The sequence below is a fragment of the Massilia sp. CCM 8734 genome, assembly GCF_011682155.1.
GTDB lineage: Bacteria > Pseudomonadota > Gammaproteobacteria > Burkholderiales > Burkholderiaceae_D > Telluria_A > Telluria_A rubra.
This window is the reverse complement of the sequence record NZ_WHJI01000031.1, coordinates 54,195-98,059: the sequence shown is the minus strand read 5'-3', so window position 1 is coordinate 98,059 and position 43,865 is coordinate 54,195. Positions and strand designations below refer to the sequence as shown.

The 43,865-nt window shown below is 62.4% G+C and carries 42 protein-coding genes (1 of these 42 only partly in view); 18 read left to right on the top strand and 24 right to left on the bottom strand.

Features of this window, described 5'->3' with window-relative positions; all coding sequences use genetic code 11:
- The coding region (locus tag F2P46_RS24680; RefSeq protein WP_166895174.1) for an MCP four helix bundle domain-containing protein at positions 1-940 on the bottom strand (940 nt) is incomplete at its 3' end.
- A 242-nt stretch (positions 941-1,182) separates the two neighbouring features.
- Positions 1,183-2,787, bottom strand: a complete 1,605-nt coding sequence (locus F2P46_RS24675) for a methyl-accepting chemotaxis protein (protein ID WP_166895172.1) — start codon at positions 2,785-2,787, stop codon at positions 1,183-1,185.
- A 314-nt stretch (positions 2,788-3,101) separates the two neighbouring features.
- Between F2P46_RS24675 and F2P46_RS24670 the strand changes: the two genes are divergently transcribed.
- Positions 3,102-3,569, top strand: a complete 468-nt coding sequence (locus F2P46_RS24670; RefSeq protein ID WP_166895170.1) for an EAL domain-containing protein — start codon at positions 3,102-3,104, stop codon at positions 3,567-3,569.
- Here F2P46_RS24670 and F2P46_RS24665 read toward each other — a convergent pair.
- From F2P46_RS24665 to F2P46_RS24645, 5 genes are all read right to left on the bottom strand, one after another.
- Positions 3,559-4,368, bottom strand: a complete 810-nt coding sequence (locus tag F2P46_RS24665; RefSeq protein ID WP_166895169.1) for an ABC transporter substrate-binding protein — start codon at positions 4,366-4,368, stop codon at positions 3,559-3,561. The two genes, F2P46_RS24670 and F2P46_RS24665, sit on opposite strands and share 11 nt — an antisense overlap.
- A gap of 89 nt (positions 4,369-4,457) precedes the next feature.
- The gene (locus F2P46_RS24660) at positions 4,458-5,408 is read right to left on the bottom strand and encodes a M28 family peptidase (RefSeq protein WP_166895167.1); all 951 of its coding nucleotides are present in this window, start codon (positions 5,406-5,408) and stop codon (positions 4,458-4,460) included.
- A gap of 131 nt (positions 5,409-5,539) precedes the next feature.
- Positions 5,540-6,919: an efflux transporter outer membrane subunit gene (locus tag F2P46_RS24655; protein WP_166895165.1), complete on the bottom strand. Its 1,380-nt coding sequence runs from the start codon at positions 6,917-6,919 to the stop codon at positions 5,540-5,542.
- Between the two features lie 4 nt (positions 6,920-6,923).
- The gene (locus F2P46_RS24650; protein WP_166895163.1) at positions 6,924-10,085 is read right to left on the bottom strand and encodes an efflux RND transporter permease subunit; all 3,162 of its coding nucleotides are present in this window, start codon (positions 10,083-10,085) and stop codon (positions 6,924-6,926) included.
- 20 nt (positions 10,086-10,105) lie between these two features.
- Positions 10,106-11,389: an efflux RND transporter periplasmic adaptor subunit gene (locus tag F2P46_RS24645; protein ID WP_166895161.1), complete on the bottom strand. Its 1,284-nt coding sequence runs from the start codon at positions 11,387-11,389 to the stop codon at positions 10,106-10,108.
- A 149-nt stretch (positions 11,390-11,538) separates the two neighbouring features.
- Here F2P46_RS24645 and F2P46_RS24640 point away from each other — a divergent pair, with 149 nt between their 5' ends.
- Entirely contained in the window at positions 11,539-12,150 is a 612-nt protein-coding gene (locus F2P46_RS24640; RefSeq protein WP_166895159.1) for a TetR family transcriptional regulator, read from the top strand.
- A gap of 166 nt (positions 12,151-12,316) precedes the next feature.
- Here the strand turns inward: F2P46_RS24640 and tal are convergent, their stop codons facing one another.
- The 3 genes from tal to zwf form a co-directional block, all read right to left on the bottom strand.
- Positions 12,317-13,249, bottom strand: a complete 933-nt coding sequence (gene tal, locus F2P46_RS24635) for a transaldolase (RefSeq protein WP_166895157.1) — start codon at positions 13,247-13,249, stop codon at positions 12,317-12,319.
- A 57-nt stretch (positions 13,250-13,306) separates the two neighbouring features.
- Complete coding sequence (locus F2P46_RS24630; RefSeq protein WP_099875690.1) at positions 13,307-14,161, bottom strand: SIS domain-containing protein; 855 nt, start codon at positions 14,159-14,161, stop codon at positions 13,307-13,309.
- 219 nt (positions 14,162-14,380) lie between these two features.
- Positions 14,381-15,847 (bottom strand): glucose-6-phosphate dehydrogenase, encoded by a 1,467-nt coding sequence (gene zwf, locus F2P46_RS24625; RefSeq protein WP_166895155.1) that lies wholly within the window; start codon positions 15,845-15,847, stop codon positions 14,381-14,383.
- Positions 15,848-16,161: 314 nt separating this feature from the next.
- Here zwf and F2P46_RS24620 point away from each other — a divergent pair, with 314 nt between their 5' ends.
- Positions 16,162-16,467 carry a hypothetical protein gene (locus tag F2P46_RS24620; protein ID WP_166895153.1) on the top strand — a complete coding sequence of 102 codons (306 nt, stop codon included), beginning with the start codon at positions 16,162-16,164 and terminating at the stop codon, positions 16,465-16,467.
- Between the two features lie 30 nt (positions 16,468-16,497).
- On the opposite strand, the gene F2P46_RS24615 is transcribed toward F2P46_RS24620, so the two are convergent.
- Both F2P46_RS24615 and F2P46_RS24610 read right to left on the bottom strand, forming a co-directional pair.
- Positions 16,498-17,721, bottom strand: coding sequence for a HAMP domain-containing sensor histidine kinase (locus F2P46_RS24615; protein ID WP_166895151.1), 1,224 nt, complete (start codon positions 17,719-17,721; stop codon positions 16,498-16,500).
- On the bottom strand, positions 17,718-19,274 hold the full coding sequence (locus F2P46_RS24610; protein WP_166895149.1) for an ATPase domain-containing protein: 1,557 nt from the start codon (positions 19,272-19,274) through the stop codon (positions 17,718-17,720). Before F2P46_RS24610 ends, F2P46_RS24615 begins: the two co-directional genes overlap by 4 nt.
- 192 nt (positions 19,275-19,466) lie before the next feature.
- Here F2P46_RS24610 and F2P46_RS24605 point away from each other — a divergent pair, with 192 nt between their 5' ends.
- Complete coding sequence (locus F2P46_RS24605; protein WP_166895147.1) at positions 19,467-20,210, top strand: hypothetical protein; 744 nt, start codon at positions 19,467-19,469, stop codon at positions 20,208-20,210.
- Positions 20,211-20,375: 165 nt separating this feature from the next.
- On the opposite strand, the gene F2P46_RS24600 is transcribed toward F2P46_RS24605, so the two are convergent.
- Both F2P46_RS24600 and pgi read right to left on the bottom strand, forming a co-directional pair.
- A complete protein-coding gene (locus tag F2P46_RS24600) occupies positions 20,376-21,284 on the bottom strand; it encodes an SMP-30/gluconolactonase/LRE family protein (RefSeq protein WP_229509448.1) in 909 nt (302 codons plus the stop codon).
- Complete coding sequence (pgi, locus tag F2P46_RS24595) at positions 21,284-22,927, bottom strand: glucose-6-phosphate isomerase (protein ID WP_166895145.1); 1,644 nt, start codon at positions 22,925-22,927, stop codon at positions 21,284-21,286. Before pgi ends, F2P46_RS24600 begins: the two co-directional genes overlap by 1 nt.
- A gap of 276 nt (positions 22,928-23,203) precedes the next feature.
- On the opposite strand from pgi, the gene edd reads away from it, so the two are divergent.
- The 11 genes from edd to F2P46_RS24540 all read left to right on the top strand — a co-directional run bounded on the left by edd (position 23,204) and on the right by F2P46_RS24540 (position 34,783).
- Positions 23,204-25,120, top strand: coding sequence for a phosphogluconate dehydratase (edd, locus tag F2P46_RS24590; protein WP_166895143.1), 1,917 nt, complete (start codon positions 23,204-23,206; stop codon positions 25,118-25,120).
- Positions 25,117-25,740 carry a bifunctional 4-hydroxy-2-oxoglutarate aldolase/2-dehydro-3-deoxy-phosphogluconate aldolase gene (gene eda / locus F2P46_RS24585; protein WP_166895141.1) on the top strand — a complete coding sequence of 208 codons (624 nt, stop codon included), beginning with the start codon at positions 25,117-25,119 and terminating at the stop codon, positions 25,738-25,740. The genes edd and eda overlap by 4 nt, the downstream gene beginning before the upstream one ends.
- A gap of 48 nt (positions 25,741-25,788) precedes the next feature.
- A complete protein-coding gene (locus F2P46_RS24580; RefSeq protein WP_166895139.1) occupies positions 25,789-25,965 on the top strand; it encodes a hypothetical protein in 177 nt (58 codons plus the stop codon).
- Between the two features lie 367 nt (positions 25,966-26,332).
- A complete protein-coding gene (locus F2P46_RS24575; protein WP_166895137.1) occupies positions 26,333-26,857 on the top strand; it encodes a hypothetical protein in 525 nt (174 codons plus the stop codon).
- Entirely contained in the window at positions 26,854-27,615 is a 762-nt protein-coding gene (locus F2P46_RS24570) for a DUF1828 domain-containing protein (RefSeq protein ID WP_166895135.1), read from the top strand. Before F2P46_RS24575 ends, F2P46_RS24570 begins: the two co-directional genes overlap by 4 nt.
- A gap of 52 nt (positions 27,616-27,667) precedes the next feature.
- On the top strand, positions 27,668-28,174 hold the full coding sequence (locus F2P46_RS24565; protein ID WP_229509447.1) for a Rhs element Vgr protein: 507 nt from the start codon (positions 27,668-27,670) through the stop codon (positions 28,172-28,174).
- A 247-nt stretch (positions 28,175-28,421) separates the two neighbouring features.
- Positions 28,422-28,922, top strand: a complete 501-nt coding sequence (locus F2P46_RS24560; RefSeq protein ID WP_166895133.1) for a hypothetical protein — start codon at positions 28,422-28,424, stop codon at positions 28,920-28,922.
- A gap of 216 nt (positions 28,923-29,138) precedes the next feature.
- Positions 29,139-31,439 carry a type VI secretion system tip protein TssI/VgrG gene (locus F2P46_RS24555; RefSeq protein WP_166895131.1) on the top strand — a complete coding sequence of 767 codons (2,301 nt, stop codon included), beginning with the start codon at positions 29,139-29,141 and terminating at the stop codon, positions 31,437-31,439.
- The gene (locus F2P46_RS24550) at positions 31,436-32,650 is read left to right on the top strand and encodes a DUF2169 domain-containing protein (RefSeq protein WP_166895129.1); all 1,215 of its coding nucleotides are present in this window, start codon (positions 31,436-31,438) and stop codon (positions 32,648-32,650) included. Before F2P46_RS24555 ends, F2P46_RS24550 begins: the two co-directional genes overlap by 4 nt.
- Complete coding sequence (locus F2P46_RS24545) at positions 32,616-34,406, top strand: hypothetical protein (RefSeq protein WP_166895127.1); 1,791 nt, start codon at positions 32,616-32,618, stop codon at positions 34,404-34,406. Before F2P46_RS24550 ends, F2P46_RS24545 begins: the two co-directional genes overlap by 35 nt.
- Positions 34,403-34,783, top strand: a complete 381-nt coding sequence (locus F2P46_RS24540) for a hypothetical protein (RefSeq protein ID WP_166895125.1) — start codon at positions 34,403-34,405, stop codon at positions 34,781-34,783. Before F2P46_RS24545 ends, F2P46_RS24540 begins: the two co-directional genes overlap by 4 nt.
- 253 nt (positions 34,784-35,036) lie before the next feature.
- Here F2P46_RS24540 and F2P46_RS24535 read toward each other — a convergent pair whose 3' ends face one another.
- Genes F2P46_RS24535 through F2P46_RS24515 form a run of 5 tightly spaced genes read right to left on the bottom strand, consistent with a single transcriptional unit; the run spans position 35,037 to position 39,316 of the window.
- Positions 35,037-35,780, bottom strand: coding sequence for a hypothetical protein (locus tag F2P46_RS24535; protein WP_166895123.1), 744 nt, complete (start codon positions 35,778-35,780; stop codon positions 35,037-35,039).
- 6 nt (positions 35,781-35,786) lie between these two features.
- Positions 35,787-37,010 carry an ABC transporter permease gene (locus F2P46_RS24530; RefSeq protein WP_229477124.1) on the bottom strand — a complete coding sequence of 408 codons (1,224 nt, stop codon included), beginning with the start codon at positions 37,008-37,010 and terminating at the stop codon, positions 35,787-35,789.
- Positions 37,007-37,777, bottom strand: coding sequence for an ABC transporter ATP-binding protein (locus tag F2P46_RS24525; RefSeq protein ID WP_229509446.1), 771 nt, complete (start codon positions 37,775-37,777; stop codon positions 37,007-37,009). The genes F2P46_RS24530 and F2P46_RS24525 overlap by 4 nt, the downstream gene beginning before the upstream one ends.
- The gene (locus F2P46_RS24520) at positions 37,777-38,985 is read right to left on the bottom strand and encodes an efflux RND transporter periplasmic adaptor subunit (RefSeq protein WP_166895122.1); all 1,209 of its coding nucleotides are present in this window, start codon (positions 38,983-38,985) and stop codon (positions 37,777-37,779) included. The genes F2P46_RS24525 and F2P46_RS24520 overlap by 1 nt, the downstream gene beginning before the upstream one ends.
- A gap of 58 nt (positions 38,986-39,043) precedes the next feature.
- A complete protein-coding gene (locus tag F2P46_RS24515; protein ID WP_166895120.1) occupies positions 39,044-39,316 on the bottom strand; it encodes a hypothetical protein in 273 nt (90 codons plus the stop codon).
- Positions 39,317-39,444: 128 nt separating this feature from the next.
- Here F2P46_RS24515 and F2P46_RS24510 point away from each other — a divergent pair, with 128 nt between their 5' ends.
- On the top strand, positions 39,445-39,912 hold the full coding sequence (locus tag F2P46_RS24510) for an Lrp/AsnC family transcriptional regulator (protein WP_166895118.1): 468 nt from the start codon (positions 39,445-39,447) through the stop codon (positions 39,910-39,912).
- A gap of 189 nt (positions 39,913-40,101) precedes the next feature.
- Here F2P46_RS24510 and F2P46_RS24505 read toward each other — a convergent pair whose 3' ends face one another.
- From F2P46_RS24505 to F2P46_RS24495, 3 genes are read right to left on the bottom strand one after another with little or no spacing between them, the layout of a single operon-like run.
- Positions 40,102-41,067, bottom strand: a complete 966-nt coding sequence (locus F2P46_RS24505; protein ID WP_229509445.1) for a sensor domain-containing diguanylate cyclase — start codon at positions 41,065-41,067, stop codon at positions 40,102-40,104.
- 1 nt (position 41,068) lies between these two features.
- Positions 41,069-41,689 carry a chemotaxis protein CheC gene (locus F2P46_RS24500; RefSeq protein ID WP_166882251.1) on the bottom strand — a complete coding sequence of 207 codons (621 nt, stop codon included), beginning with the start codon at positions 41,687-41,689 and terminating at the stop codon, positions 41,069-41,071.
- 2 nt (positions 41,690-41,691) lie between these two features.
- Positions 41,692-42,057 (bottom strand): response regulator, encoded by a 366-nt coding sequence (locus tag F2P46_RS24495; protein WP_166895116.1) that lies wholly within the window; start codon positions 42,055-42,057, stop codon positions 41,692-41,694.
- A gap of 198 nt (positions 42,058-42,255) precedes the next feature.
- Between F2P46_RS24495 and rpiA the strand changes: the two genes are divergently transcribed.
- Positions 42,256-42,933: a ribose-5-phosphate isomerase RpiA gene (gene rpiA, locus F2P46_RS24490; protein WP_166895114.1), complete on the top strand. Its 678-nt coding sequence runs from the start codon at positions 42,256-42,258 to the stop codon at positions 42,931-42,933.
- Between the two features lie 39 nt (positions 42,934-42,972).
- On the top strand, positions 42,973-43,347 hold the full coding sequence (locus F2P46_RS24485; protein ID WP_229509444.1) for a hypothetical protein: 375 nt from the start codon (positions 42,973-42,975) through the stop codon (positions 43,345-43,347).
- 105 nt (positions 43,348-43,452) lie between these two features.
- Here F2P46_RS24485 and F2P46_RS24480 read toward each other — a convergent pair whose 3' ends face one another.
- On the bottom strand, positions 43,453-43,725 hold the full coding sequence (locus F2P46_RS24480; protein WP_126074017.1) for an oxidative damage protection protein: 273 nt from the start codon (positions 43,723-43,725) through the stop codon (positions 43,453-43,455).
- Positions 43,726-43,760: 35 nt separating this feature from the next.
- Positions 43,761-43,865: the 3' portion of an amino-acid N-acetyltransferase gene (gene argA, locus F2P46_RS24475; RefSeq protein ID WP_166895112.1), read on the bottom strand. 1,206 nt of this gene lie beyond the right edge of the window; only the last 105 of its 1,311 coding nucleotides appear in the window; its start codon lies beyond the right edge, outside the window — the gene reads right to left on this strand; its stop codon occupies positions 43,761-43,763.

Below are 43,865 nucleotides of genomic sequence, written 5' to 3'. Positions count from 1 at the left end.
TCTGGCGCACGGTGGACGTCAGTTCTTCCATCGAGGCGGCGGTTTCTTCGAGCGAACTGGCTTGCTGTTCGGTGCGCGCCGACAGGTCCAGGTTGCCGGCGGCGATTTCGGTCGAGCCGATGGCGATCGCATTGGTCCCGCTCTGCACTTCCGACACCACCCGCGTGAGCGAGTCGTTCATCGCGTGCAGGGCGCGCATCAGGTCACCGATTTCGTCGCGCGAGGCTGCGCCAAATTGCGTGGTCAGGTCGCCGCTGGCGACCGTGCCCGCCACCGCCACGGCCGCTCTCAAAGGCACGGTGATCGAGCGCGTGATCAGGAAGGCGCATACGGCGCCGGTCAGTACCGCCAGGGCGCCGAGCACGAACAGCAACCGGATGGTGCGGCTGTTGGCTTGTTCGATCAGCAGGGCGGTATTGTCGATCTCCTTGCGCTGCATGGCGAGCATGGCCTGGATGCTGTTCTGGTACGCGCTGGCGGCCGGCAGGAAGGTGGCGTTGAAAACCTGTTCGGTGGTGGCGCTGTCGCCGGCCTTTTTGGCGGCCATGACGCTTTCCTTGGCCTTTTGATAGACGGCGCGATTGGCCTGGATCGCCTTCATGGTCGCCTTTTCGTCGTCCGTGTCCAGCAGCGGCTCCATCTGCTTCATGATTTCCGTGTTGCGCTTGACGCTGTCGGCGATCGCCACGGCGAACGTGGTCGACAAGGTTTCGTCGCTGCTGCGCGCGATCAGCGAGGTTCGCACGATGGCCGAGTAAGTCATCACGTACCAGTCCGACATCATGCGTTCCTTGGCAAGGGGCTGCGCCATCATGCGTTCCGTGGCGCCGGCATTGGTGCGCGCGGCGAGCATGGCGTAGCCGGTGGAAACGATGGACAGGACCAGAACGATGGCGAAACCGATCGCGAGACGGGACCCGATGCGTACGTTGGGGAACATGGTGTTTTCCTGACAGTTGAGAAGTTAATAATTCCGAGCGGCAATTATCCTCTTCTGTAAGAAAGACTTCCAGCTAACGTTTTTAAATAGTTAATTCGATTCCATGATGTTGTTTTGCGGCAACGAAAAATGCACGAACGTGCGATTCGAGAAGGGGTTTTTGCTGATTTTCAGTCAATATACTTGTTGATATATTATTGCTTGTATCGTTTTTGATATGCATTCGCACAATGGCTTGCCTCTCAGGCCGCCAGTTTCAATGGCCGTATCGCTGCCGCTTGGCGCGGGTGCGGCGCCGCTGTCGAGGCCCCCAGCTTGAAGCCGGCAGCCACGTCGGCCAGGCGCGCCGCCTGTTCTTCCAGGCTGCCGGCCGCCGCCGCCGCTTGTTCCACCAGCGCGGCGTTCTGCTGCGTCACCTGGTCCATCTGTGCAATCGCCTCGTTGACCTGGTCGATGCCGATGCGCTGCTCGTTACTGGCCGCCGTGATCTCGGACATGATGTCGGTCACGCGCGCCACGCTGTCGACCACTTCGCCGATGGTGGTGCCGGCTTCCTGCACCAGGCGCGTGCCGTTGCTGACCTGCGCCACCGAGTCGCCGATCAATCCCTTGATTTCCTTGGCCGCGCCGGCCGAGCGCTGCGCCAGGGTGCGCACTTCGGACGCCACCACCGCAAAGCCGCGCCCCTGTTCGCCGGCGCGCGCCGCTTCCACCGCCGCATTCAAGGCCAGGATATTGGTCTGGAAGGCGATGCTGTCGATCACGCCGATGATGTCGACGATCTTGCGCGAGGACGCTTCGATCGAACCCATGGTGTCGACCACCTGGCTGACGATCGCGCCGCCCTTGCGCGCCACTTGCGAGGCGGCCAGCGCGAGCTGGTTGGCCTGCTGCGCGTTGTCGGCGTTCTGGCGCACGGTGGACGTCAGTTCTTCCATCGAGGCGGCGGTTTCTTCGAGCGAACTGGCTTGTTGTTCGGTGCGCGCCGACAGGTCCAGGTTGCCGGCGGCGATTTCGGTCGAGCCGATGGCGATCGCGTTGGTCCCGCTCTGCACTTCCGACACCACCCGCGTGAGCGAATCGTTCATGGCGTGCAGGGCGCGCATCAGGTCACCGATTTCGTCGCGCGAGGCGGGGCCGAATTCGGTCGTCAGGTCGCCGCTGGCGACCGTGCCGGCCACCGCCACGGCAGCCTTCAGCGGCACGGTGATCGAGCGCGTGATCAGGAAGGCGCACGCGGCCCCGGTCAGCACGGCCAGGGTGCCGAGCACCAGCAGCAAGGTCACGGTGCGGGTGTTGGCGCGATCGATGAGGATGGCGATATCGTCGATCGCCTTGCGCTGCATGACGAGCATGGCTTGCAGGCTGTTTTGGTACGCATTCGCCGCCGGCATGAAGCTATCGTTGAAAAGCGCCACCGCCGCGTCGGCATCGCCCGCTTTTTTGGCGTTCATGACCTTGTCCTTGGCCGCCTGGTAGGCGCTGCGCTGCGCCTGGATCGACTTCATGGTCGCCAATTCATCGGCGCTCACGAGCAGCGGTTCGAGCGTCTTGATCAACTCCGTGCTGCGCTTGACGCTGTCGGCGATGGTCGTCGCGAAGGTGCTCGAGAGGGTATTGTCGCTGCTGCGCGCGATCAGCGCGGTACGCGTGATGGCCGCGTAGGTGTTGCCATACCAATCGGAAATCAGGCGTTCCTTGGCCAGCGGCTCGGCCATCATGCGCTCGGTGGCAAGCGCGTTATCGCGCGCGGCCATGATGGCGTACCCGGTCGATACGATGGACAGCATCAGGACGACGGCAAAGCTGATGGCAAGGCGTGAACCGATGCGGATATCAGAGAACATGATGTTTTCCTTCCAATGGACGGGGGGATGGCAAGCCCCGATTATCCGCCCGTAACGCTGTCCCGGTTCGTTGGCATCTGGAAAATATTCATTATGCATGGGTTCGATTGTTGTTGAGCCGTAACAACGCCAGCATGCCTGCCAGCCGGGGGCCTGGTGCCCCGAAATGATCAGTCGATTTTCCAGAAAGACAAGCTCAGTTTTGCCATGTTCATTGTATTCAACGCCGCTCTTGTTGTGATTTCTGGCAAGTCATTCATTTTCCCAACCCGGCGGCACCTGACGCTTGCACGCTGGCATCCCATCCGACTGGAATGAATGACTCGGCGGTGCAGCTTAGCCGGGGACGCCTGCTCGACTCGGTCAGGCGCGCGCTCGACGAAGCCGGCATCGCGCCCGAACAGCTGGAACTCGAAATCACCGAAAGCTTCGTCATGCTCGAACGCGAACTGTCGTTCCAGTCGCTGGCCGACCTGCGCGCGCTCGGGGTGCGCCTGTCGATCGACGATTTCGGTACCGCCTATTCGTCGCTCGCCTATCTGCAGCAACTGAAGGTCCACAAGCTCAAGATCGACATGTCCTTCGTGCGGGCCGTGATCGCGCTCGGACACAGCCTGGGACTGGAAGTGATCGCCGAAGGCGTCGAACAGGCCGCGCAGGCACGCCACTTGCGCGAACTGGGCTGCGAGGTGATGCAGGGCTACCTGTTCAGCCGGCCGCTGACCGGCGACGACGCCACCGCCTTCCTTGCCGACGCCGGCAAACGCACGCTCACTTTTTAGACGCGCGCACCGGTTGAATGCTCAGCCTGGCCTTGAGTTTCTGCACATCGCCCGATTTGATCAGCAGGTCGACGATGGCGTTCATTTGCTCCACCGAGATGGGGCCGTCTTTCCTGACCAGGTTCGACAGCGCGACTTGCGAATCGTAGCGCTCGGCGACGATCAGTTGCTGGCGCACCTTGGGGTCGTTCATGTACTTCGCCATGATCACTTCGGGCACGATGCCGACATCGGCCCGGCCAGCCTGCACGAAGCGGATCACCCCTTCGTTGGAGCTGAACAGATAGGCGTTGAAGTGTTTCCAGATATAGGATTCGTCGGTGTTATTGTTAAATAGCTGGTAATGGTAGCCGCGCACGCCGGCCACGGTTTTCGTCGCCAGGTCGTCGAACACCTTGTGGCCGCCGAAGCGGTTGGCGCGGCGCGCGAAATAGATATCGCCGCTGGTGAAGATGGTTTTGGTGGGCAGCAGGCCGAGTTCCGGCCGGGTCCACAAGGTGGTACGCAAAGGATACACGTCGGCCTCCTTGTCGATGAAGACGCGGTCGACGCGCAGGCGCGGGTAGATGACCAGGTCGAACTGGAAGGTATCCTGCACCTCGTTCATGCGGTTGATGAAATCGGCCAGATCGCCCGAGGGCACGTTGCGGCTGTCCAGGTACATCAGCTGGGCCCACGAATCGGTGGCGACGACGACCTTGATGCGCGCCTGTGCATTGGCCGTGCACAGCGCCATGCACAAGGCCAGCAGGGAAGACGTCAGCAGCGTTCGAAAGTGGCTCACCGTGTACCCGCTCAAGGAGGATCCTGACGCATAGCATACCGCGAAACCGGCGTTCATCCAAGGTGGTGCGTACGGCGTGCGGCGTGCAGGCCGCACCCGGGGCGTCAGCGGCCTTGCAGCATCGCCCCGATCACGCTCGACATGCCCTCGACCACCTTGGACATGCTGGCGTAATCGAGTTTATCGGGCGTATCGGCGCTGGTGTGGTAGTGCGGGTAGCGCATGGTGGCCGTGTCGGTGATCATGATCGCGCTGTAGCCCTCGAGGTTGTAGGAGGTGTGATCGGACCAGGTAACGCCGCGCACGAACGACGGCGCCGCCAGCGCCTGGGCGGGAAAGGGCGAGGCATCGCGGAAGGCCGACACGGTCCTGCGCACCAGTCCCATTGAGCCGAGGGTGCTGACGAAGCCGATGAAATTGCCCTGGTCCGGATAAAAGGCGCCGATGCCGGGCGGGTAGCGCTGGCTGTTGCTGGCGTTGGAATAGTAACCGATGGTTTCGAGGATGAGTGCCGCTTCCACGTTCGCCCCGCGCGCCTTGAGTGCGCGCGCATGGCGGCGGCTGCCCATGCCCGGGCCGTTGTAGTAGGGCGGTTCTTCGTTCACGAACAGGACGAATTTGAGTTCCTTGCCGGGAGCCGGCACCAGGCCCTTGAGCAAGCGTGCCAGTTCCAGCACGGCGGCGGTGCCGCTGCCGTTATCGTTGGCGCCCGGCGTGCCGGGTGCGGAATCGTAGTGGGCGCCGACGATATAGATGCGCTCCGGCTGCTTGCCGGGCGCGGTGTTCGATATCGACACCTCCAGGTTGCGCACCTTGTGGCCATCGAAAACATACTCGTCGCGGCGCACCGTGTAGCCCTGGGCGGCGAGGGTCGCTTCGATGTACAGGGCGGCTTTTTCGAGTTCGGCGGGCGTGCCGGTGTTGTGCTCGGTGGAAGCAATCGCGCGTACGTGCCCGGCCAGGCGTGCCGGCAAGTCGGCTTGCTGCGCGGCGCCCGCGCTGGCGGAAAGCATGCACGCGGCGGCGATGACGGTTGTATTAAATAGCGTGCTCATATGGTTTCCGTGAATACCCCACCCCGGTGTCAGGTCTGACATTCGGACACGGCTTCAGCTGTGCAGCGGCTGGGCTCGTGTACGAATGTCAGACCTGACACCGGCGGGGGGGGCGACACCGGCGGAGGAGTTTATTGCGGCGCGGTCCAGCCGCCGCCGAGCACGCGGTAGAGGGTGACCTGGTTTTGCAAGCGCTGTAAATTCGCCTGCACCGCCGCCTGTTCGGCGGAAAACAGCGAGCGCTGGGCATCGAGCAAGTCGAGGTAGCTCGACGCGCCGTTGCGATAGCGCAGGTCCGACAGCTTGAAGCGCTCGGCCTCGGCTTCGGCCACCGCGCGCTGCGCACGCAACTGCTCGCCGAAGGTCGCCTGGCCCGCCAGCGCATCCGATACTTCGCGGAAGGCCGTCTGCACCGACTTCTCGTACTGCGCCACGGCGATGTCGCGCCCGGCCTTCGCGCTACCCAGGTTGGCGCTGTTGCGGCCGTAGTCGAAGATCGGCAGCACCATCTGCGGCGCAAAGGTCCAGCCGTACGAGCCGCCTTTGAACAAGCCGCTCAACTCGCTGCTGGCGCTGCCGGCATTGCCGGTCAGCGTAATGCGCGGGAAAAAGGCCGCGCGCGCGGCGCCAATGTTGGCGTTGGCGGCGATCAGTTGCTGCTCGGCGGCGAGGATGTCCGGACGCACCGTCAGCAGGTCCGATGGCAGCCCGGCCGGCAGTTCGCTCAGCGACATCGCCGCCAGGGTGGTGCTGGTGTCCGGCCCGGCCGGCAAGCTCTGGCCGACCAGCAGGGTAAGCAGATTGAGATCCTGCGCGCGTTGGCGCTGTTGCTGCGCCAGCACCACGCGCGCGCTGTCGAGCAGCGACAATCCTTGTTGCAGGTCGAGCTTGGAGACCACGCCATTGTCGTACTTGAGCTGGATCAGCTTGAGCGATTCCTCCCGCGCGGACAAGGTTTTTTGCGTCAGGCCCAGCAGTTCTTCATCGGCCAGCAGGCTCAAATACGCATTCGCCACCGACGCCACCAGGCTAATATGGGTGCTCTTGCGCGCTTCTTCGCTGGCCAGGTATTGCGCCAGGCCGGCGTCGCTCAGGCTGCGCACGCGGCCGAACAGGTCCAGTTCGAACGAGCTGACGCCAATCCCGGCCGTGTACAAGCTGGTGATGCTGTCGTCCGGCCCCGGCGAGCGGTTGCCGGCCACGCTCAGGTTGAGCGACGGCAGGCGGTCGGCGCGGCGGATCTGGTACTGCGCGCGCGCCTGTTCGATGTTCAGGATCGCCACGCGCAGGTCGCGATTGTTGTTCAGCGCCAGTTCGATCAATTGCTTCAGGCGCGCATCGGCAAAGAAGCGCTGCCAGGCGATGCTCGATGCGGCTTCGGTACTGGCGCCGCTGACGGCTTGCACCGGAAAAGCGGGAGCCACCGGCGCGGCCGGACGCTCATACTTCGGCGCCATCGACGCGCAGCCGGCCAGGGCCAGCGCCAGCGCCAGGGGAGTCAGTCTTGTCATCAAATCAGTCATGTTTTACCTCTGCGATCGGCGCGGCGCCATCTTCGTGCGCGTACTTCTTGCGCTGGCGCTCGCTGCCCTTGAATAGTTTGCGCACCACCACGAAGAACACGGGGATGAAGAACACCCCGAGTGCGGTCGCAGTGATCATGCCGCCGGCTACGCCGGTGCCGATGGCGCGCTGGCTGGCCGAACCGGCGCCGCTGGCGATCACCAGCGGCATCACGCCGAGGATGAACGCGAACGACGTCATCAGAATCGGGCGGAAGCGCAGGTGGCACGCTTCGATCGCCGCTTCGACCACGCCCTTGCCCTGCGCTTGCAGGTCTTTGGCAAATTCGATAATCAGCACCGCATTCTTCGCGCCCAGGCCAATGATGGTGATCAGCCCGACCTTGAAGTAGACGTCGTTCGGGAAGCCTCGGCTGCCCGCGGCCAGCAGCGCGCCCAGCACGCCGAGCGGCACCACCAGCAGCACCGACACCGGAATCGACCAGCTTTCGTACAGCGCGGCCAGCGCCAGGAACACCGCCAGGAGGGCGAAACCGAGCAGGATGAACACGGTCGAACCGGACAGTTGTTCTTCGCGCGACTGGCCGGTCCATTCGAAGCCGAAGCCCGGCGGCAGTTCGGAAGCGATGCGCTCCATTTCGGCCAGCGCTTCACCGGTGCTGCGGCCCGGCGCGGCGTCGCCGGCGATGCGCATGGTCGGGTAGCCGTTGTAGCGCACCGTCTGCATCGGACCGGTGATCCAGCGCGTCGTGGCGAACGACGACAGCGGCACTTGCTGGCCCTTGTTGTTGACCGCGTTCAGCTTCAAAAGGTCTTCCGGCTGCATGCGGTCCTTGGCGTCGGCTTGCACCACCACGCGCTGCAGGCGCCCGGCGTTCGGGAAGTCGTTCACATAGGACGAACCGAGCGAGGTCGAAATCGCGGTGTTGATGGCGTCAAACGTCACGCCCTGCGCATTGGCTTTGTCGCGGTCGATTTCGAGCTGCACCTGTGGCGCGTCTTCCAGGCCTTCCGGACGCACGCCGGCAAGAATCGGGCTCTTGCTGGCCGCGCCGAGCACCTGGCCGCGCGCCGCCAGCAACGCCTCGCGTCCCTGTCCGCCACGGTCCTGCAGGCGGAACGAGAAGCCGGTGCTGCTGCCCAGTTCAGGAATCGGCGGCGGGCTGATGGCGAAGATGAAGGCGTCGCGTACCTTGCTCATGCGACCCGAGATGCGGCCGGCCACGTCGCTGGCGCTGTGGCCCGCGCCGGTGCGCTCTTTCCAGTTCTTGAGCGTGATGAAGCCGAGCGCCATGTTCTGGCCCGAACCCGAGAAGCTGAAGCCCTGCACGCCGACCATACTGGCCACTTCCGGCTGCGCGAGGATGAAGTCTTCGGCTTCGCGCAGCGCCTTGCCGGTGCGTTCCAGCGTGGCGCCAGGAGGCAGCTGGAAGTTGGCGATGATGTAGCCCTGGTCTTCGTTCGGCAGGAAGGAGTTCGGCAGGCGCACGAACAGCAGGCCCACCACGGCGACCAGCGCGACGAACACGATCATCGAGCGGCCGGTATGGCGCAAGGTGGTGGCGACCCAGCCTTCGTACTTCTTGGCGGTGCGCGTGAAACCACGGTTGAACCAGCCGAAGAAACCGGTCTTGGCGTGATGGTGGCCGGCTTCCACGGGTTTCAGGAAGTGGGCGCACATGGCCGGCGTGAGCGAGAGCGCCATGAAGGCCGAGAAGATGATCGAGGTGACCATCACCGCCGAGAACTGGCGGTAGATGTTACCGACCGCGCCGGCAAAGAAGGCCAGCGGCACGAACACCGACACCAGCACCACGGTCACGCCGATGATGGCGCCCGAAATCTGGCCCATCGCCTTGCGCGTCGCTTCGAGCGGCGGCAAGCCTTCTTCGCTCATGATGCGCTCGACGTTTTCGACCACCACGATGGCGTCATCGACCACGATACCGATCACCAGCACCATGCCGAACATGGTGAGCACGTTGATCGAAAAGCCCATCGCGAGCAGGCAGGCCAGCGACCCGAGCAGGGCCACCGGCACCACGATGGTGGGAATGAGGGTGTAGCGGAAGTTTTGCAGGAACAGGTACATCACCAGGAACACCAGCACCACCGCTTCGACCAGCGTTTCGAGCACTTGTTTGATGGAGATCTCGACGAAGGCCGAGCTGTCGAACGGCACCGCGTATTTCATCCCGGGCGGGAAATACTTGGACAGTTCGGTCATGCGCGCGCGTACCAGCTTGGCCGTTTCCAGCGCATTGCCGCTCGGGGCGAGCTGGATGCCGATACCGGTCGACGGCTTGCCGTTCAGGCGCGCCGATGTCGAGTAGCTCTGGCCGCCGATTTCGATGCGCGCCACTTCCTTCAGGCGCACGGTGGAGCCGTCCGGATTGGCGCGCAGGATGATATTGCCGAATTGTTCGACGTTGGCCAGTTGGCCGGTGACGACCACGGTGGCGGTAATGGCTTGGCCGCCGATGTTGGGCAGGTCGCCGATGGTGCCCGAGGCCACTTGCGCGTTCTGGGTGCGGATGGCGTTGTTCACATCGGCCGGCGACAGGTTAAAGCCGACCAGCTTGGCCGGATCGATCCAGATGCGCATGGCTTTTTCGGTACCGAACAACTGGGCCTGGCCGACGCCGCGGATACGCTGGATTTCGGGCAGCACGGTGCGCGAGGCGTAGTCGCCCAGCGCGATCGGGTCCCATTTCGGATCGTCCGACGAGAGGATGGTAAACAGCAGGAAGTTCGAGCGCGCCTTATCGACGCGCACGCCCTGCTGCACCACCGCCTGCGGCAGGCGCGGGGTGGCGCGGCCCAGGCGGTTCTGCACGTCGACCTGGGCCAGGTCGGCATTGGTGCCGGTCTCGAAGCTGAGCGTGATGGTGCCGGTGCCGTTGGCCTGGCTGTTCGATTCCATGTAGATCAGGCCGGGCGAACCGTTCATCTCGCGTTCGATCACGCTGATGACGCTGTCCTCCAGGGTCTGGGCCGAGGCGCCAGGGTAGCTGGTGGTGACCACGATCGCCGGCGGAGCGACGGTCGGGTACTGGGCGATCGGCAGCTGGGTGATCGCCACCGCGCCGACAACCATGATGAATAATGCGATCACCCACGCAAAAATGGGGCGGTCAATAAAGAAACGAGCCATGAAGTAGTCCTGTTATATGTTTAACGTCCGGCGGCCGGCGCGGCGCTGGCCGCGGGCGCGGCGGCGGCACTGGCGGCTGGAGCGGCGGCGGGAGACGAGGCGGCGGCGGGCGCGCCACCTGCTGCCGGCGCGGCGTTGCGCGTCCACGGCACCGGCTTGACCGTCATGCCGGGCGCCTGCATTTTCTGGAAGCCGTCGACGACGACCTGTTCGCCCGGCTTGATGCCTTCCAGGACGATCCAGTTGCCGTTCTGCTGCGAGGCCACCTTGATCGGACGCGGGCCGGGCTTGCCGTCCGGCCCGACGATGATGACCGTGTCGCCCTGGCTGCCGCGCGTGACGGCTTGCTGGGGAATGAGCATCCCGGCCGGCAGTTCGGCCTGCGACAGGCGCACGCGCACGTACTGGCCCGGCAGCAGCATGCCATCCTGGTTCCCCACTTCGGCGCGCAGGGTGACCTGGCCCGAGGTCGGGTCGACGCTCACGTCGGAAAACAGCAGCTTGCCCTTGTTCGCCAGTTCGGAGCCGTCTTCCATCACGATCGTCACCGGCAGCGATTCGGCGTTGCGCACTTTCAGGTTGGCCGACTTGCGCAGGCGTTGCAGGTCGGTGGCCGACTGGGTGAAGTTGACGTAGACGTTATTGGTTTGCTGGATCAGGGCCAGCTGGGTCGCTTCGGTGGCGCTCACCAGCGCGCCTTCCGTGACCAGTGCGCGGCCGATGCGACCGGCGATCGGCGCGGTGACCTTGGTGTAGCCGTTGTTGATCTGGGCGATCTGCACCGCCGCCCTGGCGGCTGCGACGTCGGCCTCGGCCTGCTTCTGGGTGGCGACGACGTTGATGTATTCCTGCTTGCTGACCGCGTTCGCTTCCACCAGCGGCTTGTAGCGCGCGGCCTGGGCGGCGGCCTGGGTCAGGTTGGCCTGGGCCTTGCCGAGGGTGGCCTGGGCGGAGAGGAGCGAGGCGGCGTACGCGGCTGGATCGATCTGGAACAGTTCCTGGCCGGCCTTGACTTCGCTACCCTCTGTAAACAAGCGCTTGAGCACCACGCCGTTCACGCGCGCACGCACCTGGGCCACGCGGATCGGCTCGACCCGGCCCGGCAGCTCGGTTTGCAGGGCGACCGGCTCGAACCTGGCCGTGATAACCCCCACTTCCGGCGGCGGGCGCTGGGAGCCGGCGCCTGGCGCTGCGTCTTTCTTGTCGCCGCAGGCCGATAACAAAGCCAGCGCAGCGAGGGTGCAGGCGGCGATCCGGCGCAGCGACGGGGACGCGGACGGGGAAGGGAGGAGGGTGTGGCGCATTACGTGTGCATCCTTTAAGTAGGCGACGAGCTGTCCTTACACACGCAGGAGGGTGTAATTACAAAGTTCATCGCGGGCTTCTTGATTTTGGAATATACTAACATGACTGTATGTTTAACGTTTGACAGCCCCTGAAAGGGAGTAGTTGCATGGTCCGCAGGACAAAGGAAGATGCGCTGGCAACGCGCGACAGCATCATGGATGCGGCCGAGCAGTTGTTCATCGAGCGGGGAGTGTCGGGAACGAGCTTGCAGCATATTGCGAGTGCGGCCGGGGTGACGCGCGGTGCGATTTACTGGCATTTCGAAGACAAGGGCGCGCTGTTCAACGCCATGATGGAGCGCGTCACCATGCCGCTCGAGTCGGCGATGCAGACCCTGGCCGGTGCGGCGGGCGAGGACCCGCTCGGGCATTTGCGCAGCTATGCGCTGTGCGTGTTCGACTTGACGATCAACGATCCGAAGGCGCGCCGGGTGTTCGAGATCGCCACGCTCAAGCTGGAGTACGTGGGCGAACTGTCGGCGATTCGCGAGCGCCGGATGCAGCATCGCGAGCATTTCCTGGCCAGTGTCGAACGGATCGTGAAGGAAGGGATTGCGCATGGCCGGTTAAAAGACACGGTCAAGCCGCAAGCGGCGGCGCTGGGGTTGTTTATCTTGATCGAGGGACTGGTGCGCGGCTGGCTGATCATGCCGGATTTTAATCTGGAGCAGCTCGGTGCGGAAATCGTCGATACGCATCTTGATTCTCTCCGCGCTTGATTAGGTCGTCGTTCCGCGCTGATAATGGACAAGCCGCTATCCGTAAGTCCGTCGTTCCCGCGCAGGCGGGAACCCAAGTTCACTCCGTGGCCACAGGCGAATCGTTAAACTTAGGTTCCCGCCTGCGCGGGAACGACGTAGCGGTGGGATGTCAGCGCTTCAGGATCTAGCGCATACCCGTAATAATCTGCTTGAGTTTGCCCGAATCCGCACAGAACGCGCGAATTCCTTCGGCCAGCTTCTCGGTCGCCATCGCATCTTCGTTCATCATGAAGCGGAAGGTCTTCTCGTCGATCGCCACCTTCTCGATCGCCACCGCCGACGCATTGGCAACGAGCTTGCGCTCGACCGGCTCATTGCTGTCGGCCAGTTTTTGCAGCAGTTCCGGGCTGATGGTCAGCAAATCGCAGCCGGCCAGCTCCAGGATCTGCGACGTGTTGCGAAAGCTCGCGCCCATCACTTCGGTGGTGTAGCCGAACTTGCGGTAGTAGTTATAGATGCGCTTGACCGACTGCACGCCTGGATCTTCCGCGCCGGTATACTCAAGGTCGTTGGCTTTCTTGAACCAGTCGTAGATGCGGCCGACGAACGGCGAAATGAGCTGCGCGCCCGCTTCGGCGCAGGCGATGGCCTGGGCCAGCGAAAACAGCAGGGTCATATTGCAGCGGATGCCTTCTTTCTGCAAGATTTCGGCGGCGCGGATGCCTTCCCAGGTCGAGGCGATCTTGATCAGGACGCGCTCGCGGCCGGCGCCGGCTTCTTCGTACAGGGCGATCAGCTCGCGGCCCTTGGCGACGGTCGCTTCGGTATCGAACGACAGGCGCGCATCGATCTCGGTGGAGACGCGCCCCGGAATGATCTTGAGGATTTCCATGCCGAAGTCGACCAGCACGCGGTCGATCACGTCGCCGGTGGACAGGTCGGGGAAGTCGCGCACGGCTTTTTCGAGCAGGGGTTTGTATTCGGGCTTTTGCACCGCTTTTAAGATCAGCGACGGATTGGTGGTAGCGTCGCGCGGCGTGTACTGTTTGATCGACTGAAAATCGCCGGTGTCGGCAACGACCTTGGTAAATTGCTTGAGTTGTTCGAGTTGGTTCATGGTTGCGCTAACTGGTGAGAGATCAGAGCCTTATTGTACAACCATGTACCGGCTTGTCTATCCGATAAAGGAATCGAATTGCATGTCGAATTCCTGCAACGCCTTCTGCGCGTTCTGCATCTTCTTCCTGAACTCCGGCCCGCGCTGCAGGGCCAGCCCCACCGCCAGCACGTCGATCACCACCAGGTAGGCCAGGCGCGCCGAAATCGGCGTGTACGGGTCGATGTTGAACACCAAGTCGATCGGGATCAGCACCGTGGCCATGTCGGCCAGCGGGGTGCCCGAGGGCGCCAGCACGATCACATCGGCCCCGCCACGGCGCGCCAGCTTGGCCGAGCGCACCAGCGCCGAGTTGTTTCCGCGTTGGGAAATGGCCACCACCGCGTCACCGGCGTGCAGCAGCGAGGCGGCAATGCTGTGGATGGCCGGGTCGGCGTAGGCCACCGTCGGCACGCCCGAGCGGAAGAATTTGTGCTGGGCGTCGGTGGCGACGATGCCGGACGTGCCCTGGCCGTAGAACTCGATCTTTTTCGCGCGCGACAAAATATCGAGCGCGCGCTGGATCGCTTCGGGATTGAGGTTATTGCGCAGGTCGAGCAGGGTGTTGATCGAGCGGCTGCAGATCTTGTTGACCAGGTCCGCCGCCAGGTCGTCCTGGGTAGGCTGCTCGTTGGCGCCGGGCAGGGCAAGGGCCAGGCCCTGCGCCAGTTTGAGCTTGAACTCGTGCCAGCCGTCGTAACCCAAGGTGCGGCAAAAGCGCACCACGGTCGGCTCGGACACCTGCGCGCTCTTGGCCAGCGCGGTGATGTTCTGGCTGACCGTGGCAGACGGCTGTTCGAGCACGGCCAGCGCGACTTTTTTCTCCGATTTGGAGAGCGAGTCGAGCTGGGTGCGGATGGAGTCTAAAAGCACGGGTTTTGTCTTCCGTTAGTCTTCTGGCAATGGTGAAGCAGGGGTTTCGCGGTGCACCGCACCGCGCCTGCGTAACGGTCTGGCCTTGCAAGGCCAGACTCCTTGCGCTCCCACTATTCAGTCTTCAGGGAGCGGTGAAGCAGGGGTTTCGCGGTGCACCGCACCGCGCCTGCGTAACGGTCTGGCCTTGCAAGGCCAGACTCCTTGCGCTCCCACTATTTAGTCTTCAGGGAGCGCTTCTTCGCGCCATTGCAAGCCGTCGCGTCCTATCAACGCGCTGGCGGCGGCGGGTCCCCAGGTGCCGGCGCTGTACGGAATCGGCACGCTGTCTTCCTGGTCCCAATGATCGAGGATCGGTTCGACCCATTCCCACGCCGCTTCCAGTTCGTCGCCGCGCATGAACAGGGTCAGTTGACCGCGCAGCACGTCCAGCAGCAGGCGCTCGTAGGCGTCCATGCGCGGGGTCTTGAACTGCTCGCGGAAATCGAGTTCGAGTTCGGCTTGTTTCAGGCGCATGCTGTCGCCCGGCGTCTTGGCCATCAGGTTCAGCGACAGGCCTTCGTCCGGTTGCAGGCGGATCACCAGGCTGTTTGGCTGGAAACTGCTGGTCGGCTGGTTGAAGATCGAGTGCGGAATCTGCTTGAAGCGCACCACGATTTCGGCCAGGCCGCCGGCCATGCGCTTGCCGGTGCGCAGGTAGAACGGCACGCCGGCCCAGCGCCAGGTATCGATTTCGGCTTTCATGGCCACGAACGTCTCGGTGCGCGACTGCTGCGGCGCATCCGGTTCGTCGCGGTAGCTCGGCACGGCCTTGCCATCGACATGGCCGGCGCGGTACTGGCCGCGCACGATGTTCTGCGCCAGGGTGGTCGGGGTGAAGCGCTTGAGCGAGCGCAGCACCTGCAGCTTGGCGTCGCGCACGGCGTCGGGAGCGATCGAGGTGGGTGGTTCCATGGCGACGATGCAAAGCAGTTGCAGCAGGTGGTTTTGCAGCATGTCGCGCAGGGCGCCGGAGGTATCGTAATAACCCATGCGGTTGCCCACGCCGATTTTTTCGGCGATGGTGATCTGCACGTCCGAGATCCATTCGCGGCGCCACAGCGGCTCGAACAGGATGTTCCCGAAGCGCAGGGCCAGCAGGTTCTGGACCGTCTCTTTGCCGAGGTAGTGGTCGATCCGGTAGATCTGCGATTCGGCGAAGACCTTGCCGACTTCAAAGTTGATCTGCTTGGCCGATTCCAGGTCGCGCCCGAGTGGCTTTTCGAGCACCACGCGCGAGTTGGCGGTGGCAAGACCGGCGGCGGCCAGGTTGTCGCAGATTTGCGCAAACAGGTGCGGCGGCGTGGCCAGGTAGTAGACGCGGGTGATCTTGTCGTCGTTGCGCAGGGCTTCGACCAGGGCGGGGTAGGTGGCCGCGTCGGTGGCGTTGAGCGACACGTAGACGATGCGCTTGACGAACTTGGCCCAGCCTTCCTCGACCAGCTTTTTCACGTGCGGTTTGGCGGTGCTGTCGACCGTTTGCAGGAATTCTTCTTGCGAGATGTCGTTGCGGCCGACGCAGATGATGCGCGCGGTCTGCGGCAGGTCGTTGGCGACATCGCGCGCGTACATCGCGGGGAGCAGCTTGCGCATCGACAGATCGCCGCTGCCGCCAAAAAGAACGAGGTCAAAATCGGTAAGAGCCATAGTATGTGATCGCAGAAAGTAGGGGGCCGGATGATGATGCCGCTAGTTGCCGCCGGCTGGCGCACGCAAGGGAGCACAAGCAGAAAGGGTAGCGAAGCTGTTTGTGTAAATTTACTACATATATATGTGGTTCGCAAGAAATTTTACTACGTATTTCCAGATCGAGCCGATGCGATCCGCCTGCCTGAAAACATCAGGATGGCGCAAGGTCGGCGCTGACTGCGCTGATAACCTTGGCTGGAACGGACGAGTTGCGGGCGGCCGCACGACCTGCCTGCTTCGTGCCCGGAGCACAGCCTTTCTTCCGGCAGGGGGTGAGCCCGAAACAGTGCCTGCCGGCGAGTGCCATCGCGCGAGGCTTGCCGGTCGCCCCCGATGTCAAGTGGATGCCGCAATTCCACACGCTGCATGCCTGGATCTACGAGTTGAATCGCTGCGGCACCTTTGCCGACGCGCATCCGGATCTTGCGCCGGGGTCGCCGCCGCTGGAAAGCAGCCTGCCGGCGCCGAACGTCGATCCACAGGCTCCGCATCCCGACTATCCGTTTGCCAGGGGTACCATGTGCGCCTGGCTGGGTGAACTCGGCCAGGTGCCGGCGTTCTGTGCGCAGCAGAAGTAAGGACATTGGCCGCTTGGGGGTATTGCCCACTCACTTTACCGGCAAGCGGATCGTAAACGTGGTCCCCTTGTCCCTGCCCGCGCTGGCCACCGACAGCGAGCCGCCGTGCAGTTCCACCAGGTGGCGCGCAATGTACAAGCCCAGTCCCAGTCCGGCCGCATTGGCGTGGCGCTGCAGGTTGAAGGCCCCGAACACGTGCGGCAGATCGTGCGCCGCGATGCCCTGGCCCGAATCGGCCACGGCGATTTCCACCTGTTCGGCGCCCTCGCTGATCGCCACGCGGATGGCCCCCCCGCGCGGCGTGAACTTGATTGCGTTGAACAGCAGATTCCACAGCACCTGCTGCAAGCGCCGCCCGTCCGCTTCCAAGCGCACCCGGTCGCCGTAATCGACCGGCGTGACCGCCAGCATGATCTCCTTTTCGCTGGCGCTGCCTTCCACCGTCGACAAGGCGTCGCGCATCACCTGTCCCAGCGTCACGGCGGTGCGCGTGATCGACATTTGCCCGGTCAGGGTGCGCGCGGCGTCGATCAGGTCGTCGATCATGGCCGCTTCCTGGCCGATGTGCACGCGCATCGCCATCAAGCCGCTTTCCACCTTCGGCGGCAGGTCGCTCACGGTTTTGAGCAGCACCTCGATGCGCATCGATAGCGCCGACAGCGGCGTGCGCATCTCGTGCGACACGGTCGCCAGAAACAGGTCGCGCGCGCGGTTGAGGCGATTGAGTTCTTCGATGGTTTCGCGCTGGCGGTCGATCGACCCGGCCAGCGTTTGCAGCAGCGCGCCGTAGGTGGCCAGGCGCGCTTCGGACACCGGCGACTCGAGCCGTACTTCGCTCCACAGCGTATTGCCCGACACGCCCACTTGCACGCCGATGCTCTCGCACGCCATCGGCGAACTGAAGTCGTTGAAGCGCCAGCCGTACACCAGCACCCCGTACACCTGGCCGAACTGGGTCAGCGCCAGGCTGCACACGCGCATGCCATGAAAACTGCTTTCTTCGGCGCTCTGGCCGGCGAACACGCGCGCGGCGATACGCTTCTCCAGGGCCGTGCCGGGGCCGTCCTCGCGCCACAAGGTGGATGTGGCGAGCACGCGCGCGGTGGAGGAAGCCACCAGCGGCCCCACCTGGCGCCAGCCGCGCACGTCGTACAGCGACACCGTCAGGCCGCTGGCCTGCGAAAACTGGGTCAGCGGCGTGATCCATTCATCCCAGTCGATGCCGGCATCGCTGGCGACGGCCAGGTTGATCATGTCGGATTATCGGTCGGCAGTTCGACCGAGTCGGGCAGGGGCGTGCCGCGCGCCACGGCGTCTTCGATGAGAGGACTCTGGCGCGACGGCGAGCGCGAAAGCAGGCCGTAATACGAGGAAAACGGCAACTGAGGCACCACGCCGGCCGGATCGGCGTAAGCGCCTTCTTCGTCGAGCAGCTGCAAGCCGCCTTCGGCAATCACGTATTCGCGCGTGATCTGGCGATTGCGGCTGCCGCGCACCTTGGGCACGGCGATCGCGCGCCGCAGCACGGTGGAGATTTCGACATAATTGAGCAGGATGATGTTGTCGACCAGGTGCGAGCCCTTGAGCTCTTCGCTGATCTGCGAAATGCCCAGCAGCTCGGGGCTCTCGTAATTGAAGAGGATGGTCGCCAGCCGGTTCTTGAAGAAGGTGGCCAGCGCGTACAGGTAGTCGGCCACCTCGGTCGGGCTGGTCATCTCGTACACCGCGCACGAGTCGAAGACCACGCAGTCGATGCCCTTTTCCTCGACCAGCTTGATGATGCGGTCGAAGTGGATATCGAGTTCGAGTTCGAGCGGGGACTCGTAGTGGATGAACAGTTCTCCCTTGTCCATCAGGCCGGCCAGGTCGAAACCGAGGGTGGCGGCGTTGCGGATCAACTGGCGCGGGTGTTCGTCCAGGCTCACCAGCAGCGTCTTGTGGCCGGTGCTGATGGCCGCAGTGAGGAACTGCACGCTGAACACCGTCTTGCCGGTGCCCGAGATGCCGCTGACCATGGTGACCGAGCCGGCATACAGGCCGCCGTCCATCATCTCGTCGATGGCCCTCGAGCCGGTCGAGATGCGCTGGTCGGAGGTTTGCTGGTCGATCAGGCTGATCGGGCGCGACTGCGCGCGGCGGTAGACGTGGACCCCGCGCCCGCCTTCGATGCGCATGGTGTGGCTGCCGGCGATGAAATCCTGGCCGCGCGACTTGAGTACCGTCAGGCGCCGGTGCACGCGGCGGCGGTGCTCTTCGCGCGCCAGCGAGATGATGGTGTCGAACACGAAGCGCTCGTGCGACGGCACCGAACCGAGGCTCTCGTCGCGTTCGGCCGTGACCATGGTGGTCACGCCGATCCGCGCCAGGCCTTCGATGAGCAGGTGCACATCTTCGCGGAACGGCTTGTCGTGCACTTCGGCGTACAGGCGCATCGGGGTCAGGCCGTCGATCAGCAGGCGCTTGGCGCCGATCGACTTGAGGGCGTCGGCAAAGGCGCCGTCGGCATTGCGGAACTCGCCGAGCAGCACGGCCGGACTGGTCTGGATCACCTTGATCTTGCCGGCGTCGATCAAGCCTTGCAGGTCCCAGTTGAAGCCCGCCGCGTCGCGCAGCAGCTTGGCCGTATCGAGTTCGAACGAGACGATGGCGCCGGGTTCGTCGTACAGGGCCGCGCCGGCGTAGATGAATCCCAGGCCGAGCGTGGTCTTGCCGGTGCCGGGCGCGCCTTCCACGATCAGGTTGTTGCCACGTGGGATGCCCCCCAGCAGAACTTCGTCCAGTCCGGTGATGCCTGTTTTGACCAGCATGTTCAAATGACTTCCTTCAATGTGTTTTATGCATTCTTAATTGCACGCTAGTTTATCACCGGGCATCGAATCGTTTCAGTACAACTGCTATTTTGTCGTGCACCGTTGTTAGCAGGTATATTACTCAACGGAATCGATGGCAATCCCACAACCCTCGATCGCCCTGGTAGCGATTAACTCGATAGGATGGATATGAAATACTTGGTAATAGCGGTGCTGCTGGCCGCCGGTCCGGCGTGCGCGAGTGGCCTGGACGACATGAAAGCGGCGCTGGGGCTGTTGCAGGGCCAGGGCACGTTGCGGGCGGCGTACGAGGTGCGCGAGACGCACACGGAGTTCGACGCCAAGCCGCTCAAGGGACCGGAAACGGCGATGGCGGCGGCGCAGGTGGAGGACGATCCGGCCGGGTTGGCGATCCGCTGGGACCGCGGGCTGCTCAAGCGCGCGGCGGACGAGTCGAGCGTGGCGAAGGGGGCCAAGCGCAAGCAGGCTTTGTCGCAACTGGTGTCGTCGAGTTCCGCGCCGCGCCTGGCGATGGCGATGAATTACGCGCCGCGCTTGCTGCAGATGCTGGCGATCAGCCAGTTCAAGGCGGAGCGCGCCGATACGTATCAGGGCAAGCCGGCCAGGCTGGTGGAGCTGATGATGACGCCGCAGGAAGAGGTGAACCAGAACGTCAGCATCAAGGACAATACGATTGAAGCGCGTTTCTGGCTCGGACCGGACGGGGTGCCGCTGGGGGCGGTGACGACGCACACGATCAAGGCCAAGCTGATGGTGTTCATGTCGTATGAGAAGACCACGAAGGAAGAGTTCACCTTCGGGGTGGTGAATAACCGGCTGGTGGTGCTCAAGCGCGAGATGCAGGGGAAAGAGAAGGGGCCGGGGACGGAGAACGAGTTCAAGAATTTGTATACGATGACGCCGAAGTTGTAGTGCACGACTTTCGTTCGTCTACGCTGCGTCGTTAGCGTCCGTCGTCCCCGCGCAGGCGGGGATCCATAGCACCTGTGCTCAGCGGTTCTATGGATTCCCGCCTATGCTGGGAGTCGGTTCTGCCAGTGGCAGGAACGACGGAGCAGCGATTAACGATACGTCAGATCACGGCTGGTACTTGTATTCCTCCCGCCCCGCCACCTCCACCCTCAGCGACAGCACGCAGCCATTCAAGGGATAGCTCGCGCGCTCCGCCTCCGGCCGCCCGTGGCTGGCGCTGGTTACATACAAGGTGCGCAAGTCGTCGCCGCCGAACGCGATCATGGTCGGGCACTTGACCGGCAGCTTCACTTCGCGCAGCAGTTCGCCCGATGCCGCAAAGCGCAGCAGGCGCGCGCCTTCGAACATCGCGCACCAGTACGCGCCTTCGCTGTCGACCGCGGCGCCATCTGGCCGCCCGCCGTAGTCGTCCGCCTTTTTATCGGCCGAAAACAGCTGGAACGTCTCGCGCGCCTTCGCTTCTGCGCTTGCGACGTCGAAGCGATAGCGGTCGATCCGGTGCGCGGCGGTGTCGGCGTGATACATCGCTTGCCCGTCCGGCGTAAAACCGAGTCCGTTCGAATTCATCATCCCGCCCGACCATTTGAGGCTGACAACGCCTTTCTCCAGGCAGAACATCTGCGCCGCCTGCTGGTCGCGCGGCTCGTAAATGGTGCCGACCCAGAAGCGCCCGGCCGCGTCCACCCGGCCATCGTTAAAGCGCGTGGTGGCGGTGTCGTACGGCGCGGCGGCGATGTCGGCAACCGCGCCGCTGGCAGTGTCGAGGTGCACAAAGCCGGCGCGCGTGGCCACAACCAGGCCGCCGCCGGCGTGGATGGCCAGCGCCGCCGGTTCGGTCGCCATGCGCCACTGGCGGTGCACGCCGCTGGCCGGGTGCAGCGCGTGCACCATAAAGCCGCCGATGTCGACCCAGTACAAGGTCTGTTCGGCGGCGTGCCAGAGCGGGCATTCGCCCACCAGCATCGGGGTGTCGTAGGCGAGCACGATGGCCGCTGCGATGGCGTCGGTACCCATTACACCGCCGCCTTGGCCATGGCGATCAGGCCATTGGTGGAGCTGTCGTGCAGATCGGGCTGCGGCTCGCCGGTCAGTTCAGCCTCGATTTTCTTGGCCAGCACCTTGCCCAGTTCAACGCCCCACTGATCGAAACTGTTCACATCCCAGATCACGCCCTGCACGAAGGTCTTGTGCTCGTACAGCGCGACCAGGGCGCCGAGCGTGTAGGGCTTGAGGTACTCCATCAGGATCGTGTTGCTCGGACGGTTGCCGGGGAAGGTCTTGTGCGGCGCCAGCGCTTCGATTTCGGCCAGCGACAAGCCTTGCGCCTGCAAATCGATCCGCACTTCGTCGATGGTTTTGCCGCGCATGAAGGCTTCCGACTGGGCGAAGCAGTTTGCCAGCAGCGCGGCGTGGTGGTTTTCCAGTTCGTGGCCGGGGCGCAGCGCGGCGATGAAGTCGATCGGCGTGATGTCGCTACCCTGGTGCAGCAGCTGGAAGTAGGCGTGCTGGCCGTTGGTGCCGCAATCGCCCCAGATCACCGGGCAGGTCGGGGTGTCGACCGGCTGGCCGCCCTTGGTCACGCGCTTGCCGTTGCTTTCCATGTCGAGCTGCTGCAGGTAGGCCGGGAAGCGGTTCAGGTCCTGGTGGTAGGGAGCGATCGAGACCGAGCCGCAACCGAGGAACTGGCGGTTCCAGAAGCCCACCAGCGCAAGCAGCACCGGCATGTTCGCTTCGAGCGGCGCTTCCCGGAAGTGCTGGTCCATCGCGTGCGCGCCGGCCAGCAGGTCGCTGAAGTGGCCGAAACCGACGCACAGCGCGACCGACAGGCCGATTGCCGACCACACCGAATAGCGTCCGCCGACCCAGTCCCAGAACGGGAACATATTGGCCGGGTCGATGCCGAAGGCCTTGATCGCTTCGGTGTTGGTGGAGACGGCGACGAAATGACGCGCCAGCGCGTCTTCCGGCGCGTGTTGCAGGAACCAGGCGCGCGCGGTCTGCGCGTTCATCATCGTTTCGGTGGTGGTGAAGGTTTTCGAGGCGATGATGAACAGCGTGGTGTCGGGATTGACCTTGCCGAGCGTGGCGTCCATGTCGTGGCCGTCGACGTTGGAGACGAAGTGCATGGTCAGGCGCGGGTGCGCGTATTGACGCAGCGCCAGGCAGATCATCTTCGGTCCCAGGTCGGAGCCGCCGATGCCGATGTTGACGATGTCGGTGATCGGTTTGCCGCTGTGGCCAAGCCAGGTGCCGGCGCGCACGGCGTCGGTGAAGATGCGCACCCGGTCGAGCACTTCGTGGACGTCGGCGTTGACGTCCTGGCCGTCGACCACCAGCGGCGTGCCACGCGGCGCGCGCAGGGCGGTGTGCAGCACGGCGCGCCGTTCGGTGAGGTTGATGCGCTCGCCGGCGAACATGGCGTCGCGCTGGGTTTCGACGCCGCGCTCCTGCGCCAGCTCGACCAGCAGTTCAAGCGTGCGCCCGTCAAGCCGGTTTTTTGAATAGTCTAGGAACAAACCCGCCGCATCGACGGTCAGTTTCGGGAAGCGTTGCGGGTCGGCGGCAAACAGGCCGCGCAATTCCCAGTCTTCGGCCTCGATCGCGTACGTTTCGAGGGCCTGGAAGCTGGCGGTGGAGGTAAGGGCAGGCTGGCGCATTGGTACTCGCTGTTCGGTTGGTTAAAATCGGGTGCCGGCCGCGCGGCCAGCGCATCGCAGAAGATTATCGAATGATACAGAAATTCACGTAAATTCACTACAAAAAACTGGCGGCCACAAGTAGTCGAACGCCTGCCTTTATAGATGTTGCCAGTCATCTTCATCGACTGTTGCTTGGCAACGGATGACTAAAGTGAGCAAGCCTGGCGACCAGGATGTACGGTAGTGGCGAATTTTGTAGTAAAATTTCACGAAATAAATTCATAAGGAACGACCATGGCGTTGCATCCCGTAGTTGAATCGGTCACCAAACGCATCATCGAACGCAGCCGCCCATCGCGCGGCGCGTACCTGGCGCACCTCGACGCGGCACGCGTCGACGGCCCGCAACGCGGCGCCCTGTCGTGCACCAACCTGGCGCACGGCTTTGCCGCCTTCCCGGCCAACGACAAGCTGATGCTCAAGCAGGTGAAGAAGCCATCGGTGGCGATCGTCTCGGCCTACAACGACATGCTGTCGGCGCATCAGCCGTTCGAGCACTTCCCGGCCATTATCAAGGATGCGGTGCGCGAGGTGGGCGCAGTGGCGCAGTTCGCCGGCGGCGTGCCCGCCATGTGCGATGGCGTCACGCAGGGCCAGCCGGGCATGGAATTGTCGCTGTTTTCGCGCGACGCGATTGCCATGGCCACCGCCATCGCGCTGTCGCACAATATGTTCGATTCGGCGGTGTACCTGGGCGTGTGCGACAAGATCGTGCCGGGCCTGTTGATCGGCGCGCTGCACTTCGGCCACCTGCCGGCGGTGTTCGTGCCGGCCGGGCCGATGACGACCGGGATGTCGAACAAGGAAAAGGCGCGCATCCGCCAGCTGTACGCGCAGGGCAAGGCCACGCGCGAAGAGCTGCTCGAATGCGAGTCGCAGTCGTATCACGGGGCCGGCACCTGCACCTTCTACGGCACCGCCAACAGCAACCAGATGCTGATGGAAATCATGGGCCTGCACATGCCGGGCGCCGCTTTCATCACCCCGGGCACGGCGCTGCGCGACGGCCTCACGCGCGCCGCGGCGCAGCGCGCGGTCGCCATTTCGCAGCAGGGCGGCAGCTACACGCCGGTCGGCCAGATCGTCGATGAAAAGTGCATCGTCAACGCGGTGATCGGCCTGCTCGCTACCGGCGGCTCGACCAACCACACCTTGCACCTGGTGGCGATCGCCAAGGCGGCCGGCATCGTGATCGACTGGAACGACTTCAACGAGCTGTCGGCGATCATACCGATGCTCACCCGGATCTATCCGAACGGCGACGCCGACGTGAACCACTTCCAGGCCGCCGGCGGCCCCGGTTTCGTGATCCGCGAACTGCTCGACGCGGGCCTGCTGCACGACGACGTGACCACTATCCTCGGCAAGGGCTTGCGCGCGCACTGCCTTGAGCCCTTCCTCGATGGCGAAAAGGCGATCTGGAAGGAACTGCCGGAATTGAGCGGCGACGACAGCGTGCTGCGCCCGGCGGCGGCGCCGTTCGCGCGCGACGGCGGCATGATCCTGGTGGCCGGTAACCTGGGCCGCGCGGTGATGAAAATCTCGGCGGTCAAGGAAGAGCACCGTATCGTCGAAGCGCCGGCGCTGACTTTCAATTCGCAGGAGGACTTCATGCACGCCTACACGGCGGGCAAGCTCGATCGCGACTTCGTGGCGGTGCTGCGCTTCCAGGGGCCGCGCGCCAACGGCATGCCGGAACTGCACGCGCTCACGCCGGCGCTGGCCAATCTGCAGGATGCCGGCCGCCACGTGGCGCTGGTGACCGACGGGCGCATGTCCGGCGCGTCGGGCAAGGTGCCGGCCGCGATCCACGTCTCGCCCGAGATCCTGGCGGGCGGCCCGCTGGGACTGGTGCGCGACGGCGACATCATCCGTCTCGACGCCACCACCGGTACCCTGGAGGCGCTGGTGCCGGCCGCCGTGTGGGCCGCGCGCTCGCAGGCCACGGCCGACCTGTCGTCCAGCCATATCGGCATGGGCCGTGAACTGTTTACGATGTTCCGCAATGCGATCAGCGAAGCGGAGAAGGGCGCCACCACCTTCCCGCTGCCGTCGCCGATTCCTACCACCGTGTCGCTGCACGACACCGCCGACATTGGCGATACCGTGCCCGGCTCCGACGAAGACTTTTTGATCAAGAACCCAAAATGACCATGACCCTACTCGACATCATGCGCTCGGCGAGCGTGATTCCCGTGATCGCCATCGACGATCCAGACCATGCGGTGCCGCTGGCAAAGGCGCTCGTTGCGGGCGGCATCCGCGTGCTTGAAGTGACCTTGCGCACCGCGCACGGCCTGGGCGCGATCCGCGCGATGGCGCAGGTGGAAGGCGCCATCGTCGGCGTCGGCACGCTGACGCAGGCCGATGAATTTGCGGCGGCGCGCGACGCGGGCGCGGTGTTCGGCGTTTCGCCGGGCCTGACCGCCTCCTTGATCGAGGCGGCGCGCAAAAGCGGCTTGCCGCTGCTGCCGGGCGTGATGACGCCGTCCGAAGTGATGGCCGCGCGCGAAGCGGGTTTTCGTCAACTCAAGCTGTTCCCGGCGGTGCCGGCGGGCGGTGTGGGCATGCTCAATGCGATCGGCGGACCGCTGCCGGATGTGACGTTCTGCCCGACCGGCGGCATTTCGATCGAGACCGCGCCGCAGTTTTTGGCGTGTAAGAACGTGGCCTGCGTGGGCGGTTCGTGGCTCACGCCGAAGGACGCGATCCTGGCCGGCGACTGGGCCCGCATCACCGAGCTGGCCAGGGCGGCGTCTGCGCTGCGCTAAGGCTTGATGGCGGTGCGACCTTTCTGGCGCGGCCAACCGGGGCGTCCCATGACGCCTGGTGAAATCAAGATGGCCTCCAGGCTGTTCGGCGAGTCCATCGATTACGCGCGGGTGGAGGTGCACGCGCGGCGCTACCTGCCGTTCGGGCTGCAGCCGAAAAACTGCGCCATCGGCAACGAACACGCGCGCCACTGTTTCATGCATCAGACAGTGAGAAAACGATAGTCTGCGACGACATTTCTTTGCTTTATAGACAGGCAGCTGATGCATGCGTACACTCTCTGTCAATATTAAGGAAATTTCAATGTTGCGACTACTTATTGTTTTCAGTTTGATTCTCTCCGGCTGTGCGACGTCAACTACGGGTGCTATACCTGCTGGGCCTGACACGTTTGTAGTTTCTCGGCAGGCGGGCGCGTTTCCAAGTGGGCGCGAACCTTTACTTGCTGAGGCGTTGGTGGAAGCCGGTAGTAAATGTGCCAGTATGGGTAAGGTGATGAAGCTCGTTTCGTCTACTGAAAATCCTGGTCCATACGTCTTGGGAAATTACCCTAAGGCCACAATTATCTTTGCCTGTCAGTAGAGAGCAGCAATGGCCCGACCAACTGAACAGGACGTTGCCGCTTTCTTGTCATTAAAAAAGTCGCTCGTCCGGGTGATGGAGTGGACAGATCGTCCAAGTTTGAAGACTCCGCAATGGAGAGCTTTCGAGAGTCGCTGTTACTTGGGAAGTTCGATCTCCGACGAGGCTAACTTCAGAGCGCACTATCGGCCCAAAGGGCTGAAGGTTCGCGGTGCTTCAATTATAGAGCTGCCTGAAGCGTTTTACGTTTCAATCTGGATCCGGGAACATCGAGTTTTCGCGATTGATACTTTGAAGGGGCAAGTTCATACAAACCGTATTGTTAGCGGGATGCCATTTTCCGGAATGAAAATAGACGCAACCACGCACATGCATATCTGGACGAGTGCGGCAGACGGCTACGCTGAACCGATTGAGCCTCCTCTGGTCGAACTTGAGGAAATCATGACGGTTTTTTGCCAACGTGTTAACCTATGGCTTAACGGCGATATTAAGCATCCGATGTACGGAAAATCGATGAGTTTCCTGGAATGAACTGCGAAAAATTAGCCTCAATCACAGGATGGCAATGTTCTCCAGCGGGTGTACGCTCGGTGCGTGCTGTCGCACCTATACCAATGGGTGATGGCGGCCAGTTGATCGCGTTCTACATTTCGCAGCCTTCAGATAGCACTTTCTTTCTCACAGACGCATCCGAGACTGCGATCCATGCCGAGCAAGAAGGTGTTGTTCTAAATAAGAGCCGAATAGATGCGCTCAACCGCACCTTTGGGGTGTCCATGGCGGAATTCGGTAACGACTTCAGCATTGAAGCATCCGGCAGTTTGGACTCGCTGCAAGGTTCACTGTGGGACGCTGTTAAGCTTGCCCTTGCTCTTTCATATAAAACGGCTTCATGGCGTCCAAAATTCGCTCAGGCTAAATTTCATGCAGTAGTGCTTCGTGAATTGCAGGCGCAGCTTGGCATGGAAAGAGTGGTCGCAGGCCTACGTGTACAAGGCGCAAGTGGGCACATGATTGAGTTTCCGGTCAGTGTCATACAAAAAAACGGCCAGATAATTTACGTTCAACCCATCGCGTTGGAAAACGGCAAAATCAGTTGGCCAACCATCTATGAAGCTCACGGGAAATTGTTCGACGTGAAAGTGGCGTCCGACATTGAGAACCGGATTGCTGTGTTGGAGGCTGGTGCTCTGCCAGTCGATTTTGGTCGTGCTGCGAGCTTCCTCGCGCATGCGGCTCCTGTCTACACCTTGGACAAGCTTGATGCTTGGGCGCATGCCCTTATTTAGTTTGTCGCGAATGCTGGATTCCGTGATTTTGCACGGCACACCGGGGCGTCCCATGACGCCTGGTGAAATCAAGATGGCCTCCAGGCTGTTCGGCGAGTCCATCGATTACGCGCGGGTGGAGGTGCACGCGCGGCGCTACCTGCCGTTCGGGCTGCAGCCGAAAAACTGCGCCATGACGCCCAACGGCACCATCTACTTTCATCACTCCCGCTGCCTGCCCGATTTTTCGGCCGGCAGCGAACACGCGCGCCACTGGTTCATGCATGAGATGGTGCATGTGTGGCAGCACCAGCTGGGCTATCCGGTGTGGTGGCGCGGCGGGGTGCGCATCGGCTTGAGCTATGTGTACGAGCTGGCCGCGCACAAGACGCTGGCCGACTTCAATATGGAGGCGCAGGGCGACCTGCTGGCCGACTATTTCGTGCTCAAATTCCTGCGCTCCTCCACGGCGATGGAGCAGCAGCGCTACGCGCGCAGCCTGGGGCTGTTCGAGACGGTGCTCGCTGGCTTCCGGCACGATCCGGCGGGCCGCAATCATCTGCCCGGCGCGCGCCGCTAGCGTGCGCCTTTGCATGGCGACAGGCCGTCCCCACTTCTGCTTTGCGTTGCGATCGCATTCCTCCCCTGAATCAGCTTTATTGTCTTCAATGCATCCATCGTGGCGCGCTGCGCGGCGGGTCGGACAAGTTTCCTGATTCTGCGTCAAGTCCGGCATAACGTTTGCGCATGTGCGCAGTCAACACTGCTCAGAAGAACCCCTTTACTCTTGGTATTTACTTACTGAATCTTTTCTGGGGGAATCTTTTATGCGACCCAATCGGCTCATCTTGTGTGCTGTCGTTGCCGCCACGTGGTGCGTGAACGCTTGTGCGGCGCCGCCTGTTGGCGAGCTCGATGTGCGGATGGGCAGCGGCGGCACGCCATGCTTTACGGTCTTTCAGAAAGATGAGCTCCGCTTCGGGGCGCCGGAATTTCGTTCGATCAGTGTGAGTGAGGTAACGCCAGCGGGGAAGGCGCTGATGTGGGCCATGTCGATCCCCCCGCAACGGCCATTCCTGGTCACGTTTCGCCTGTGTATTCCGTATGCGGGGCGCTTACCCGTCTTGCCGAAAACGACAGCGTTGCCACTTCAGCCGGGCAAGGTCTATGAGACGCTGATCGAGATCACGCCGCCGATGCTGTCCAGCGCGCCACGGACTTATCGCGCCAGGTTTTGCCTGAGCGCAAAGGCGGGTGGGACGGTGCAACTTCACACGCTCAGCGGTGGGGCACTCGACGGCAAGGCGCGCGCCGGCTGCAGCGGCTAGGCATTTAACGCATGCATTGCGCAGCAAACGTCTTGTCGGTGTAGCGATTTTGACGTAACTGAAGGAAATTTAGCTTTCTCCGCAACACCTTTTCTGCATTGTTGTCACGCGTCGTGATGTTTCTGCGTTCGCGCAACCCGGCATCGCTTTCGTTCCTCTACTGTCAGTTAAAGATTCCAATCGGAAACACCTTAAACCGACAAAAGTGGGCTGGACATGGCGACTATTTCCTCTTCTGAATGTTTGCAGGACCTGATCGGCGAGCGCCAGCATGATCGCCTCTTGCGCTTGTCATTTCCGCACGATGACGGCCCCTTTGCTCAGTTGCTCGTCAACCAGTTGCACGCCTCGGAAGAATTATCGAAGCCGTTCGAATTCGTGCTCGAACTGTTGTCGGGCGATCCAGGCATTCCACTGAAAGAAGTTCAGGGAAAGCTCATGTGCATCGAGCTGGTGCGCAAGGATGGCAGCCTGCGTCATTTTTCCGGCCACGTATTTAGTTTTTCTTTGAAACGCGTCGATGGTGGCTTGTCGTTCTACGAAGCCCGGCTGGCGCCCTGGTTCAAATATTTGAGCCTGCGCAAGGACAACTACCTGTTTCACTACACCTCCCTGTACGAGCAGGCCAGGAGCATCTTCGGGGACTACGCCAATCTGGCCGATTGGGATTGGCGGGTACAAGGGGCAAGCGGCGTAATGACCGATTGCTGCCAGTTCGACGAGACTGACAGCAATTTTCTGGAACGGCGCTGGGCTGCCGCCGGCATTTTCTATTGGTTCGAACACAGCGCTACTGGTCACAAACTGGTGTTGTCGGACGATTCGAGCGCCGCCCCTGCAATCGACGGAGGCGATCCGGAGATACCGTTCCAGCGCCATGGCGGCGCAGTCGAGGAAGATGGCATTGCCGAATGGTCGCCGGGACGCCAGATCACGGAAGGCAGCATTGCTCTGGTTTCCTACGACTTCAAGGCGCCACAGCCGGCTCTCACCTCCCTGCCGACTGTTCATCAGCAAGGCCAGGTATTGCATGTGGAGTCCTATGAATACACGGGCGCTTTCGGGTTCAAGGATGGCGGCGATGCGCGTTCGCTGGCCCAGACCCGCATGGAGGGGCTGGAAGCGAGCGGCAAGCACTTCAAAGGCGCGGGTAACAATCGCTATGTCATGCCGGGGCGCTGGTTCCGGCTTACCGGTCACTTCGACCGAGGGGCGACGGAGCACGACGAGCAGGCCAGGGAGTTCCTCATCGTCGAGGTGATTCACAGTGCGAGCAATAACTACCATGTGAGTTCGACGGCGCCCTCCCACTACAGCAATACGCTGGTCTGCGTGCGAAAAATTGTGGCGTGGCGTGCACCGCGCAGTCATCACAGCAGCGAGACAAAGATCCACGGCATCCAGACAGCCACTGTCGTCGGTCCCGCCGGTGAAGAAATTCATACGGACATGTATGGCCGTGTACGCGTGCAGTTTCATTGGGACCGCGCTGGGGCCAACGACGAAAAGAGTTCGGCATGGATCCGGGTGGCAACGCCGTGGGCGGGTGAAAATTTCGGCATGGTATCAATTCCGCGCATCGGGACGGAGGTGCTGGTGCAGTTCATGGATGGCAATCCGGACCGGCCGATCATCACCGGCATGGTGCCCAATGCAAATACCCTGCCGCCGTGGGCGCTTCCGGCCAACAAAACCCAGAGCGGGATCCTGTCGCGTTCGACGCCCGGCGGTCAGTACGACAACGCGAACGCACTGCGCTTCGAAGACAAGAAGGGACAGGAACAGTTGTGGCTGCATGCAGAGAAGGATCAGTTGACCGAAGTCGAGCACGACGAAGACAAATGGGTCGGCAACGACCGGCGCAAGTCGGTGGACCGTGACGAAACCAGCCATATCAAGCGCGACCGGACCGAAACGGTGGACCGGGATGAAACGATCACGGTGCATCACGATCGTACCGAACGGGTCGACCATGATGAACGTATCAGTATCGGCGACAACCGCAGCGAAGATGTGGGCGTCAATGAAACGATTTCCATCGGCGGCAACCGCACCGAGACCGTGGGCAAGAACGAAACGATCAGCGTTGGCGTGAACCGCAGTAAAACGGTTGCTAAAAACGAGAAAGACAAGATCGGTAAAAACTGGTCGATCAATGTCGCCCGCATGAAGACCGAGACGATCGGCATGGCATCCATGCAGAACGTCGGCATGGGCCGGATCGACACCGTGGGCATGGCCTACAACCTGAACGTGGGCATGATCATGGCGACGGTGGTGGGACGCAGCCAGACGACCAAGGTCGGCAAGGTCGTGTCGGTATCGGCCGGCGAGACGATCGAACTGGTGTGCGGCGGATCGAAGTTCGTGATGACGCCGGACGCGATTTACCTGGAAAGCAAAGACATCCATATCAAGGCGAGCGGCAAGGTCCATGTCGACGGGCCGGCCGATGTGCTTCTCAATTCCGGAAGTGCGGAAAGTGCTCCGGGAAGCGATGGGGAGAAGGCCAAATGACGGCCCCGGTTCCTGGGGACCACGGGCGCGCCGCGAGCGACGCCACCATTGTCAACCACACCGGTGTACCGCATTTCTGGTTTCAACAGACAGGCCCGGAAGGTGAGCGCCTCGATGTGCTTGTGGTACGCGCCACGTTCGATTTTGCGGCGCATGGCGAGACCATTACGCTCTCGCAAGAACAACATCCTGTCGTTGCTGGCGATACATATGCCGGGCCGGCATCGAGCGATCCGCTGCGCTCCGTGATACAGGAAGATGGCGATCTGGTGCCGTATAAACCCGGCACCGACATTCTTGTCGGCGGCCACGCGCTGGCCCCGGGTGGACTGGCATGCGCCCAGTGGGTCGCCGGGATACGCGTTGGCACGCTCAAGAAGCTGGTGCGCCTGCACGGTCCACGCCAGTTCCGCAAGCAGGCGTTTGGCTGGCGCCTGGGGACGGCTTCACCTGTCGAATCCGTATGCCTGGACTACCGGTTGGCGTACGGTGGCTGCGTTGACGTTGCGGCTGCATTCACCCGCGATGGCGAGGCGGACACGATCAGGCACAGCGGCAATCCGGCGGGCATTGGCTGGTTACCTGCGCCGGGCGATTACAAGCATCTGGGCCGGGCTGGGCGCACATTCGTCGCGCGCTGGGTGGCTGAACAAAAGGTGCTCGCCGCTCCCCAGATTGAGGCGCCGCTCGATCCCGTCACCCATCCTTTCTCGCGCTTGCCGCCGCAGGGATTGAGCTCGATCGCACGCTGGTGTACGCCGCGCGTGGATTACCAGGGCGACTTTGACGCGCTCTGGCGCACCAAGCGGTATCCCCTGCTGCCAGAAAATTTCGATTCGCGCTATTTCCAAAATGCTCCCGCCGACATGGTCATTACCCCGCATTTGCGCGGTGACGAAACCGTGACGATGACAGGCCTGCTTCCTGATAAAACGGACATGGTTTTGCCCGGATGGATGCTCATTGTTGTTGTCCGGCTTGCCAGCGGAGGCAATGTGATCAGCATCCCGCTGCTCGACACCCTGCGTTTCGATCTGGACCGGCGCCAGGTGTCAATGGTCTGGCGCACGCATTTCTACGACGACGATCCGGTGGTGGACATTGCAATTGCAGTTGCTGCGTCCGAAAGCGCGAGTGCGTCGGATCAGCCGGAAGTGCAACCATTTAGCGGGGTGGATGATGGGGCAGACCCGACATATCGCGCACGCTGAGGGTTGGCTGGCTGTCGCAACGGAGTCCGACCTGTGCAAGGTGGGCAAGTGCATAGTCGCGTTTAACAGCTTCGCGCGGCTCGATCACAAGTATGCGGCATCGCCGGATGTGAAGGCGCGGGGGACGCCGGTGTATCGCGTCGGCGATCTTTTCAAGAATACGCAAGCGAATACGGGTGCGCACATTGTTTCCGGCACATCGCTGAGTACCGGCTATCTCCAGATACTCGAAGGCCATTCAAACGTCAAGATTAACGCTATACCTGTAGCGCGGCATGACAGCGCCTGCCGTATCAATTGCGACAGCACCGGCATGGGCGGTGCGCGAGGGCGGATCGTGACGATGACCAAAACCGTCGCGCCGGCTGCGCCAAAACCAGTCGCCGCAGCGCCAGGCGCCGTGGCGCGTGTCAGCAAGAAACTGCTCGCATTGAAAGCGCTTCGGGATGGGTTGATTGGACGGCGCCTGAATCTGGATGCGCTTGATGACATATTCAATTTCGATAGCGCGAATGCGACGTTGAAGGGCTGGATTGGCGATGTTGAGGGCACGCCCGGGACGGTCGGCGACTGGCTGGCGCAGGGCGGCCGCGCAGGACTCGGATTTGCCAGCGAATTCGCTATGGGCACAGGCGAACTTGTCTATGAGGCGATCAAGGGCGTGCCCAAGTTGGCCCGCAGGACGACACGAGAGGGCAGGCTGCTTGCCAGTCTGGATGAGCAGATACTTGCCGAAGAAATCAGCCTTGGAAATATCGACGCTCCGAGTATTGCGAGAGATGCAGTCGGTCTGGCCACGGCAATGGCCCGGCCGGTGACCGATCCATGGATGAAGGGGCAGTACGTTGAATCGACCACGCGCGGCGGGATTGAGTTATTCACTTTCTGGAGTGGCGCATCGAAGGCTATACGGGCTGCGAAGGCGAAAAAGTTGTTGGATTTGGCAGGCGCCAAGGGTGCGGCGGCGGCCGCTACAGCTGGTACTGCGACAACCGCTGCGGTTTATCCAGTCGCCAGTATTGCCCCTACAGCTACGCCTGCCGTAGGAGCTGTCGCTGGCACCATTCCGACGGGCGGCGCCACTGTCGCGGGTGCAGTCGGGACTAGCGCTACAGCCAGCTCAGCTACAGTTGCGACAGCACCGGTTGTTACAGGAAGCGTGGTCCGCAGACCGGTAGTAACTTCGGGTGCGCGTGGTGGGGTGTATGTTTCTCTTGCGCCAAAACGACCGCGTCCCGCAGCGAATGGATTTAGTGGTCCGGACGGGTACATGACTCATGGGATCCGCGATAGCCCGCTTCATTCAGATGAAGGACGCAAGTTAGTTGCTGCTTACAGGTCACAAGGCGTGGCACCTGATAAGGCACTGAAGATATCCAGGGAGTTGATGGCTAGCGGCTCGACCTTGCCTAAGGCAGTCGATCTTGCAGCGGGAGAGTCGCTATTCAAGATTGTTCCTGAGGGTAATATGCCCGGTCCCTATTCAGCATTTTTTGCAACACAGGACGAACTAACTACAATGAAGGGGATGAGTTACGACCAGATCTCGGATCGTATCGGAATCCCTTTGGAAAGCCAGCAGACTCTGCGATTTGATGTAGTCGAGGTTAAAGCTACTAAAGCCGTTACCGTGTTTGAGTCTAAAATTGCCTCGACAACACAAAACGGCTACATTCAGCCTGGTGGGGGAATACAAACTCTCATCACTAATCGCAGTGCATTTACAAACCCTACCGTGATTGGAAAGTTGCCATGAGGTCCACTAAAAGAATACTTGTTAGGGTGGATGAGCAGACAGGAGACTACGCCGAAGTCGATAAAGTTCGATTGACGCGCGAAACGCGTGAATTAATGAAATTTATTCAAACAAATATTGATCAGAATAAAGACCAGTATGGTGTATGGACGTCGCTTGTTCCTTTGTGTCGGGCCGTGCTTGCTGAAACGATTTCGTTGCCTGTCCCTTTCTTCGAACTGCCTCTCAGGTATGAAAGCCGGGAAGGCCTCTTGGACGCGGACTTCGACGAACTATTCTGCGGGTTCACTTTGACGATATCAGGCACAGCGCGTGAGATTCTTGATGAAGTTGTTATCGATGGTGTCAGGTATATGTACGCAGATTTTGAAGAATAGACGTGATTTGATAAGCCATGCCACTGGGAGCTCGTGGCGGTGTGTATATCTCGCTTGCGCCCTAGAGCGCGCGTCCTTCAACCAACGGATTTCATCGTCCTAGCGAAGTTTATGAGGAGATCGTTATTGACGGTGCCAGGCATGCGTATGTCGATTTCGAAGAATGAACGCAGCATGGATGGGATGGTTATGCATGGCGCGGGCGCGAGGCCGGCAGTTCAAGCGCTCCGCGCCCGGCCCGCCGCGCCAGAAATCACTTCTGCTCGCTGAACTCAAACTCCACCAGCGTCTCATCCGGCCAGCTCGCATCATGCAGCGGCACCATATACGTCGTCCGGTCCTCCCTCACCGCGTCGGCCGGCGCGGTTTCGCTGCGTTCCCCCGCCACCATCCGATACCCGGCCAGCGCGCGCGGCGCCAGTTGCAAGACATGCACGCGCGCCGTCCGGCACGGCCCGCCGAACGCGCTGATGATGGTGCGCTTGGTGAATCCCATGTCCTTGCGGTCCACCGCCCAGCGCACCTCGCATTCGAGGCGCAGATCGCCCAGCCGGCGCGCGTTGGCCGGCACCTCGGGCGTGTGCACGGAAGGGCGCCAGCGGAAGCTGCCTTTCTTGCGGTTGAGGATGACTTCGGCTTCCTCGTCCAGCGCCGCCTGCTTGCGCGGCATGGCAAACGTGCCATCGGCCGCCAGCGGCACCGCCATATTGGTTTCGTTGCCGGCGATGCGGATGGTCACGCCCTCGATGCTGGCGTTCGGCGTGCTCGGGCGCAGCAGGAAGCGCAGGTCCGCTGCCGGCGCCAGCGTGTGCTTCGCATCGAAGGCGTCGAGCCCGGCAACGAACGCCCGGTAAGTCTTGAAATCCGGGTCGCGCAGGGCGTTGACCTGCACCGTCCCGACCTCCCTCGCCGCGTCGGCATCCTTGGCCGCCCCGGCTTCCTGGGCGGAAACGGCGCCGGCCGCCAGCAGCATGGCAATCAGTAATGGCAATGTCATCAAAGTCTATTCGTAACGTAAGCAATCGACCGGCAACAGGCGCGAGGCGCGCCGCGCCGGGTAGAAACCGAAGAACACACCCACCAGGCTGGAAAAGCCGCAGGCCACGATCACCGCCGACAGGCTGATGACGACATCGAACTTGCCGGTGGCCGTGATCGCCGCCGCCAGGCCCATGGCAATGGCAATGCCGAGCACGCCGCCGGCGAGGCAAATCACCACGGCTTCGGTCAGAAATTGCAGCAGCACATCGCGCGGCTTGGCGCCGATGGCCATGCGGATGCCGATCTCGCGCGTGCGCTCGGTCACCGACACCAGCATGATGTTCATGATGCCGATCCCGCCCACCACCAGCGAGATCGCGCCGATCAAGCCGAGCAGGGCGGCGATGCCGGCGCTGATCTTCCCGGCGGTCTCGGCAAACGAGGCCAGGTTGTCGATGCGGAAGTCGTCCGGCTCTTCGAACTTGATGTGATGGCGGTCGCGCAAGGTTTCATTGATGTCTTCGATGGCATCCTGCAAGTTGCCGTCCGACTTGCCCTGCGCCACGACGTAATGCACATTGTCGGGGAAGGGGTTGCGGATCAGGTGGGCGCGCGCGGCGGTGATCGGCACCAGCACCAGTTCCGACAAATCCGGCCCGTCGATCTGCTTGCCTTCGCCGTGCAGCACGCCAACGACCTGGAAGGCGACGTTTTCGATGCGAATATATTTGCCCAGCGGGTCCATTTTGTAGAAGAACTGGTCGGCCACCTTGTGTCCGATGATCACGCTGCGCGAGGCGGCGCGCACGTCGGCTTCGCTGAACACGCTGCCGAGCTCCATCTTCCAGTTGCGGATCTTGAACATCGCGGGTGTCACGCCGCTCACGCTGCTGGACGAGGTTTCGTTGCCGACTGCAAGCTTGAAGCCGCCTTGCAAGGCCGGTGCGGCGCCGGCCAGGCTCGGCAGGGTATTCAGGGCGGCCGCATCGGCCAGGGTCAACGCGGGAGCGGCGCCGGTGCGCATGCGCTGGGCCGCGGCGCGGTTGCCGCCCGGCGAAATGAACAGCATGTTGGTGCCCAGCGCTTCGAGTTCCTTGCCGATGAAGCGCTGCATGCTGTCGCCCAGGGCCAGCAGCAGCACCACCGAGGTGATCCCGATGATGATGCCGAGCATGGTCAGCGCGGTGCGCAGGCGGTTCGCGCTCATCGAACGGAACGCTTCGATCACGACCTGGAAGAAATTCATGCGCCGTCTCCATGCGCCAGCGCCTGCTGCTCGTGGCTTAGCGCCAGTTCGCGCAAGCCTTCGGCGGCCGGGCCGTCGTACAGCACGCGCCCGTCTTTCAGGCGCATCAGGCGCTTGCTGTAGGCGGCGATGTCGCTCTCGTGCGTGACCAGCAGGATCGTGATGCCGCGTTCGCTGTTGAGTTGCTGGAAGGAACGCATGATCTCGACACTGGTCTGCGTATCGAGGTTGCCGGTCGGCTCGTCGGCCAGGATCAGCGGCGGGTCGCCCACCAGGGCGCGGGCGATCGCCACCCGTTGCTGCTGGCCGCCGGACAATTGATTCGGCGTGCGCCTGGCGTAATCGGCCAGGCCCACCCGTTCCAGCTCGACCAGGGCCTTGGCATGGGCTTTCGCGCGCGACACCCCGGCGTAGATCAGCGGCAAGGCCACGTTTTCGGCCACGCTCATGCGCTTGATCAGGTTGAAGCTCTGGAACACGAAGCCGATGGTCCGGTTGCGCACGGTCGCCAGTTCGGCGCGCGACAGGGTGAGCGTGTCGATGCCGTTGAGCAGGTAGGTGCCGCCGGTGGCCTGGTCCAGGCAGCCGAAAATATTCATCAGGGTCGACTTGCCCGAGCCGGATTGCCCCATTACGGCGAGGAAGTCGCCGCGCGGCACCAACAGGTCGATGCCGAACAGCACTTGGGTTTCCATGCTGCCCGAAAAATAGCTTTTCGTGACCTGGCGGATATCGATCAGCGGCGTCGCTGTCCCTGGCGCCGGCATCAGAAGTCGCTCTTGGCGGCGGCGTTGGCGCGCGTAATGACCTTATCGCCCTTTGTCAGGCCGCCCGAGAGCACTTCGGTGTAGCGGAAGTTGGACAGGCCGATCTTGATGTCGACCGGCCTGGCTTCGTTCTTCTCGTCGAGCTTGTAGACCTTGAAGATGCGCGCCGTTTCGCTCTTGCTGCGGAAGGCGATGTCGTCTTCCTCGGCGGGCGGCGGCACCGCGACCGGGGTTTTGCCGCTGGCCTTTTGTTTTTTCTGTTCCTTTTCCACTTCCTCGTCGCTGAGGCGAAAGCGCAGGGCGGCGGTGGGAATGCGCAGCACGTTGGGACGGTTGCCGACCACCAGGCGCACCTGGGCCGTCATGCCCGGTTTGAGTAATTCTTCCTTGTTTTCGACGTCGAGCACGACGTTGTAGGTAACCACGTTCTGCACCACGTTCGCCGCCAGCCGGAACTGGCGCATGCTGGCCGCGAATTCGCGGTCGGGGTAGGCGTCGACGACGAAGTGGGCCGGCTGGCCATCTTTCAGCGCGCCCACGTCGGCTTCCGAGACGCTGGTGTCGATCTGCATCTTGGTCAGGTCCTTGGCGATCTGGAACAAATTCGGCGTCGTGAAGGAGGCCGCCACGGTCTGGCCCAGGTCGATGGTGCGCTTGATGACCACGCCGTCGATGGGGGCGCGGATCACGCTGTTGTCGAGGTCGGCCTGGGCGCGCGCCAGTTGCGCCTGCGACAGCTTGATATTGGCCTTGGCCACGTCGAGCTCGCGGCGCGCCTGGTCCAGGGTCAGGCTGGACACGTAATTTTGCGCCACTAGCTGTTCGTTGCGCTCGAAGTTCGCTTGCGCCAGGCGCATCGACGCTTCGGCCGAGGCCAGGCCCGCTTCGACCTGGCGGATCTGGGCGTTGAAGATGGTCGGGTCGAGTTTCAACAGCACCTGGCCCTTTTTCACGTGGTCGTTGAAGTCGGCCTTGAGCTCGACCACGGTGCCCGACACTTGCGAGCCGACATTGATCAGCGCGACCGGGTTGATGGTGCCGGTGGCCGTGACGGTCTGGGTGATGGTGCCGATGTCGACCAGCGCCGAGCGGTAGCGCGACTCCGGGATCACGGGCGTTTTGTTCGATTGCAGCCAGGCGGCACCGGCGACGCCGGCGACGATCACGGCGATCAGGATGGCTACGCGTTTCCGGGTGAATATGGACATGGGCTTCGACAAGGCTGGCGCGGCTGCGCGACGTTGTAGTGTCCGCCATTTATGCTAACTAAGCAACATGCATACGTGCAACTTTTTCGTGGACGGGGAAAATATCGATGATCTCGATCACGTTGCGCAGGCGCGTCATGAACAGGTCGAGCAGGTCGGGGTCGATGGCGCGCAGCTGGAGGAAGATGACGTCGTCGGCGGCGCTGCTGTCGAGTTCGAGCGCGGCCAGGTGCAGGCCGCCCCGACGGGCGATCGCCAGCACCGCTTCGAGGGTGTCCAGGGTGGCCGCCTTGGGGACGGAAAAGTGGAGGGGCAGGTGGCTATCGTTCATGCCTGAAAGGATATCCCGAGGGTGGCGGAATAGGCTTTCGAAGTGGGCGCTGGTTTCGATGTTGGCGGAAGAATCTTCTGCTAAAAATGTGGTATCGTGGAAATTATTCCTTGAAGGGGTGAAAAACCATGAATGCTGCCGCACTTGACGAGATTGACCGCAAAATCTTGCGCGAGCTGCGCCGCGACGGGCGGATCTCGAATACCCAGTTGGCCGAGCGCATCGGGCTGTCGGCCTCGCCGTGCTGGAACCGGGTGCGCCAGATGGAGGAGGCCGGGGTGATCGAGGGCTATACGGTGCTGCTGAACCAGCAGGCGCTGGGGGTGCCCGATACGGTGATGATCGAGGTGACCCTGGACCGGCATGACGACGATACCTTCGAACGCTTCGGGCAGGCGCTGGCCGACATGCCGGAGGTGCTGGAGGCGTATTTATTGACCGGGGAGTACGATTACCTGATCAAGGTGGCGGTGGCGGGGACGGCGGGGTATGAAGAGTTTTTACGGCGCAGGTTGTACAAACTGCCGGGCTTGCGGCACAGCAGGTCGACCTTTGTGTTGCGGGTGTTAAAGCGCAGTCATTCGCCGGAGCCGTAGAGCTCGTCGTTCCCGCGCAGGCGGGAACCCAAGTTCGTGCAGCAGCCACTGGCAGCTCAAAAAACTTGGGTTCCCGCCTGCGCGGGAACGACGGAGTCAGCGGCGGGAGCGACGGAGTCAGCGGCGGGAACGACGGAGTCAGCGGCGGGAACGACGGAGTCAGCGGCGGGAACGACGAGATCTTGATGCCTACACCGCACTAAACCTCACCACCCGATTCCGTCCGGCGCCTTTGGCCATGTACAGCGCCCGGTCGGCTTCGCCCAGCAACACGGCAATATCGCTCGGATGCGCCAGCGCGTGCGTCGCCAGGCCGATACTGACCGTCACATACCCGGTCGGCTCGGACTTGATATGCGGAATCCCCAAGTCGGCAATGCGCTCACGCATCTTCTCGGCCAGCACCTGGCTGTGTTCGGGCGTCATCTCGGGCAAGATCACAGCAAACTCTTCCCCGCCATACCGCGCGATCAGGTCCGCCGGGCGTTGCAGCATGGCCGCCAGCGCGTGCGCCACCTTGATCAAGGTGTCATCCCCCTGCTGGTGGCCGTAATGGTCGTTGTAGGGCTTGAACGAATCGATATCGATCATCAACAAGGACAGCGGCGTGCCCGAACGCTTGGCGCGGCGCATTTCCTTTTCCATTGCCACATCGAAATGGCGGCGGTTGGCAATCCCGGTCAAGCCATCCGAAAAGGTTTGCGAGCGCAACTCGAGCGCCTGGTCGCGCAGCAAGCGTTCGCGGTGAACCGCCACGCTCACATCGGTAATCTGGATCAGGCAATGGCGCGCCAGCCCCGGCACGTCGAGCGGCGTGACGGCCACCGCTTGCTGCATGCGCTCGCCCGTGGCGCGCGCGGCGGCATTGAGGTACAGGCCGAATGGCGCCTTGTGCAAGGTCTGCGACAACACCGATGGAAAATTGTCGCGCAAGGCCTGGCGTACCGCGCTGTCGATGCGCTTGCCGTTGAGCTCGGGGAACAGCAGGAAAAAATCCTGCCCCACCACGCTGTCGGCCGGCAAGTCGGAATACTGGCTCATCCAGCGGTTCCACACCACCACCCGGCCCGCGTGGTCGAGCACGATGGTGCCGAGATTGATCGCGCCCAGCACGCTTTTGAGCATGCCCTGGCCGGGTGCCGCGGCGTGGGCCATGTCAGGCCGGACCCATGATCTTGGCAAGGTAGCGGTCGACCTGGTCTTGCAGGTCTTGCAGCGCGGTCAGGTCGAGGATGAAGGCCACATAGCCGTGGATCTGGTGTTTTTCGAGGATGAAGTCGATATGCAGCATCAGCACCACGGTGTCGCCCTGGCCGCCGGTGGCGCTCAGGATCTCTTCGCTGGTGCCGACGTGGTACTCGGGCAGGGAGCCGCTCAGTTCCTGCGCGAAAATATTGGCCAGGGTACCGACGCAGGAATTGAGGATGATATTGCCGATTTCGCTCAGCGCTTCCTGCTCCATCTCCGTCAATTCCTTCAGCGGCACCGACTCGCCCACCATCAGGCGCACGATGTCGAGGCTCTTGTCCTCGGGGAACATGAGGATCGCTTCGGTCTTGAACGCGCCTTCGTAATGCTGGCTCACGCCGCAGACACGGGCGCTTTCCTTGTTGCCAAGCATCTCAGCGGCTTCCGCACGGTTCAGGAAGCTGATCGACGGCACCGACATCGTCACTTCTTCATTGACGATCTCGCTCATCGACTTGGCCGCGTGGCCGACGCCGATGTTGAAGATTTCGACCAGCGCATCGTGCTGCAGCTCGCTGAGATTGAACATGTTCACTCCAGGGCACCGATCAGGGCATGGATGCGCGCTTCGGTGATGGGCTTTTCCAGGAAACCGATGCCCAGTTCATTGGCGCGGTTGCGGGTGGCGTTCTGGACGTTAGCGGTACACAGGGAAATATGGGCGTCCGGGCAGGCCGCGCGCAGGTGCTCGGCGGCGGCCAGGCCGCCCATGCCGGGCATGTTGACGTCGATCAGGATCAGCACGGGCACGAGCGTCTTGACCTTCTCGATGCCTTCTTCGCCGGTGCCGGCCTCTTCCACCTGCCAGCCGGGCTGCTTGCTGAGGATGAATTGGCGGGCCATCAGCCGCGATACCCGACTGTCATCGATGACGAGGACCGTTTTCGTTTCGTTCATGTCACTTTCCCAGAGAATCTATGCATCGAGGCATTTTCGCATAGTTTCCCACGCCGTATAGGTAAAACGGGGCAGCCGTGCCACCGACGGGGTGACGTTCATGCGACATGGCAACAAAAAGGGGCAGGAAAGGTGTATTGGCGGGGTGTGATCCGTTAAAATAAGGGCATTCTTCCATTTTCTCCCCTAATTTTTGACATGACTCAAGACGAATTGAAACAAGCCGTGGCGCGCGCCGCGATTGCCTACGTGGTTGACGGCGCCATCATCGGCGTCGGCACGGGCTCCACCGCCAATTTCTTCATCGATGAGCTGGCCACCATCAAGGACCGCATCAAGGGGACCGTGGCCTCGTCCGAAGCGACCGCGGCGCGCCTGCGCGGGCACGGCATTGCCGTGTACGACCTGAACGACGTGACCGAGATTGCCGTCTACATCGACGGCGCCGACGAAATCACCGCCAGCGGCGCCATGATCAAGGGCGGCGGGGCGGCCCTGACGCGCGAGAAAATCGTCGCCTCCGTCTCGCGCCAGTTCGTCTGCATCGCCGACGGCTCCAAGCTGGTGCAGACCATGGGCGCCTTTGCGCTGCCGGTCGAAGTGCTGCCGATGGCGCGCGCGGCCGTGATGCGGCGCCTGGCGGCCCTGGGCGGCCAGCCGCGCCTGCGCCTCAAGGCGGGCAGCGAGCAAGCGTTCATCACCGATAACGGCGGCGAGATTATCGACGTGGCGGGGCTGTCGATCACCGCTCCGCTGGCGCTGGAGCAAGAAATCAACCAGATCGTCGGCGTGATCGCCGTCGGCCTGTTTGCCCAGCGCGGGGCCGATGTGTGCCTGCTGGGAACAAGCGAAGGCGTCAAGACGCTGACGTTTTAATCGGTACACGACATCGATGCGACAAGACATCGATCAAACATGCATTTAAAGAAGTTCAACGATGGGGATAACATGAAGCGATTGCTTTTGGCGGTGACGTGTGTGGCGGTGGTGCTGGGTGGCTGTTCGTCGGCCGGGAAGAAAAAAGTCGCGGTGCGGCAAGCGCCGGTAAAAGTAGTTGCCGTGCAAGCGCCGGCGCTCGACGCCAAGGGCCAGCCGATCGCGCATGTCGCGTTCCGTCCGGGCATTTCATCGGTTACGGTGGAAAATATGGCCAAGAAACAAGGTTGCACGGGCGGCGTCGGTGCCGGCCTGATGACGCCGCCGGGTCCGGTCGAGGTGTACCGCATGGTGTGCGATAACCGCACGATTTACCAGGCCAAGTGCGAATTGCGTCAGTGTAGAGCGATTTAAACGCGGGGGGTAAACACCGGTGCCAGGTCTGACATTCGGACACGGGCTCATCCGCAAGGCGGATGAGCCCGTGTCCGAATGTCAGACCTGGCACCGGTTGGGGTGTCAGTCAGCCGGTGGCACGTAGCCTTGGGCTGCGTCGGCGCCGTCGCCGAAGAAGTGTTTTTCCATCTGCGTGGCCAGGTATTTGCGCGCGCGCTGGTCGGCCAGGTTCAGGCGGTTTTCATTGACCAGCATGGTCTGGTGCTTGAGCCAGGCGGCCCAGGCTTCTTTCGAGACCGTTTCCCAGATTTTCTTGCCCAGCTCACCCGGGTAAGGTGGAAAGTCGAGTCCTTCGGCTTCCTTGTTCAATTTGACGCAATGGACGGTGCGGGCCATGTGTACTCCTCAAGCGGATATGTGTAAAGGCGTGATTATAGAGACTTAATCAGCACTTGGGATTTGCGCTGCCAGTTATACATATGCTGGCGGTCCTTGGGCAGCGCATCAACCGTGGCCGGCTTGAAGCCGCGCTTCTG

What these genes read in the sequence shown, in the direction of transcription:
- F2P46_RS24660 (WP_166895167.1), bottom strand. Translation starts at nt 5,408, where the DNA reads ATGAGCACGCTATTTAATACAACCGTCATCGCCGCCGCGTGCATGCTT.
- pgi (WP_166895145.1), bottom strand. Translation starts at nt 22,927, where the DNA reads ATGCGCCAGCCTGCCCTTACCTCCACCGCCAGCTTCCAGGCCCTCGAA.
- F2P46_RS24545 (WP_166895127.1), top strand. Translation starts at nt 32,616, where the DNA reads ATGATGGGGCAGACCCGACATATCGCGCACGCTGAGGGTTGGCTGGCT.
- F2P46_RS24565 (WP_229509447.1), top strand. Translation starts at nt 27,668, where the DNA reads ATGACGCCTGGTGAAATCAAGATGGCCTCCAGGCTGTTCGGCGAGTCC.
- F2P46_RS24515 (WP_166895120.1), bottom strand. Translation starts at nt 39,316, where the DNA reads ATGAACGATAGCCACCTGCCCCTCCACTTTTCCGTCCCCAAGGCGGCC.
- F2P46_RS24575 (WP_166895137.1), top strand. Translation starts at nt 26,333, where the DNA reads ATGGCCCGACCAACTGAACAGGACGTTGCCGCTTTCTTGTCATTAAAA.
- F2P46_RS24615 (WP_166895151.1), bottom strand. Translation starts at nt 17,721, where the DNA reads ATGATCAACCTGGCCGTCGCCAGCGATGCCGGCATCGACTGGGATGAA.
- F2P46_RS24540 (WP_166895125.1), top strand. Translation starts at nt 34,403, where the DNA reads ATGAGGTCCACTAAAAGAATACTTGTTAGGGTGGATGAGCAGACAGGA.
- zwf (WP_166895155.1), bottom strand. Translation starts at nt 15,847, where the DNA reads ATGGCTCTTACCGATTTTGACCTCGTTCTTTTTGGCGGCAGCGGCGAT.
- F2P46_RS24580 (WP_166895139.1), top strand. Translation starts at nt 25,789, where the DNA reads ATGACGCCTGGTGAAATCAAGATGGCCTCCAGGCTGTTCGGCGAGTCC.
- F2P46_RS24535 (WP_166895123.1), bottom strand. Translation starts at nt 35,780, where the DNA reads ATGACATTGCCATTACTGATTGCCATGCTGCTGGCGGCCGGCGCCGTT.
- F2P46_RS24480 (WP_126074017.1), bottom strand. Translation starts at nt 43,725, where the DNA reads ATGGCCCGCACCGTCCATTGCGTCAAATTGAACAAGGAAGCCGAAGGA.
- edd (WP_166895143.1), top strand. Translation starts at nt 23,204, where the DNA reads ATGGCGTTGCATCCCGTAGTTGAATCGGTCACCAAACGCATCATCGAA.
- F2P46_RS24570 (WP_166895135.1), top strand. Translation starts at nt 26,854, where the DNA reads ATGAACTGCGAAAAATTAGCCTCAATCACAGGATGGCAATGTTCTCCA.
- eda (WP_166895141.1), top strand. Translation starts at nt 25,117, where the DNA reads ATGACCATGACCCTACTCGACATCATGCGCTCGGCGAGCGTGATTCCC.
- rpiA (WP_166895114.1), top strand. Translation starts at nt 42,256, where the DNA reads ATGACTCAAGACGAATTGAAACAAGCCGTGGCGCGCGCCGCGATTGCC.
- F2P46_RS24560 (WP_166895133.1), top strand. Translation starts at nt 28,422, where the DNA reads ATGCGACCCAATCGGCTCATCTTGTGTGCTGTCGTTGCCGCCACGTGG.
- F2P46_RS24500 (WP_166882251.1), bottom strand. Translation starts at nt 41,689, where the DNA reads ATGTTCAATCTCAGCGAGCTGCAGCACGATGCGCTGGTCGAAATCTTC.
- F2P46_RS24510 (WP_166895118.1), top strand. Translation starts at nt 39,445, where the DNA reads ATGAATGCTGCCGCACTTGACGAGATTGACCGCAAAATCTTGCGCGAG.
- F2P46_RS24610 (WP_166895149.1), bottom strand. Translation starts at nt 19,274, where the DNA reads ATGCTGGTCAAAACAGGCATCACCGGACTGGACGAAGTTCTGCTGGGG.
- F2P46_RS24605 (WP_166895147.1), top strand. Translation starts at nt 19,467, where the DNA reads ATGAAATACTTGGTAATAGCGGTGCTGCTGGCCGCCGGTCCGGCGTGC.
- F2P46_RS24550 (WP_166895129.1), top strand. Translation starts at nt 31,436, where the DNA reads ATGACGGCCCCGGTTCCTGGGGACCACGGGCGCGCCGCGAGCGACGCC.
- F2P46_RS24640 (WP_166895159.1), top strand. Translation starts at nt 11,539, where the DNA reads ATGGTCCGCAGGACAAAGGAAGATGCGCTGGCAACGCGCGACAGCATC.
- F2P46_RS24675 (WP_166895172.1), bottom strand. Translation starts at nt 2,787, where the DNA reads ATGTTCTCTGATATCCGCATCGGTTCACGCCTTGCCATCAGCTTTGCC.
- F2P46_RS24530 (WP_229477124.1), bottom strand. Translation starts at nt 37,010, where the DNA reads ATGAATTTCTTCCAGGTCGTGATCGAAGCGTTCCGTTCGATGAGCGCG.
- F2P46_RS24655 (WP_166895165.1), bottom strand. Translation starts at nt 6,919, where the DNA reads ATGACAAGACTGACTCCCCTGGCGCTGGCGCTGGCCCTGGCCGGCTGC.
- F2P46_RS24495 (WP_166895116.1), bottom strand. Translation starts at nt 42,057, where the DNA reads ATGAACGAAACGAAAACGGTCCTCGTCATCGATGACAGTCGGGTATCG.
- F2P46_RS24645 (WP_166895161.1), bottom strand. Translation starts at nt 11,389, where the DNA reads ATGCGCCACACCCTCCTCCCTTCCCCGTCCGCGTCCCCGTCGCTGCGC.
- F2P46_RS24650 (WP_166895163.1), bottom strand. Translation starts at nt 10,085, where the DNA reads ATGGCTCGTTTCTTTATTGACCGCCCCATTTTTGCGTGGGTGATCGCA.
- F2P46_RS24525 (WP_229509446.1), bottom strand. Translation starts at nt 37,777, where the DNA reads ATGCCGGCGCCAGGGACAGCGACGCCGCTGATCGATATCCGCCAGGTC.
- F2P46_RS24485 (WP_229509444.1), top strand. Translation starts at nt 42,973, where the DNA reads ATGCATTTAAAGAAGTTCAACGATGGGGATAACATGAAGCGATTGCTT.
- F2P46_RS24505 (WP_229509445.1), bottom strand. Translation starts at nt 41,067, where the DNA reads ATGGCCCACGCCGCGGCACCCGGCCAGGGCATGCTCAAAAGCGTGCTG.
- tal (WP_166895157.1), bottom strand. Translation starts at nt 13,249, where the DNA reads ATGAACCAACTCGAACAACTCAAGCAATTTACCAAGGTCGTTGCCGAC.
- F2P46_RS24520 (WP_166895122.1), bottom strand. Translation starts at nt 38,985, where the DNA reads ATGTCCATATTCACCCGGAAACGCGTAGCCATCCTGATCGCCGTGATC.
- F2P46_RS24555 (WP_166895131.1), top strand. Translation starts at nt 29,139, where the DNA reads ATGGCGACTATTTCCTCTTCTGAATGTTTGCAGGACCTGATCGGCGAG.
- F2P46_RS24600 (WP_229509448.1), bottom strand. Translation starts at nt 21,284, where the DNA reads ATGGGTACCGACGCCATCGCAGCGGCCATCGTGCTCGCCTACGACACC.
- F2P46_RS24670 (WP_166895170.1), top strand. Translation starts at nt 3,102, where the DNA reads ATGAATGACTCGGCGGTGCAGCTTAGCCGGGGACGCCTGCTCGACTCG.